Source organism: Aeromonas tecta, assembly GCF_000820185.1.
Taxonomy (GTDB): domain Bacteria; phylum Pseudomonadota; class Gammaproteobacteria; order Enterobacterales; family Aeromonadaceae; genus Aeromonas; species Aeromonas tecta.
This window is the reverse complement of record NZ_CDCA01000010.1, coordinates 198,105-255,775: the sequence shown is the minus strand read 5'-3', so window position 1 is coordinate 255,775 and position 57,671 is coordinate 198,105. Positions and strand designations below refer to the sequence as shown.

Annotated in this window: 55 protein-coding genes (1 of these 55 only partly in view); 28 read left to right on the top strand and 27 right to left on the bottom strand. The window is 57.4% G+C overall.

Annotation, left to right across the window (positions count from 1 at the left end):
• Positions 1–200 precede the first annotated feature (200 nt).
• Positions 201–818, bottom strand: a complete 618-nt coding sequence (locus BN1137_RS02500) for a glutathione S-transferase family protein (protein WP_050717087.1) — start codon at positions 816–818, stop codon at positions 201–203.
• A gap of 307 nt (positions 819–1,125) precedes the next feature.
• Here BN1137_RS02500 and BN1137_RS02495 point away from each other — a divergent pair, with 307 nt between their 5' ends.
• Both BN1137_RS02495 and BN1137_RS02490 read left to right on the top strand, forming a co-directional pair.
• Complete coding sequence (locus BN1137_RS02495; protein ID WP_050717086.1) at positions 1,126–1,878, top strand: DUF2189 domain-containing protein; 753 nt, start codon at positions 1,126–1,128, stop codon at positions 1,876–1,878.
• Positions 1,879–1,905: 27 nt separating this feature from the next.
• A complete protein-coding gene (locus tag BN1137_RS02490; RefSeq protein ID WP_050717085.1) occupies positions 1,906–2,592 on the top strand; it encodes a DUF2987 domain-containing protein in 687 nt (228 codons plus the stop codon).
• Between the two features lie 84 nt (positions 2,593–2,676).
• Here the strand turns inward: BN1137_RS02490 and ttcA are convergent, their stop codons facing one another.
• From ttcA to ccoN, 11 genes are all read right to left on the bottom strand, one after another.
• On the bottom strand, positions 2,677–3,585 hold the full coding sequence (gene ttcA, locus BN1137_RS02485) for a tRNA 2-thiocytidine(32) synthetase TtcA (RefSeq protein WP_050717084.1): 909 nt from the start codon (positions 3,583–3,585) through the stop codon (positions 2,677–2,679).
• 67 nt (positions 3,586–3,652) lie between these two features.
• Positions 3,653–4,600 (bottom strand): universal stress protein UspE, encoded by a 948-nt coding sequence (gene uspE / locus BN1137_RS02480; RefSeq protein ID WP_050717083.1) that lies wholly within the window; start codon positions 4,598–4,600, stop codon positions 3,653–3,655.
• A 136-nt stretch (positions 4,601–4,736) separates the two neighbouring features.
• Positions 4,737–5,492: an FNR family transcription factor gene (locus tag BN1137_RS02475; RefSeq protein ID WP_050717082.1), complete on the bottom strand. Its 756-nt coding sequence runs from the start codon at positions 5,490–5,492 to the stop codon at positions 4,737–4,739.
• A 68-nt stretch (positions 5,493–5,560) separates the two neighbouring features.
• Positions 5,561–6,247 (bottom strand): sulfite exporter TauE/SafE family protein, encoded by a 687-nt coding sequence (locus tag BN1137_RS02470; RefSeq protein ID WP_050717081.1) that lies wholly within the window; start codon positions 6,245–6,247, stop codon positions 5,561–5,563.
• Complete coding sequence (ccoS, locus tag BN1137_RS02465; RefSeq protein ID WP_050717080.1) at positions 6,231–6,419, bottom strand: cbb3-type cytochrome oxidase assembly protein CcoS; 189 nt, start codon at positions 6,417–6,419, stop codon at positions 6,231–6,233. The genes BN1137_RS02470 and ccoS overlap by 17 nt, the downstream gene beginning before the upstream one ends.
• A gap of 118 nt (positions 6,420–6,537) precedes the next feature.
• Entirely contained in the window at positions 6,538–8,943 is a 2,406-nt protein-coding gene (locus BN1137_RS02460) for a heavy metal translocating P-type ATPase (RefSeq protein ID WP_050717079.1), read from the bottom strand.
• 92 nt (positions 8,944–9,035) lie between these two features.
• Positions 9,036–9,524 (bottom strand): FixH family protein, encoded by a 489-nt coding sequence (locus tag BN1137_RS02455; protein WP_050717078.1) that lies wholly within the window; start codon positions 9,522–9,524, stop codon positions 9,036–9,038.
• 113 nt (positions 9,525–9,637) lie between these two features.
• Positions 9,638–10,627, bottom strand: a complete 990-nt coding sequence (gene ccoP, locus BN1137_RS02450; protein WP_050717077.1) for a cytochrome-c oxidase, cbb3-type subunit III — start codon at positions 10,625–10,627, stop codon at positions 9,638–9,640.
• Entirely contained in the window at positions 10,627–10,806 is a 180-nt protein-coding gene (locus tag BN1137_RS02445; RefSeq protein WP_033131822.1) for a cbb3-type cytochrome oxidase subunit 3, read from the bottom strand. Before BN1137_RS02445 ends, ccoP begins: the two co-directional genes overlap by 1 nt.
• A gap of 11 nt (positions 10,807–10,817) precedes the next feature.
• Entirely contained in the window at positions 10,818–11,432 is a 615-nt protein-coding gene (ccoO, locus tag BN1137_RS02440; protein ID WP_050717076.1) for a cytochrome-c oxidase, cbb3-type subunit II, read from the bottom strand.
• A gap of 16 nt (positions 11,433–11,448) precedes the next feature.
• Entirely contained in the window at positions 11,449–12,873 is a 1,425-nt protein-coding gene (gene ccoN / locus BN1137_RS02435; RefSeq protein WP_050717075.1) for a cytochrome-c oxidase, cbb3-type subunit I, read from the bottom strand.
• A 287-nt stretch (positions 12,874–13,160) separates the two neighbouring features.
• Between ccoN and BN1137_RS02430 the strand changes: the two genes are divergently transcribed.
• The 14 genes from BN1137_RS02430 (at position 13,161) to rmf (ending at position 33,708) form a co-directional block, all read left to right on the top strand.
• Positions 13,161–13,619 (top strand): hypothetical protein, encoded by a 459-nt coding sequence (locus BN1137_RS02430; protein ID WP_050717074.1) that lies wholly within the window; start codon positions 13,161–13,163, stop codon positions 13,617–13,619.
• A 110-nt stretch (positions 13,620–13,729) separates the two neighbouring features.
• Entirely contained in the window at positions 13,730–14,188 is a 459-nt protein-coding gene (locus BN1137_RS02425) for a GAF domain-containing protein (RefSeq protein ID WP_050717073.1), read from the top strand.
• A 103-nt stretch (positions 14,189–14,291) separates the two neighbouring features.
• Positions 14,292–14,930, top strand: a complete 639-nt coding sequence (proQ, locus tag BN1137_RS02420; protein ID WP_050717072.1) for an RNA chaperone ProQ — start codon at positions 14,292–14,294, stop codon at positions 14,928–14,930.
• An 8-nt stretch (positions 14,931–14,938) separates the two neighbouring features.
• A complete protein-coding gene (gene prc / locus BN1137_RS02415) occupies positions 14,939–16,954 on the top strand; it encodes a carboxy terminal-processing peptidase (protein ID WP_050717071.1) in 2,016 nt (671 codons plus the stop codon).
• Between the two features lie 154 nt (positions 16,955–17,108).
• Positions 17,109–19,733, top strand: coding sequence for an aminopeptidase N (gene pepN, locus BN1137_RS02410; protein WP_050717070.1), 2,625 nt, complete (start codon positions 17,109–17,111; stop codon positions 19,731–19,733).
• Positions 19,734–19,827: 94 nt separating this feature from the next.
• Entirely contained in the window at positions 19,828–20,049 is a 222-nt protein-coding gene (locus BN1137_RS02405; RefSeq protein WP_050717136.1) for a DUF2835 family protein, read from the top strand.
• Between the two features lie 381 nt (positions 20,050–20,430).
• The gene (locus BN1137_RS02400; RefSeq protein WP_050717069.1) at positions 20,431–25,272 is read left to right on the top strand and encodes an NAD-glutamate dehydrogenase; all 4,842 of its coding nucleotides are present in this window, start codon (positions 20,431–20,433) and stop codon (positions 25,270–25,272) included.
• 59 nt (positions 25,273–25,331) lie between these two features.
• Positions 25,332–26,342, top strand: coding sequence for a quinone-dependent dihydroorotate dehydrogenase (gene pyrD / locus BN1137_RS02395; RefSeq protein WP_050717068.1), 1,011 nt, complete (start codon positions 25,332–25,334; stop codon positions 26,340–26,342).
• An 85-nt stretch (positions 26,343–26,427) separates the two neighbouring features.
• A complete protein-coding gene (locus tag BN1137_RS02390) occupies positions 26,428–26,964 on the top strand; it encodes a cell division protein ZapC (RefSeq protein WP_050717067.1) in 537 nt (178 codons plus the stop codon).
• A 333-nt stretch (positions 26,965–27,297) separates the two neighbouring features.
• Positions 27,298–29,475 (top strand): bifunctional 23S rRNA (guanine(2069)-N(7))-methyltransferase RlmK/23S rRNA (guanine(2445)-N(2))-methyltransferase RlmL, encoded by a 2,178-nt coding sequence (rlmKL, locus tag BN1137_RS02385; RefSeq protein ID WP_050717066.1) that lies wholly within the window; start codon positions 27,298–27,300, stop codon positions 29,473–29,475.
• On the top strand, positions 29,475–29,699 hold the full coding sequence (locus BN1137_RS02380; protein ID WP_050717065.1) for a glutaredoxin family protein: 225 nt from the start codon (positions 29,475–29,477) through the stop codon (positions 29,697–29,699). The genes rlmKL and BN1137_RS02380 overlap by 1 nt, the downstream gene beginning before the upstream one ends.
• An 89-nt stretch (positions 29,700–29,788) precedes the next feature.
• On the top strand, positions 29,789–31,699 hold the full coding sequence (gene uup, locus BN1137_RS02375) for an ATP-binding cassette ATPase Uup (protein ID WP_050717064.1): 1,911 nt from the start codon (positions 29,789–29,791) through the stop codon (positions 31,697–31,699).
• A gap of 8 nt (positions 31,700–31,707) precedes the next feature.
• Entirely contained in the window at positions 31,708–33,369 is a 1,662-nt protein-coding gene (locus BN1137_RS02370; protein WP_050717063.1) for a DUF3466 family protein, read from the top strand.
• A gap of 159 nt (positions 33,370–33,528) precedes the next feature.
• On the top strand, positions 33,529–33,708 hold the full coding sequence (rmf, locus tag BN1137_RS21760; protein ID WP_005315693.1) for a ribosome modulation factor: 180 nt from the start codon (positions 33,529–33,531) through the stop codon (positions 33,706–33,708).
• A gap of 179 nt (positions 33,709–33,887) precedes the next feature.
• Here rmf and fabA read toward each other — a convergent pair whose 3' ends face one another.
• The 4 genes from fabA to BN1137_RS02350 form a co-directional block, all read right to left on the bottom strand.
• Entirely contained in the window at positions 33,888–34,448 is a 561-nt protein-coding gene (gene fabA, locus BN1137_RS02365; RefSeq protein ID WP_050717062.1) for a 3-hydroxyacyl-[acyl-carrier-protein] dehydratase FabA, read from the bottom strand.
• 77 nt (positions 34,449–34,525) lie between these two features.
• Positions 34,526–36,502, bottom strand: a complete 1,977-nt coding sequence (locus tag BN1137_RS02360) for a Lon protease family protein (protein ID WP_050717061.1) — start codon at positions 36,500–36,502, stop codon at positions 34,526–34,528.
• Between the two features lie 623 nt (positions 36,503–37,125).
• The gene (locus tag BN1137_RS02355; RefSeq protein ID WP_050717060.1) at positions 37,126–38,487 is read right to left on the bottom strand and encodes a pyridoxal phosphate-dependent decarboxylase family protein; all 1,362 of its coding nucleotides are present in this window, start codon (positions 38,485–38,487) and stop codon (positions 37,126–37,128) included.
• Positions 38,488–38,509: 22 nt separating this feature from the next.
• Positions 38,510–39,748, bottom strand: a complete 1,239-nt coding sequence (locus tag BN1137_RS02350; RefSeq protein ID WP_050717059.1) for an MFS transporter — start codon at positions 39,746–39,748, stop codon at positions 38,510–38,512.
• Between the two features lie 111 nt (positions 39,749–39,859).
• Between BN1137_RS02350 and BN1137_RS02345 the strand changes: the two genes are divergently transcribed.
• The gene (locus BN1137_RS02345; protein ID WP_050717058.1) at positions 39,860–40,306 is read left to right on the top strand and encodes a winged helix-turn-helix transcriptional regulator; all 447 of its coding nucleotides are present in this window, start codon (positions 39,860–39,862) and stop codon (positions 40,304–40,306) included.
• A 663-nt stretch (positions 40,307–40,969) separates the two neighbouring features.
• On the opposite strand, the gene BN1137_RS02340 is transcribed toward BN1137_RS02345, so the two are convergent.
• The 8 genes from BN1137_RS02340 to BN1137_RS02290 form a co-directional block, all read right to left on the bottom strand.
• A complete protein-coding gene (locus BN1137_RS02340; protein ID WP_050717057.1) occupies positions 40,970–41,536 on the bottom strand; it encodes a helix-turn-helix transcriptional regulator in 567 nt (188 codons plus the stop codon).
• 304 nt (positions 41,537–41,840) lie between these two features.
• Positions 41,841–42,977, bottom strand: coding sequence for a zonular occludens toxin family protein (locus tag BN1137_RS02335; protein ID WP_050717056.1), 1,137 nt, complete (start codon positions 42,975–42,977; stop codon positions 41,841–41,843).
• A 39-nt stretch (positions 42,978–43,016) separates the two neighbouring features.
• Entirely contained in the window at positions 43,017–43,349 is a 333-nt protein-coding gene (locus BN1137_RS02330; protein WP_050717055.1) for a DUF2523 family protein, read from the bottom strand.
• Positions 43,350–43,359: 10 nt separating this feature from the next.
• A complete protein-coding gene (locus tag BN1137_RS02325; protein ID WP_050717054.1) occupies positions 43,360–44,919 on the bottom strand; it encodes a hypothetical protein in 1,560 nt (519 codons plus the stop codon).
• 106 nt (positions 44,920–45,025) lie between these two features.
• A complete protein-coding gene (locus BN1137_RS02320) occupies positions 45,026–45,259 on the bottom strand; it encodes a hypothetical protein (RefSeq protein WP_050717053.1) in 234 nt (77 codons plus the stop codon).
• A gap of 259 nt (positions 45,260–45,518) precedes the next feature.
• Entirely contained in the window at positions 45,519–45,827 is a 309-nt protein-coding gene (locus tag BN1137_RS02310; protein WP_157433593.1) for a hypothetical protein, read from the bottom strand.
• Between the two features lie 43 nt (positions 45,828–45,870).
• Positions 45,871–48,087 (bottom strand): replication endonuclease, encoded by a 2,217-nt coding sequence (locus BN1137_RS21755; RefSeq protein ID WP_083443337.1) that lies wholly within the window; start codon positions 48,085–48,087, stop codon positions 45,871–45,873.
• The gene (locus tag BN1137_RS02290; protein ID WP_050717047.1) at positions 48,084–48,560 is read right to left on the bottom strand and encodes a hypothetical protein; all 477 of its coding nucleotides are present in this window, start codon (positions 48,558–48,560) and stop codon (positions 48,084–48,086) included. The genes BN1137_RS21755 and BN1137_RS02290 overlap by 4 nt, the downstream gene beginning before the upstream one ends.
• 64 nt (positions 48,561–48,624) lie before the next feature.
• Between BN1137_RS02290 and BN1137_RS22675 the strand changes: the two genes are divergently transcribed.
• Positions 48,625–48,810, top strand: coding sequence for a hypothetical protein (locus BN1137_RS22675; RefSeq protein ID WP_050717046.1), 186 nt, complete (start codon positions 48,625–48,627; stop codon positions 48,808–48,810).
• Positions 48,811–48,987: 177 nt separating this feature from the next.
• Here the strand turns inward: BN1137_RS22675 and BN1137_RS02280 are convergent, their stop codons facing one another.
• Positions 48,988–49,380: a helix-turn-helix domain-containing protein gene (locus BN1137_RS02280; RefSeq protein ID WP_050717045.1), complete on the bottom strand. Its 393-nt coding sequence runs from the start codon at positions 49,378–49,380 to the stop codon at positions 48,988–48,990.
• 124 nt (positions 49,381–49,504) lie between these two features.
• Between BN1137_RS02280 and BN1137_RS02275 the strand changes: the two genes are divergently transcribed.
• The 10 genes from BN1137_RS02275 to BN1137_RS02230 all read left to right on the top strand — a co-directional run bounded on the left by BN1137_RS02275 (position 49,505) and on the right by BN1137_RS02230 (position 56,567).
• Complete coding sequence (locus tag BN1137_RS02275) at positions 49,505–49,756, top strand: hypothetical protein (protein ID WP_050717044.1); 252 nt, start codon at positions 49,505–49,507, stop codon at positions 49,754–49,756.
• A complete protein-coding gene (locus tag BN1137_RS02270) occupies positions 49,743–51,209 on the top strand; it encodes a replication initiation factor domain-containing protein (RefSeq protein WP_050717043.1) in 1,467 nt (488 codons plus the stop codon). The genes BN1137_RS02275 and BN1137_RS02270 overlap by 14 nt, the downstream gene beginning before the upstream one ends.
• Before the next feature lie 27 nt (positions 51,210–51,236).
• Positions 51,237–51,557: a hypothetical protein gene (locus BN1137_RS02265; protein WP_042653776.1), complete on the top strand. Its 321-nt coding sequence runs from the start codon at positions 51,237–51,239 to the stop codon at positions 51,555–51,557.
• Between the two features lie 304 nt (positions 51,558–51,861).
• Positions 51,862–52,074 carry a hypothetical protein gene (locus BN1137_RS02255; RefSeq protein WP_050717041.1) on the top strand — a complete coding sequence of 71 codons (213 nt, stop codon included), beginning with the start codon at positions 51,862–51,864 and terminating at the stop codon, positions 52,072–52,074.
• Between the two features lie 114 nt (positions 52,075–52,188).
• Positions 52,189–53,682, top strand: a complete 1,494-nt coding sequence (locus BN1137_RS02250) for a hypothetical protein (RefSeq protein WP_198150579.1) — start codon at positions 52,189–52,191, stop codon at positions 53,680–53,682.
• A 3-nt stretch (positions 53,683–53,685) separates the two neighbouring features.
• A complete protein-coding gene (locus tag BN1137_RS02245; protein ID WP_050717039.1) occupies positions 53,686–54,000 on the top strand; it encodes a DUF2523 family protein in 315 nt (104 codons plus the stop codon).
• A gap of 3 nt (positions 54,001–54,003) precedes the next feature.
• A complete protein-coding gene (locus tag BN1137_RS02240; RefSeq protein WP_083443336.1) occupies positions 54,004–55,206 on the top strand; it encodes a zonular occludens toxin family protein in 1,203 nt (400 codons plus the stop codon).
• A gap of 72 nt (positions 55,207–55,278) precedes the next feature.
• On the top strand, positions 55,279–55,521 hold the full coding sequence (locus tag BN1137_RS02235; protein ID WP_050717038.1) for a hypothetical protein: 243 nt from the start codon (positions 55,279–55,281) through the stop codon (positions 55,519–55,521).
• A gap of 19 nt (positions 55,522–55,540) precedes the next feature.
• Positions 55,541–55,915 (top strand): hypothetical protein, encoded by a 375-nt coding sequence (locus tag BN1137_RS22245; RefSeq protein ID WP_157433591.1) that lies wholly within the window; start codon positions 55,541–55,543, stop codon positions 55,913–55,915.
• 427 nt (positions 55,916–56,342) lie between these two features.
• On the top strand, positions 56,343–56,567 hold the full coding sequence (locus tag BN1137_RS02230) for a YodC family protein (RefSeq protein ID WP_157433590.1): 225 nt from the start codon (positions 56,343–56,345) through the stop codon (positions 56,565–56,567).
• 37 nt (positions 56,568–56,604) lie between these two features.
• Here the strand turns inward: BN1137_RS02230 and BN1137_RS02225 are convergent, their stop codons facing one another.
• Both BN1137_RS02225 and BN1137_RS02220 read right to left on the bottom strand, forming a co-directional pair.
• Complete coding sequence (locus BN1137_RS02225) at positions 56,605–56,955, bottom strand: DUF3653 domain-containing protein (protein WP_050717036.1); 351 nt, start codon at positions 56,953–56,955, stop codon at positions 56,605–56,607.
• Positions 56,956–57,137: 182 nt separating this feature from the next.
• Positions 57,138–57,671 carry the final stretch of a tyrosine-type recombinase/integrase gene (locus BN1137_RS02220; RefSeq protein ID WP_050717035.1) on the bottom strand. It continues 717 nt past the right edge of the window, so only the last 534 of its 1,251 coding nucleotides appear in the window; the start codon falls outside the window, past its right edge; it ends in the stop codon at positions 57,138–57,140.

Below are 57,671 nucleotides of genomic sequence, written 5' to 3'. Positions count from 1 at the left end.
GAAGCGGGTTAGGACCCGTCTTCGTATGCTATTTGTTCTGCAAGGCAACCGGTTACGCAACCGGTTGCGTCATGAGGGAGGAAGATAGGCGTTATCCGTTAGCGGGTCTAGGAACAGATGATGAAAATGTGAAAACGATCTCAATGCGGGCAAAGATGGAGCACAAATGGGGCCAGCAGAGCGCCGACCCCGCGGGACTATCAGAGGATCAGCGCCTGTTGCACGGCGGGGCGGGCCAACATGCGCGCCGTGTGGGCCGCCACCTTGGGGAACTCCTCGATGGCCACCCCATCGCTTTTGAGCCAGCTGGCCACCACGAACAGGTAGATATCGGCCAGGCTGAAGCGCTCCCCCAGCACCCAGGGACCGGCCAGGTAGTGGTGTTCTATCTCGGCAAAGCCATCGCGCATGTTTTGCGGCATCTTGGCCAACATGGCATTGATGGCCTGCTCGTCATCGGCCCAGCGACTGCCGCGCCGGCCATGGGCGTGGGAGACATGTACCGTGGAGGCGAGGAAGCTGTTGACCTCCTGCATGCGCGCCAGCAGGAAGGGATCGTCAAGGGGGGCTAGCTCAGCTGCCGGGAAACGCTGCGCCACATAGAGCAGCAGGGCCGGGGTCTCGGTCAGCACGCCACGCTCGGTGGCCAGGGCTGGTACCCGTCCCTTGGGGTTGATGGCGAGATAGGCGGGGGAGCGCTGCTCGGCGGCGGCGAAGTCGACGATGTGGATCCGGTGAGGGGCGCCGGCTTCCACCAGGGCGATGCGAACCGCCATGGCGCAGGTGCCGGGGGCGAGGTAGAGCGTCAGATCAGACATGGCAGATCTCCTTGTGTATGAGTCAAGGTGTACGAGTCAGGGGTCAAGTCCGGCAAGCTGACCGGACGGGCCTTCGGCATCCTATCCCCATGTGCCTCCCAGGCCAAGGGAGAGTTGTTCGAATCGCTGCCGAGGCCCTGTCAGGGGCCCGGAGTTGTATGGAAAAATTGAACACCCTTGAGTGAAATCAATGGCTTTCTGAACAGAAGATAACAGGAAAAACGGCTACGCATGCCCGGTCAAATCGCTATAATGTGCCACTTTGGATCAGTCGCTTTCGATGTTGGACAGTCAATTGAGTAATAAAATGCGGATCGGTGGAACCCTCGAACAATCCCTCAGCCAGGGATATCGTCTGGACCTGCAAGGGGTGTTGAAAGAGGGCTGGCAACAGACCCGGCGCACCGGTTTCGGCCTGGCGCTGGCCATCGCCGGGGTGATGGCTATCTGGATCTTGCTCAGCAACACCCTGCTGACCCCCTATGTGAGCAAAGAGGGGGACATGGACATGGCGCTGGTGCTGAGCCTGCTCATCACAGTGGTGATGTCCCCCATGACCTCCTCCCTCGACATGCTGGGCTTGCAGCAATCGGTGGGCGTGCGGGCCCGGCCCAACCAGGTGTTCGACTTCTTCCGCCACTTCCTGCGCCTCGGTAGCCTGAGTCTGCTGGGCAGCCTCATCACCAGCCTGTTTGGCCCGCTGTTCGAACTGGTGGGCCTGCCGGTGGTGCTGGCCTTCATCCCCTCGGCCCTGGTCGGCATGGGGCTGGTGTTCACGGTGCCGCTGGTGCTGGAGCGCGGCCTGTCACCGGCCCAGGCCATTCTGGTCTCCCTCAAGCTGTTCGCCCGTGGCTGGTCCAGCATAGTGCTGCTGCACGGGGTCATGATGGTGCTGTTCGTGCTGGCCGTCATCCCCATGGGCCTGGGACTTATCTGGGTGGCGCCGCTCTACTTCAACTGCAAGGGGATCCTCTATCGGGACCTGTGCGGCGTCGCCGTCGAGGTGAGAGAAGTGGGCACCACCGACACTCCACAAGGCCCCGATCATTTCAATGCGTGATCAAGGCATGATGCAAAAGGACGGCACATGAAGATGATGAAACACGGCGTGGCGGGCACCCTGTTGCTGCTGCCTACATTGGTGCTGGCACAGCCCTCACCGCCTTCGCTGGATCTGCAGTACGGCACTTTTTACAGCCAGATGAAGACCTTCGCCAAGGGGGACTTCGGTCAGGCCCGGCTCGGTTTCTATCTGACCGATCCCCAGAGCGGTCAACGCTGTGGGCTGATCTCCGCCAGGGTCTCGACCCCGGAGCGAGAGGTGGCTGCCGAGGTGACGGTCGATGGCGAACTGCGCCTGCCCTATGATGACGATCTCAACCTGGACAAGGCCACCGTCATGGTGGCGCTGAGCGAGCCACACGCCACCTGCGATCTGTCGGTACAGGTAATGGCCGATCTGCCGCCCTCCCCGGATAAGCAGGGCGTCAAGCTGGCGGAGATCGCCAAGGGTCAGCAGGATATGCAGGCGCTGCTGGACAAGCTGGCAGGCATGGTCGGCAAATACTTCCTGCCCGGCATGGAAGGGGTGCGAGTCAGTCTGGTGCAGCCGAGTGGCACTGCCTATCTCATCGAAGGTGATCGTCGGCAGGCGCTGCCCTGGCACGATGGCCAGCTGCTGCTGAGCAACGCACAGCTCGCCGACTTTGCTGCGGGAGAGTTGCAACTGCAGGGGGAGATCCTGCGTCTGGCGCCCTGGTTACACAAGGGCTGACCGGCCTGGTTGCGTAAATTGCATGCATGAAAAAGGAGCGCCAGGCGCTCCTTTTTTCTTTTCGCTCGTGCGGAGATCCGGCGACTAGCGCACCTCAATCACATCCAACACGTCTATCTCATCGATATTGAGCAGGGGCGCGGTGGGCAGTTCGGGCGGATCGAATGCCTTGTCGCCGCCATCAATGATGCCGGAGTCGCGGTTGATGCTCTTGAAGTCAAACAGCTTGTGATCGAGCAGGTGGCTCGGGATCACGTCCTGAATGGCGGTGAACATGGTCTCGATGCGACCGGGGAAGCGGCGATCCCAATCCTGCATCATCTGCTTGATGGCCTTGCGCTGCAGGTTTTCCTGCGAGCCGCACAGGTTGCACGGAATGATGGGGAAGGCTTTGACCTCGGCGTAACGCACCAGGTCTTTTTCCTTGCAGTAGGCCAGCGGGCGGATCACCACGTTCTTGCCGTCGTCACTCACCAGCTTGGGCGGCATGGATTTGAGCTTGCCGCCGTAGAACATGTTGAGGAACAGCGTCTCCAGGATATCGTCCCTGTGATGGCCGAGGGCAATCTTGGTGCAACCCAGCTCCAGGGCGGCGCGATAGAGAATACCGCGGCGCAGGCGGGAGCAGAGGGCGCAGGTGGTCTTGCCTTCCGGTACCTTGTCCTTGACGATGGAGTAGGTGTCTTCCTCGACGATCTTGAAGTCGACGCCGAGGGCGGCCAGGTATTCAGGCAGCACGTGCTCGGGGAAGCCGGGTTGTTTCTGATCCAGGTTGACGGCCACCAGATCGAAATGGATGGGGGCGCTGGCCTTCAGGCTCATCAGGATGTCGAGCATGGCGAAGCTGTCTTTACCGCCAGACAGGCACACCATGATCTTGTCACCCTCTTCAATCATGTTGAAGTCGGCGATGGCCTGACCCACATTGCGCCGCAGACGCTTCTGCAGCTTGTTGAAACTGTATTTCTCTTTGGCGTTAAGCTCTTCGTGCATGGCCTCAAACCCGGGACAAAAATAAGCGGCTTATTATAGCCATGTCCCGGGGGAGGGCAAGAAACGCTTATGCAGGATGGCGTCTGTCATCGACGGAACAGCTGTAATCGTCCGGTTTGAGGATCAGGATGTCGCAGTTGAGCCGATCGACCACGTGCTCTGCAGTGTTGCCAAGCAGGGCAGCGGAGAGACCGGTGCGGCCAACGCAGCCCATGATCATCAGGGTGGACTTGAGATCGTCCGCCATGTCGGGTAACACCTCTTCCGGCAGCCCCTCGGCCACTCGGGTCCACATGTGACCGATACCGAACTGATCCGCATGCTCGCGCAGCATATCTTCGTGATGTTTGCGGATGGCGTCGTTATAGGCGTTGGGATCGAACTCGGGCAACTCGATGGCCACATTGACCGGGGTGCCCGGGTAGGTATTGACCAGGTAGAGGTTGGATCCGAGCAAATCGGCAATGGCCGCGCCCTCCAGGGTGATGCGCTCGTTGAGCACCTTCTGCTCCAGATCGTCGCTTGAGCAGTTGATGGCGGCGATGATATTGCCGCCTCGCTGCCAGTGACCCTCTTTGACCAACAGGACGGGGCAGGGGCACTTGCGCAGCAGGTGCCAGTCGGTCGGGGTGAAGATGAAGGTCTGCAGGAAAGAGTGCTTGTGGGTCGCCTTGACCACCAGATCGTGGCGCTGGCTCAGCACTTCCTGGATCACGCACTCGAAGGGCCTATTGTGCCAGAGTACTTTGACTTCGCACTCGACCCCTCTGGCCCGATAGGGTTTGAGGATATCGTCGAGCCATTCCCTGCGCTGGGAGATGACGCCGTGACGCATCTCTTCGCGCTCATCCACCGACAGCATGGCCGTCATCTCGTACGAGAAGTCGTAGATGGTCAGCAACAGGGTCAGCTGGGCGCCCTCGTCCAGCTCGGCGATCTTGACCGCCCGCTCGAGCGCGATCTGGCGCTCCTCTTCCGGGTTGATCACCACCAAAATGTTTCGGTACTTGACCATGTTCTCCTCCTTGGCAAAAAGCCAATGATGGCAACTCTTTAGCCTTTACAGCTTAGTCCAAGGGGAGAGGTGGGGAAGTGTGCCGGATCAAATTTCAGAACGAACGGATCCGGCAATTTATTGCAGAGAGAGGTTATCAGCCGCAGGGAGGACGAGTGGCGCCTGCCATGACGCCGAGAGCAACGTTGTCGAGAACGGTGATGTACTTACCCTTGACGCTGATGAGGCCGGATTTTTGGAAGCGGCCGAGCAGACGGCTGATGGTTTCGACGGTGAGGCCGAGGTAGTTGCCGATGTCGCCCCGGGTCATGGAGAGACGGAACTCCTTGGCGGAGAAGCCGCGTTCGGAGAAACGCACCGACAGATTGTGCAGGAAGGCGGCGAGGCGCTCTTCGGCATTCTTCTTTGAGAGCAGCAGGATCATCTCCTGATCCCCCATGATCTCGTTGCTCATCAGTCGCATGATCTGCTGGCGGAGCTTCGGCATCTTGCCGGAGAGATCATCGAGTACATCGAAGGGGATTTCGCACACCATGGCCGTTTCCAGCGCCTGGGCGAAGGAGGGGTGAGCATGCTTGTGGATGGCATCGAAACCGACCAGATCGCCCGCGAGGTGGAAGGCGGTGATCTGCTCGTCACCCTGCTCGGTGATGGTGTATGACTTGATGGTCCCGGAGCGGATGGCGTAGAGCGATTTGAGCTCGTCACCGGCCTTGAACAGCTCCTCGCCCTTCTGGATCGGCTTCTTGCGCTCGATGATGCTGTCCAGCTGATCGAGCTCGTTGTCGTTCAGCGAGAAAGGAATACAGAGCTGACTGATGCTGCAATCCTGGCAATGAATTGCACAGCCACCGCTCTGAATACGTCTGCCAGGTTTCTTATCCGGGATCATAGGCTCAAACGAATAATTGATTTATATCAAACAAGTTTACCATCAACTCATCCGTTTTGGATAGCGTTTCAAAAGGATACTAGCCCGATCCAGAGGGTATGGAGCCCATAAAGGATGAGCAGCAGAGCACCTCCCAACCGAAGGCTGCGCAGGGTCAGCCAGTAGCGCAATCGGTCCGCCAAGCCCCCCAATGCAAAGAGGGTTGGCAGGGTGCCAATGCCGAAGCTGAGCATGATGAGGGCCCCGCCGGCTGCGGATCCGGCCGCGGCACTCCAGGTCAGCATGGAGTAGACCAGCCCGCAGGGCAGCCAGCCCCACACCATGCCAAAGGGGAGGGCCTGCAGGGCCGAACGGAAGGGGAGGAATCTACCGGCTAGCGGCTTGATATAGGGCCAAAACGTTGCACCGATACGCTCAAGCAGCAGAACTCCCTGCCACCAACCCGCCAGATAGAGCCCCAGCGCTATCATCAGCAGCGCCGCCAGCAGCCGCAGGCCGGCGATGGCGTGTTTACCAGCCCCCAGTTCACCGGCGGTGGCAAGCAATCCCCCCACCAGGGCGCCTGCGATCACGTAGCTCAGGATCCGGCCGAGGTTGTAGTTGAGCAAATAGCCAAGCCTGCCCCAGAAGTGCTGCTTGGCGGGGGGAATGGCCATGGAGAGCGCCGCCGAGACACCGCCGCACATGGCGATGCAGTGGCCAGAGCCTGCCAGCCCCACCAGCAGGGCCCCCATCAGATCAAGGCTGCTGATCATCGCTCTGCTTGTCCTGCGGCTTGGTTCTGTGCTCTTCCTCGTCGAACAGGATGTTGGAGCCCTGCCTGTCGAGATCCTCAAACTGTTCGGAGCGAATAGCCCAGAAGAAGACGACCCCCGCGATGATCACAAACAGAATGGCGATGGGGATGAGGACGAAGATGATGTTCATGATGCAGGCCTTGCGGTGGGGATCGTCATGATAAACCAGGACAGGGTGGATGCTCCCGTTTCATTTGGCGGGAGGCCTTGGCCGTTTGGCGCAGGCCTCCCGGCTGGCAAGAGGTGGTTCACCGGTTCAGCCGCATGGAGTTGGTTACTACTATGAGGGAGCTCAGGGACATGCCTGCCGCCGCCAGATAAGGGGGCAACCAGCCGCTGGCAGCGAGTGGCAGGACCAGCAGGTTGTAGCCGATGGACCAGGCGAAGTTCTCCTTGATGATCTTGCGGGTGCGCAGCGCCAGGGTGCGAGCCGTCAGCAGGCGGGAGAGATCGTCCGCCAGCAAGATGGCGTCGGCGCTGTTTTTCGCCAGGTCTGTGCCTCCGGCCATGGCAAAAGAGGCGTGGGCCCCGGCCAGCACGGGGGCGTCGTTGATGCCATCGCCCACCATGATGCTGATGTCACCCGCCGCCTCCCGCGCCTTGAGATAGGCGAGCTTGCCATCGGGAGTCATGCCTTTCACCAGTTCATCCACCCCGAGCTCACGGGCAACTTCGTCGGCCTCGGCCGAGCCGTCACCGGTCAATATGGTGGTCTTGAGGCCAGCGGCCTGGAAGGCCGCAATGAGCGCCTTGGCGTCAGCTCGCAGGGTGTCGGCCAGATTGAAGCGGGCCAGCAGCCTGGACTCGTCGGCCAGGTAGATGACAAGGCCGCTGGCCTGCTCACCCGGTAATGGCTCGTCAGACAATCCCAGCCAGCGAGCACTGCCGACCCGATACAGGGAGCCCGCTACCTTGCCCTGAATGCCATGTCCGATGACGGGGAGCACTTCGCTTGCGGGCAGCAACAGGGCCTCATCGGCGGCCGTGCTTCTAAAGGCCCGGGCGATGGGGTGTTCGGAATGGGCCTCCAGCGCGCGGGCGATGGCGAGGCACTGGGTCTCGCTCAGCTCGGCCAGAACGGTGGTGCCGATGAGGCTGATATTGCCCGTGGTCAGGGTGCCGGTCTTGTCCATCACCACCCGGTTGGCCCGGGTCAGTATGTCCAGCACATGACCGCGGCGCAGCAGTATGCCACTGCGGGTGAGGTGGGCGGTGGCGGTGGTGAGTGCGGTCGGGGTCGCCAGCGACAGGGCGCAAGGGCAGGTGGCGACCAGTACCGCCAGGGTGACCCAGAAGGCCTGCTCCGGCTGATGGAAGTGCCAGTAGGTCCAGACCGCCGCCGCGATGAGGAGCAACACCAGAATAAAGTGGCGGGAGAGCACATCGGCCAGCTGGGCGATGGCGGGCTTGTCATCCAGAGCATGATCCTGGAGGCGCATGATCTGAGCGATGCGTGACTCTTCGATGCGGTGGCTGACCCGGATCTCCAGCGGCGCATCGGTGTTGATGGTACCGGCGTAGACGGGATCACCCGGCTGCTTGAGCAGGGGGAGCTGTTCGCCGGTCAGCATGGCTTCATTCACGCTGGCCTGGCCCGCGGCGATGATGCCATCGGCGGGCAGGGTGGCGCCGGCCAGCACCCGGATCCTGTCTCCCACCTGCAGCATTTTGGCCGCCACCTCGTGCTCGCCATCTGCATCGATGCGAGTGGCCATGATGGGTACCAGCCTGGCCAGATTGGAGCTTGATTCCGACGCCTTGCGCCGCGCCCGCAGCTCCAGAAAACGTCCCAGCAACAAGAAGAAGACGAACATGGTGATGGAGTCGTAATAGACCTCACCGGTGTTGAAGACGGTGGCCCACATGGAGGCGACAAAGGCCCCGATCAGTGCCAGCGACACCGACACATCCATGGAGAGGTGACCCTGCTTCAGGCTGCGCCAGGCGCCCACGTAAAACGGCTGGGCGGAGTAGATCATGATGGGGGTCGAGAGCAGCAGGCTTATCCACTTGAAGTAGACCATGAACTCCTCTTCGACGCTGATGAAGAGATCCATGTAGAGCGCCACGGCGCACATCATCACCTGCATGGAGCCTAAGCCCGCCAGCGCCAGCCGGAACATGTAGCTGCGCACCTCGCGGGCGTAGAGCGCCTCCTGGCTGTGGGTCTGGAACGGATAGGCGCGATAGCCAATCTTGGCGAAGCCCTTGAGGATGTCGCTCAAGGAGAGCCTTGCCGGATCCCACTTGATGCGGGCGCGATGGGTGGTGGTGTTGACGTTCACATAGTGCAGGCCCGGCAGCCCCATCAGGTGGCGCTCGATAAGCCAGGCGCAGGCGGCGCAGGTCAATCCTTCTACGCTGAGCTGTATTTCGCGAAGTATTTGACTGCCAGAGCCGGTGTCAGTCACGAAATCCTGCTGCACTTCGGCCAGATCGTAGTGGCTAAGGGCGGCCAGTTCGCTCGGCACCAGTTCCCCCTTGATGCCGGGGGCTGAGCGGTGCTCGTAATAACTGGCGAGGCCGCATTCGAGGATGGTTTCGGCCACGGCCTGGCAGCCAGGGCAGCACATGGGTTGCACTATGCCCTTGATCTCGAGGGCATAGTCGCTGCCGGTGGGCACCGGCTCACCGCAGTGGAAGCAACCTATCATGGTGTTTTCTCTCTCGAGGCAGGGGGGATGAGCAAGGCGGAGGAGCCGGCTACCTGCCGCGGCGCGTCAGGGTGAACACCGTCAGCCACGGCTTAACGTCCCTTGGGATCGAGTTCGATGGGGGCCTTGGTTGGCAGTTGTACCGTCTCTTGCAGTCGCCACTCGTGATCGAAGGCATCGACCCGAATGTGCCACTTGCCGGTGGGGGCCTTGTCCAGGTGCAGGCGATAGATGCCATTGCCGTCGGCGGTGATCAGGTGTTCGCTGTCCATGCCGGCCAGGGTGGGGTGGAACAGGGAAACATGCAGCGCCTGTCCGGGCGGGATATCGCCGGCGAGGGGGTTGAGGGTCAGTTCGTTGCCGTTGACCGCGAGGGCGATGCGAATGTGCAGCGCCTCGGCGCGATCGAACTTGCTGAGATCCTGATTAATCTCCTTGCCCTGCTTGTAATAGTCTTCGGCCACCAGGTTGACACCGTCCTTGCTGGCGATGATGGCGGTGGCGATGCTCGCGACCACGGCGGCGCAAGGGAGGGCGATGATGAACCAGGGCCAGAACTGGCGATACCAGGGTTGAGTCATAGTGCTACCGAAACCTATGATTAACAAAAAGGAGGTTTTTCAGACAACACAAGATAACAAAAAGCCCCGAAGAGTCGAGGCTTTTTGCTGCGTAATCACGTGCTTATCACATGTTACTGCTTATTTTGCCCTGCATTGTGGGACAAGCTATAGACGTAGGACGCCAGCAGCTGAACCTTGTCTTCTCCCAGAATATCCTTCCAGGCGGGCATGACGCCGTGGCGACCGTGGGTGATGGTCTGCTCGACCACCTGACGGGAGCCACCGTACAACCAGGTGTTGTTGGTGAGGTCAGGTGCACCGAAGGCGATGCCGCCCTTGGCATCCGGGCCGTGACAGGCGGCGCACATGGCGAAACGGGCTTCCCCCTTCTTGGCTTCCACCAGATCGACCTTGCGGCCGGACAGGCTCAGCACATAGGAGGCCACTTCCTTGACGCCATCTTGCCCCAGGATCTCGCCCCAGGCCGCCATGATCCCCTGCCGACCGCCCATGATGGTGGTCTTGATCTGATCAGGCTGGCCGCCCCATTGCCACTCGCTGTCGGTCAGGTTCGGGAAGCCGCGACCGCCACGGGCATCGGAGCCATGACACTGGGAGCAGTTTTGCAGGAACAGACGTTGACCCACCTTGCGGGCCTCCGGATCGGCCGCTATCTCCTCGATGGGGCGGTAGCTCTTGCCGTCGGCCTGATAGGCCAGCTCGCGGAACTTGGCACCATAGACTTCATCGGCCTTGGCCAGCTCGCGGTCATACTCGACCGCGCGACCTTCCGCCTTGGCGGAGGCCACTGCGGCCTTGGAGTCTGCCAGGGAGCGAATGTCCTGGTTGGAGCTCTGCCAGCCCAGCAGACCCTTCCAGTTGCCCAGCCCCGGGAAGGCGAGCAGGTAGACCAGCCCGGTCACGATGAAGAAGAGGAACATGTAGGACCACCACTTCGGCAACGGGTTGTTGATCTCTTCGATGCCGTCGAAGGTGTGGCCCATGGGCTGACCCTCTTCGGTGCCCATCTTGTCCTTCATGCACCACATCAGCAGCAAGAAGCAGCCGATAATGGTGCCCAGACTTATGACGGTCACAAAAATGCTAAACAAAGTGCTCATTATTGCTTCGCTCCTGCGTTCTTGTTATCAGCACTGGGTTGCTCATCATCGGCAAAAACCAGGTTGGCAGCCTCGTCGAAGGAGGCCTTGCGGCGCTTGCTGTAAGCCCAGACGATGATGGCGATCATGATGATCATCAACAGCAAGGTGTACAGGCCGCGAAATGTGCCGTAATCCATATCCCGACTCCTTATTTCAGGGCATGACCCAGTGATTGCAGATAGGCCACCAGGGCATCCAGCTCGGTCTTGCCTTTCACGGCTTCGCTCGCACCCTGAATGTCAGCATCGGTATAAGGCACGCCGAAGTGATCCCGGAACAGTGCCAGCTTCTTGCCGGTCAGTTCGCCGGTCAGCACATTGGTCTCGAGCCAGGGGAAGGAGGGCATGTTGGACTCGGGCACCACGTCGCGCGGGTTGATCAGGTGAGCGCGGTGCCAGTCATCGGAATAACGACCGCCGACCCGGGCCAAGTCCGGACCGGTACGCTTGGAGCCCCACAGGAAGGGGTGCTCCCACACGCTCTCACCGGCAACCGAGTAATGGCCGTAGCGCTCGGTCTCGGCGCGGAACGGTCGGATCATCTGGCTGTGACAGACGGTGCAGCCTTCACGGATGAAGATGTCGCGCCCTTCCATCTGCAGCGCGGTGTAGGGCTTGAGGCCCTCCACCGGCTCGGTGGTCTGCTTTTGGAAGAACAATGGGGTGATTTCGACCAGGCCCCCCAGGCTGATGGCAAAGATGATGCCGACCACCAGCATGGGAACGCTCTTTTCAAAGATCTCGTGACGATTATTGTTGCTCATGGGTTGACCTCTTCAATCATGCTGGCTGTGCGACGGGTTCCAAGGAACCCTTGGGCGCAGTGATGGTGCGATAGGCGTTGTAGGCCATCAGCAACATACCGGTGACGAAGAAGCAGCCACCCAGGAAGCGCACGAAGTAGAAGGGATAAGAGGCCTGCAGGGCTTCCACGAAGCTGTAGGTCAGGGTGCCGTCGTCGTTGACCGCACGCCACATCAGACCCTGCATCACACCTGAAATCCACATGGAGACGATGTAGAGCACTGTGCCCACGGTCGCCAGCCAGAAGTGGACGTTGATGAGGCGGATGCTGTACATGCGGCCTTGATCGAACAGGTTAGGGATCAGGTGATACACGGCGCCGATGGATACCATGGCAACCCAGCCCAGCGCGCCGGAGTGGACGTGACCTATGGTCCAGTCGGTGTAATGGGAGAGCGCGTTGACGGTCTTGATGGCCATCATCGGGCCTTCGAAGGTGGACATGCCGTAGAACGACAGGGACACGATCAGGAAGCGCAGGATGGGGTCATAACGCAGTTTGTGCCAGGCGCCGGACAGGGTCATGATGCCGTTGATCATGCCGCCCCAGGAGGGGACGAACAGGATGAGCGACATCACCATGCCGAGGGACTGTGCCCAGTCGGGCAGGGCGGTATAGTGCAGGTGGTGCGGACCGGCCCAGATATAGAGGGAGATCAGCGCCCAGAAGTGGACGATGGAGAGACGGTAGGAATAAACCGGACGCCCCGCCTGCTTGGGCACGAAGTAGTACATCATGCCAAGGAAGCCGGCCGTCAGCAGGAAGCCAACCGCGTTGTGGCCATACCACCACTGCACCATGGCATCCATGGCACCGGAATACATGGAGTAGGACTTCATGCCGGAGACCGGTATCTCCATGTTGTTGACGATGTGCAGCACGGCAACCGTGATGATGAAGGCGCCAAAGAACCAGTTCGCCACATAGATGTGGGAGGTGGTGCGCTTGGCCAGGGTACCAAAGAAGACGATGGCGTAGGCGACCCAGACCACGGTGATGGCGATGTCGATGGGCCACTCCAGCTCGGCATACTCCTTGGAGGTGGTGTATCCCAGCGGCAGCGAGATGGCGGCCGAGAGGATAATCGCCTGCCAACCCCAGAACACGAAGGAGGCAAGTTTGCCGCCAAACAGTCGGGTCTGACAGGTGCGTTGCACCACGTAGAAGGAGGTGGCCATCAGGGCACTACAGCCAAAGGCGAAGATGACCGCGTTGGTGTGCAGGGGGCGAAGGCGACTGTAGGTCAGCCAGGGGGTATCGAAGTTGAGGGCAGGCCAGATCAACTGGGCTGCGATCAGTACGCCTACCGACATGCCGACAATTCCCCAGACGATCGTCATGACGGTGAACTGGCGCACAACGGTGTAGTTGTACTCAGGATGGTGTGTTGTATGGCTCATCGTTGTATTCCGCTTCCGATGCTGCTGTTGTTTGATTTTTTTCGTCCGGTGACCAGGACCATTTTCAGCCAGGTTTTGCGAAATCCTCTCGTTAACATCTGTTAATAAAAGGAAAAGCAAAAGGTGGTTAAATGAAAATTCATTGAGAATGATACTGAACTGACCGGTAAAATAACAGTACAAACAGTGATATATTTGGCTCCGACGGGTCTCATGCTCGCCAGTTTTTACCTTGCGCGAGATCACGAAAATCGCATTTTTAAAGTACCTTACAAGGCTGTTTTTTCATGAAAGAGAGACTCACTTCACGCAAAATCGGGCATTTAATCATTGTGATGGCCATTTTGCTCGCCCTGGTGGCCTATCGGACCTGGTTTGCGGGCCCGCAAACGACGCCGCCACAGGCAGAAAATGATCAGATTTGTGATCTGTCCCACAGCCCGTGCAGCTTCTCCGTCGGTGATGTACCGCTGACGGCGAGGGTGGATGGGGTGTCAGTCAAGGCTGAACATGACTTTGTGTTACGTCTTCAGGGCGGGTCACCGGCCATTACCCCGGTCAAGGCCTGGCTCGAGGGGAAAGAGATGTTTATGGGCCAAATCCCGGTGCAATTTGACGCCGGCGAGGGTGGCTGGCAGGCAAAGGCGCAGGTGGGGTCTTGCACCTCGGCAACCATGACCTGGCTGCTCAATATCGAGTGGAGCAATGGCCAGCGCCAGCAACTGGCGCTCTCCGTCACCCGTTAAATCTGCGTATTATTTGGCGCCAAGCGGGGGGCATCAGTGAAATTTGATTTGAATTTTTCAGGCAGGTCGGTACCTTGCAGTGATTATCAAGGAGTGAAGTTCATTTAATCATGATTGAAAAACAAGCATTTTATCGCACTCTCAACCAGCAGGCCCAGGCGCTGCTGGAAGGGGAGCCGGATATGATCGCCAACCTGGCCAATCTGTCCGCGCTGCTCAATCAGGAGCTGGCCGAGATCAACTGGGTCGGCTTTTATCTGTTGCAGGGCGACACCCTGGTGCTGGGCCCCTTCCAGGGAAAACCGGCCTGCGTGCGCATTCCGGTCGGGCGCGGCGTCTGTGGCACCGCGGTGGCCGAGGACAAGACCCAGTTGGTGGACGACGTGCACCAGTTTGCCGGTCACATCGCCTGTGACGGTGCCAGCAACTCGGAAATTGTTATCCCGCTGCGTCGTGGCGGTGAGATCATCGGGGTCCTCGATGTGGACAGTCCGATTTTTAACCGTTTCGACCAGGAAGACCGAATTGGCCTGGAAGAAACGGTGCAAATTTTGGAAAGCATGCTCTAAGTCATTGCTAGATGGTTCGCAAAAGGCCCCAAGCTCTCTATAATAGGGCCTTTGTTGTGTTCGGGGATGTGCCCGTACGTCTATATGAAAGCCAAGGTTATACATGGAAAACACTGAAAAGCTGAAGAACAGTAAAGAGATCGTCGCCTACCTGGTCGAGAAATTCCCGGCCTGCTTCATCGCTGAAGGAGAGGCCAAGCCACTCAAGATTGGCATCTTCCAGGATCTGGCCGCGCGTCTTGCTGACGACGAGAGAGTCTCCAAGACCATGCTGCGCTCTGCTCTGCGTCAATACACCTCCAGCTGGCGTTACCTGCATGGCCTCAAGGCCGGCCAGGCCCGTGTCGATCTGGACGGGAACCCGGGCGAAGTGCTGACCGAAGAGCACATCGAACATGCCAAGCAGGCGCTGAAAGAGAGCAAAGAACGTGTCTTTGCCAGCCGCCGCACCAATACCAAGGAAAAGGAAGACAAGCCAAAGCAGCCGCGCCGTCCCGCGCCACGCAAGGCCGATGCCGTCCGTTCCGACAAGCCGAAAGCCGCCCCCAAGGCCGCTCCCGTTGCTGAAGCTCCGCTGGTGAAAGTAGATGCCGCTACGCTGAAAGTGGATCAGGGTGTGCGCGTTGTGCTCGGCAAGAACCCTGTCCCCGCGACCATCAAGGAAGTGACCAAGGACGACGTACAGGTTCAATTGCAGACCGGCATGATGTTGCGGGTCAAGTTCGAGCATCTGGTTCTCTAAGGAGACAAATGTTGAAGCATGGCGTAATTCGTTTTTCCCTCGTTGCCTGTAGCCTGGCGCTTGCCGGGCTTGCACAGGCCATCGAGCCGGTGCTCAAGGAAAGTGATTTGCCTGTGTTGGCTCAGGAGAGCCAACATGCTACGGCCAGCAAGCGAATTGCCAATCTGTTTACCCGCTCCCATTACAAACAGTTCAAGCTGGACGATGCCTTTTCCTCCGTGATCTTCGACAAGTATCTGGAGAATCTGGACTACAGCCGCAACCTGTTTTTGGCCTCTGACATCAGCCGTTTTGAAAAATACCGTACCGGTTTTGACACCGATCTCGAAAGAGGACGGTTGGCGCCTGCCTACGAGATGTTCAACCTGAGCCAGCAGCGGCGTTACGAGCGGTTCGAATACGCCCTTAAACTGCTCGACACTCCCTTCGATTTCACCCAGAAAGATAACTACATCTTCGATCGGGAAGGGGCGGCATGGCCCAAGGATGAGGGCGAGCTCAATGAACTGTGGCGCCAGCGGGTCAAGTTCGATGCCCTGAGCCTCAAACTCAGCGGCAAAGAGTGGCCCGAGATCAAGGAGCTGCTTGGCAAGCGTTACAACAACGCCATCAAGCGGATGTCCCAGACCGAGAGCGAGGACGTGTTCCAGCTCTTCATGAACTCCTTCGCCCGCGCCATCGAGCCGCACACCAGCTATTTGTCGCCGCGCAGTGCCGATCGCTTCAACACCGAGATGAACCTCTCGCTGGAAGGGATTGGTGCGGTGCTACAGGCAGAGGATGACTTCACCGTCATCCGCTCCCTGGTGCCCGGTGGCCCGGCCGCCAAGTCCAATCACCTCAAGCCCGATGACAAGATAACCGGGGTAGGGCAGGACGATGGCAAGATTGTCGATGTGATTGGCTGGCGTCTGGACGACGTGGTCGAACTCATCAAGGGCCCCAAAGGCAGCAAGGTGAAGCTGGAGATCCAGCGCGGCAAGGGCGCCAGCGCCAAGACCGAACTCATCGAGCTGACCCGCGACAAGGTGCGCCTGGAAGACAGGGCCGCCAAGTCCAAGGTGATCAATGCGGAAGGCAAGAAGATAGGGGTACTCGAGATCCCGAGCTTCTACGTCAACCTGCATGACGACGTCATCAAGGAGCTCTCCAGCCTCAACAAGCAGAAGATTGATGGTCTCATCGTCGATCTGCGTGGTAACGGTGGTGGCGCCCTGACCGAAGCCTCGGCGTTGAGTGGCCTGTTCTTCACCAGCGGTCCCGTGGTGCAGATCCGTGATCACATGGGCCGTATCACGGTCAATGGCGACGATGACGGCAATGTCTACTATGGCGGCCCGATGTCGGTGATGATTGACCGCTACAGTGCCTCGGCCTCCGAGATCTTCGCCGCCGCCATGCAAGACTATGGTCGCGCCCTGATCCTGGGTGAAAACTCGTTTGGTAAGGGCACGGTGCAGCAGCATCGCAGTCTGGCCAAGGTCTATGACTTCTACGAGCAGCCGCTGGGTCACGTGCAGTACACCATCGCCAAGTTCTACCGGATCAACGGTGGCAGCACCCAGAACAAGGGTGTCGCGCCTGACATCGGCTTCCCCACCGCCGCCACACCGGGCGAGACCGGGGAGAGTCAGGAGTTCAATGCGCTGCCCTGGGACAAAATCGCCTCGGCCAGTTACGACAAGTTGGGGGACTTCTCCAGCCTGCTCGCCAAGCTGAAGAGCGATCACGAGGTACGGATCAACAAGGATCCTGAATTTGCCTACGTGATGCAGGACATCAAGGAATATCAGGCGGACAAGGACAAGAAGTCAGTCTCCCTGAACGAAGCCGAGCGGCTGGCCGAGCAGGCCAAGCAGGACGAGAAAGCGCTGGCGCGAGCCAATGAGCGACTGATCCGTCTTGGCAAGCCGACGGTGAAGAGCCTGGATGCGTTGCCGACCGATTTTGTGGCGCCCGACGAGTATCAGATTGAAGCCGCGAATATCACGGCGGATCTGGCTCGGTTGAGCAAGAAAAGCTAGCCGATAACGCAGCGATATAAATGATAAAAAGGGCGACTCAGGTCGCCCTTTCTTTTTGATTGTCTCCCGCCTGCGAAATGCAAACTGTTTGACCCTGCCGATCGGTTGTGACAGCCTCTGACTCGTCAATAACAACGCGTGGAAGCAGACAATAATGACCGAACTCTCCCAGGCCATGACGGCCAAATATCGCCAGGATTACCAGGCGCCGCTCTACTGGATTGACAGCATCGATCTCGATTTCCAGTTGCAAGAGCCCAAGACCCTGGTCACCGCCATCTCCCGCCTGCGTCGCAACGGCGAGCACAAGGATCCGCTGGTGCTGGACGGTGAAGGGCTTGTGCTGCAGAGTATCAGCGTCGATGGCATTCCCTTCAGCCAGTACGAGCAAGGCGAGAGCAGCCTGACCCTGTTCAACCTGCCGGCCGAATGCGTGCTGACCATAGTCACCGAGCTGGATCCCGCCGCCAACACCGCGCTGGAGGGGCTCTACAAGTCCGGTGATGCCTATTGCACCCAGTGTGAGGCCGAGGGCTTCCGCCGTATCACCTATTACCTCGACCGCCCCGACATCCTGGCGCGCTACAGCACCCGCATCAGTGCCGACAAGGCCAAATATCCCTTCCTGCTATCCAACGGTAACAAGGTCGAGAGCGGCGATCTGGATGGGGGCCGCCACTTCGTGCAGTGGCAGGATCCTTTCCCCAAACCCAGCTATTTGTTCGCCCTGGTGGCCGGAGATTTTGACGTCGAGCGCAGCAGCTACCGCACCAAGAGTGGCCGTGATGTGGCGCTCGAGATCTTCGTCGACAAGGGCAACCTGGATCGTGCCGGTTTTGCCATGGAGAGCCTCATCAACTCCATGCGCTGGGACGAGCAGCGTTTCGGCCTCGAGTATGACCTCGACATCTACATGATCGTCGCGGTGGACTTCTTCAACATGGGCGCCATGGAGAACAAGGGGCTGAACATCTTCAACTCCAAGTTCGTGCTGGCCAACCCCGCCACCGCCACCGACACCGATTACCACGGCATCGAGCGGGTCATCGGCCACGAGTATTTCCATAACTGGACCGGCAACCGCGTCACTTGCCGCGACTGGTTCCAGCTCAGCCTGAAAGAGGGGCTGACCGTGTTCCGGGATCAGGAGTTCTCCTCCGATCTGGGCTCGCGCGGGGTCAACCGCATCAACAATGTGCGCACCGTGCGCGGCCCGCAGTTTGCCGAAGACGCCGGTCCCATGGCGCATCCCATCCGCCCGGATGTGGTGATCGAGATGAACAACTTCTACACCCTGACCGTCTACGAGAAGGGCTCGGAAGTGATCCGCATGCTGCACACCCTGCTGGGTGAGGCGAACTTCCAGGCCGGGATGAAGCTCTACTTCGAGCGTCACGACGGTCAGGCGGTCACCTGTGATGACTTCGTGCAGGCGATGGAAGATGCCTCCGGCGTCGATCTCGGCCGTTTCCGTCGCTGGTACAGCCAATCCGGTACCCCCGAGCTCACCGTGGCGGATGAATACGACGCCGCCACCGGCACCTACCGTTTGTACGTGCGTCAGCACACGCCACCGACCCAGGATCAACCCCAGAAGCTGCCGTTGCACATTCCCCTCGACATCGAGCTGTATGACGAGCGCGGTGCGGTGATCCCGTTGCAGTATCAGGGTAAGGCCATCGCCCAGGTGCTGAACGTGCTGGAGGCGGAGCAGACCTTCGTGTTCGATCGGGTGCCCACCAAGCCAGTCATCTCCCTGCTGCGAGACTTCAGTGCCCCGGTCAAGCTGCACTTTGACTACAGCGATGAAGACCTGGCCTTCCTGATGCGCCATGCCCGTAACGAGTTTGCCCGTTGGGACGCGGCCCAGATGCTGGTCAACAAGGCGGTGATCGCGGGCGTAAGCCAGGTTCAGCAAGGACGGGAGCTGGCACTCTCCGCCACCCTGCTGGCGGCCTTCGTCGCCATCTTTGAAGATGAGTCGCTCGATCTGGCGCTCAAGGCCGAGCTGTTGGCCCTGCCGGGGGAGGCGACCCTGGCCGAGCTGTTCGACAGCGCCGACATCGATGCCATCCATCAAGTACGAGACGCCATTCAGGCTCAACTGGCCGCGGCCTTCGGGACGCGGTTGGCAGCAAGCTATGAGAGTCTGCGCCTGACCGGCTACAAGGTGGTGCATGCGGACGTGGCCAAGCGTGCCCTGAAAGCCGTGGTACTCGGCTATCTGGCAGCATTGAACCCGGAGCAGGCCGATGCCCTGGTGCGCCAGCAATACGCTCAGGCCGACAATATGACCGACACCCTGATGGCGTTGCAGGTGGCCAACACCCATCTGCTGCCATGCCGCGCCGCGCTGCTTGCCGATTTTGAAGGCAAGTGGGCCCACGATGGCCTGGTGCTGGACAACTGGTTGCGACTGGTCGGCAGCAAACCCGCCGCCGATGTGCTGGTCGAGGTGAAGCAGGCCATGGCGCACCCGACCTTCAGCATCCGCAACCCGAACCGGCTGCGGGCCCTGGTGGGCAGCTTTGCCATGAACAACCAGGCGCAGTTCCATGCGCGTGATGGCAGCGGCTACCGCTTCCTGACCGACCTGTTGATCGAGCTCAACGAGGTCAATCCCCAGGTGGCGTCCCGCCTCATCACCCCGCTCATTCAGTTCAAGCGACTCGATGAGGGACGCAAGACCCTGATCCGCACCGAGCTGACCCGCTTGGCCAAGCTGGATTGTCTGGCACGGGATCTATTCGAGAAGGTGAGCAAGGCGCTGGCGCAGTAAACGGCGGTTGAATATGAATGACGGGCAGGGGAGCCATGATCTCCTGCCCGTTTCGTTTGATGATGAGACCCGTCAGGGCAATCAAGGAGCCAATGTGCGGCAATATACTTTTCGGCTGGCCCTCGGCCGCGATGAGATCATGCTGATGTATCAGGGGCAGGCCAAGCGGTTGGTGGTGCGCACCGAGCAGGGGCTGACCCTGGAGCTGGGGTTGGAAAAAATCCGCGCTTTCGTCGCCACCAACGGTGTCCACGGCCATTTCCGGCTGACCACGGAGGATGATCACCGCTTTGTGAGGCTAGAGAGAGTCAATTAGCGTCGAATAATCTAGCGATCCTCGCCGAGATGGGTAGTGGGGATGACCGCTTTTGGCGATAAAGCCAGCAGGGAATTCTGCCTGTTTCTGTAAAACGCATAAATTAACAAAACTTGAACATATTTCCGGGTAAATATCTGCTTTAAGTCACTATCTATCCGGTTAATTTGCTTAAAGGCAGTGAGATTTTCTGATTTTTGGCGACTTGGCAAAATTTATCACAACCCAAGCCGTGATCTGCCCCTTGTTTTTAACATCCCGTTATCACCATTGCTCGCCTTCCATGATCCAAGCCATTACACTTCGCAGCAACTCTGTACCGGTGGGTATCCAGCGTGGTTACCCATGTGTCGGTGATGTCGTCCGATAAGGAAACTAGCAATGGCATTGAAAGACGCCCCTACCTCAGTTCTGCTCGAAAACGTTCTCAGCCTGATCCATCAAAAGTTGCCCAAGAAGAGTGCCTCTTTGGTCGAGTGCTTCGTCGCCAAGTTCTACGGCAACATGGCCAGCACCGATCTGCACGATCGCAATGACAGCGATCTCTACGGTGCCGCGCTCAGTCTGTGGAATGCGCTCAACCAGCGCACCAGCACTAGTCCCTATATCCGGGTTTACAACCCCGAGCTGACCCGCCACGGATGGCAGTCTCCCCATACCATTGTCGAGATCATCTTGCAGGACACGCCTTTCCTGGTGGACTCCATCCGCATGGCCTTGAAGCGCCTCAATATCACCGCCCACATGATGCTGCATCAACCGCTGCACCTCATTCGCGGCAGCGAAGGCAAGATTAGCGCCATTCTGGAACTCGACAACACCGCAGAGCAGACCTCGGTGGAAACCGCCTTCCTCATCGAGATCGATCATCTGACCGGTGACGAGCAGATGGAGGCGCTGGCCGCCGAGCTGAAATCCGTGGCCGGTGAAGTGGCGCTGGCGGTGGGGGACTGGCAACCCATGCTGGCTCGCCTCAACGAGATCATCGCAGAATTGCCCAAGCGCAAGAACCCGGTCAGCCAGGCCGAGGTCGATTCCAGCGTCGCCTTCCTCAAATGGGTGGCGGCCAACAACTTCACCCTGATGGGTTATCGCCGCTATGACGTCAAGGCGGTGGAAGGGGATCACGAGATCCTGCCACTGGCGGATTCGAGCCTCGGCCTGATGAAAAACTCCATCAAGGATGAAGGCCAGCGTTTGGGCAACATGCCCGCCAGCGCCCGCCACGCGGCCCTGAGCTCCGACTTGCTGATCCTCACCAAATCCAACAGCAAGGCCCGCGTTCACCGTCCGGCCTATGTGGATTACATCGGCATCAAGCGCTTCGACGAGCATGGCAAGGTAGTGGGGGAGGATCGCTTCATCGGTCTGTACGCCTCGTCCATCTACAACACCAGCGCGACCCAGATCCCTCTCATCAGCCATCGCCTCGAGCGCATCATGGCGGCCTCCGGCCACGAGAAAGGCTCCCACGCCTACAAGGCACTGCTCAACGTCTTGGAAACCTACCCGCGCGATGAGCTCATTCAAGCCCGCGAAGAGGAGCTGCTGGCCACCGGTCTCGGGGTGCTGGAGATGCAGGAGCGCGACATGCTGCGCCTGTTCGTGCGCCGGGATGTGTATGGCCGCTTCTTCTCCTGCATGGTCTATGTCACCAAGGAGCGCTACAACACCGCGCTGCGGGTCAAGACCCAGCAGATATTGCAGAAATATTTTGGCAGCAACGACGAGGTGGAGTTCAACGTCTACTTCTCCGAAGGCGTGCTGGCCCGGACCCACTACATAGTGCGGGTCAACAATAACAACGTGGATGTGGATGTGAACGAAGTACAAAACAACCTGATCGAAGCCGCCCGTAGCTGGGACGACCGCCTCGACTCCGTACTGCTCTCCCATTATGGCGAGGCCCGTGGCAATGGCTTGCGTCGCCGGTTCAGTACCGCCTTCCCCCGTGCCTACAAGGAAGATGTGCTGCCGGGCTCTGCCGTGGCCGACATCATGGCACTGGACAACCTGAGCGAGGCCGAGCCCCTTGGCATGTTGTTCTACCGCGCCCAGGAAGAGGAGAACGATCGTCGGGTACGGCTCAAGCTGTTCCACCGCACCGAACCCATTCACCTGTCCGATGTGCTGCCCATGCTGGAAAACATGGGGCTGCGCATCATCGGCGAGACCCCGTATCAGGTACGCACCCCGACCGGGGAAGTGTTCTGGATCCTCGACTTCTCCATGCTGCTGCGCGGCGATCAGCCCTTCGACCTGGCCCAGAGCCAGCAGCGCTTCCAGCAAGCCTTCGCCGGCGTCTGGAACAAGACCCTGGAAGATGACGGCTTCAACCGTCTGGTACTGGGCGCCAGCCTCACCGGCCGTCAGGTCTCGGTGCTGCGGGCCTATGCCAAATACATGCGCCAGACCGGCGTCTCCTTCAGCCAGTCCTACATCGAAGAGACCCTGACCCGTTATCCCGAGATTGCCCAGCTGTTGTTCGCCCTGTTCGAGCAGCGCCTCAATCCCGCCATCAAGCAAGACGCCAAGGCGCAGCAGCAACTGCACGACCAGCTCGCCGCTAAGCTGGATCAGGTCGCCAACCTCGATGACGATCGCATCATCCGCCGCTACATGGAGATGATCGACGCCACCTTGCGCACCAACTTCTATCAGCGGGACGCGCAAGGCGAGATCAAGCCCTACATCTCCTTCAAGCTGGCCCCGTCCAGCATCACCGACATGCCGCTGCCGCTGCCGAAATTCGAGATCTTCGTCTATTCGCCGCGGGTGGAAGGGGTGCATCTGCGCTGGGGCAAGGTTGCCCGTGGCGGTCTGCGCTGGTCCGATCGCAAGGAAGACTTCCGTACCGAAGTGCTGGGTCTGGTCAAGGCGCAGCAGGTCAAGAACACCGTCATCGTGCCGGTCGGCGCCAAGGGTTGCTTCTACTGCAAGCAGATGCCGGTCGGCGCCCCTCGCGCCATCATCCAGGAAGAGGGCAAGGCTTGCTATCGCCTGTTCATCCGCGGCCTGCTCGATGTAACCGACAACATCATCCAGGGGGAGGTGATCCCGCCCAAAGACGTGGTACGCCACGACGAGGATGACTACTACCTGGTGGTCGCCGCCGACAAGGGCACTGCGACCTTCTCCGACATCGCCAACGAGTTGAGCCACGAATACGGCCACTGGCTCGGCGACGCGTTCGCCTCCGGTGGCTCGGTCGGTTATGACCACAAGAAGATGGCCATCACCGCGCGCGGCGCCTGGGAATCGGTCAAGCGTCACTTCCGCGAAGTCGGCCTCAACTGCCAGACCAGCGACTTCACCTGTGTGGGGATCGGTGACATGGCCGGCGACGTGTTCGGCAACGGCATGCTGCTCTCCGAGCACACCCAGCTGGTGGGCGCGTTCAACCACATGCACATCTTTATCGACCCGACCCCGAACGCCGCCCAGAGCTTCGTCGAGCGCCAGCGCCTGTTTGATTTGCCGGGCTCCAGCTGGGACGATTACAACCGCGAACTGCTCTCCGAGGGCGGCGGCATCTTCCTGCGCTCGGCCAAGTCCATCAAGCTGAGTCCGCAGATGCAGACCCTGCTCGGCACCGACAAGGCCAGCATGGCCCCGAATGAGCTTATCAAGGCGCTGCTCTGCCTGAACGTGGACCTGCTCTGGAACGGCGGCATCGGCACCTATGTGAAGAGCTCCCGCGAGAGCGATGCCGAGGTCGGCGATCGCAGCAACGACGTGTTGCGGGTCAATGGTCGTGACCTGCGTGCCCGTATCGTGGGCGAGGGCGGCAACCTCGGCTTCACCCAGCTCGGCCGGGTGGAATATGCCAGCCAGGGCGGTCACATCAACACCGACTTTACCGACAACGTGGGCGGGGTGGATTGCTCCGACAACGAGGTCAACATCAAGATCCTGCTCAACCAGCTGGTGGCCGCCGGGGATCTGACCCTCAAGCAGCGCAACCAGATGCTGTATGAGATGACCGATGCGGTGGCGAAGATCGTCATCACCAACGCCTATCGCCAGTCCCAGTCCATCTCGGTCACCGCCTTCCGTGGCGCCGAGCAGCTCAAGGAGCAGCAACGCTTCATCCAGGGCCTCGAGCGCGAAGGCAAGCTGGACCGCGCACTGGAATTCCTGCCCTCCGACGAGGAGCTGTCCGAGCGGATGGCGGCCGGGCAGGGCCTGACCCGCCCCGAGCTGGCCGTGCTGGTGGCCTATGGCAAGATGGTGCTCAAAGAGCAGCTTAACTGCCCGGAAGTGATCGACGAGCCCTTCCTCGCCAACATGCTGGTGACCAGCTTCCCGGCCCAGCTGCAGCAGCAGTTCGGTGCCCAGCTTGCCCAGCACCCGCTGCGCGGCGAGATCATCGCGACTCGCGTCGCCAACATGTTGGTCAACGACATGGGGCTGAATTTTGCCAGCCGGATGAAGGACGAGACCGGTGCCTCGGTGGCCGAAGTGGCCTGCTGCTTCGCCATGGCCCGCGAGGTGTTTGGTCTCAATCAGCTGTGGCGCGACATCGAAGCGTGCGACAACCTGATGGGCGCCGAGACCCAGCTCGAGCTGATGTTCTACAGCCGCCGCATCGTGCGTCGTGCCACCCGCTGGTTCCTGCGTGCCCGTAATCGCAGCTGGAGCATCAGCGAGAACATCGCCTTCTTCCGCCCGGCGTTCGAGACCCTGGCAGAGCACCTGTATGAGGTGATGGACGAGAGCGAAGTGGCCGAGCATCAGCAGAAGGTCGCCGAGCTGGTGGCCAGACAGGTGCCGGATACCATTGCCCGTCAGGTGGCGCACATGAGCAGCCTCTTCTCCAGCCTGGATCTGGCGCAGATCGCCGCGGAGCACAAGACCGACATCCTGCGCGCCGCCAACGTCTACTACCGCCTCGGTGCCAAGCTGGATCTGCACTGGTTCCTCGAGCAGATCAACCATCAGCCGGTGGGCAACCACTGGCAGGCGATGGCGCGCTCCTCTTTCCGCGAGGATCTGGACTGGCAGCAACGCAGCCTCACCTCAGTGGTACTGGAAGGGTGCAAAGAGCAGGGCGAATGCGCTACCATACTGGCCGACTGGATTGCGGAGCATGAGCAACTCTTGTCCCGTTGGACCCACATGTTGGCCGACTTCAAGACCACCAGCACTCACGAGTTCGCCAAGTTCTCGGTGGCCTTGCGAGAGTTGAACCTGCTCCAGTTGAATTGCCGAACTTCGATTTAACGTTTTATTGGCATCATCAAGAGCCCCGGCAGTTGCCGGGGCTTTTTTAAGGAGCAAACATGCTGTACCCCCTCGCCAGGCATTTCCTGTTCAAGCTGAACCCAGAACAGGCGCACGATCTCTCCATCAAATATTTGCCCCGCCTTCTCGGTACACCACTCGATTGTTTCTTCCGCCATGCATTGCCCAAACGCCCCGTCACTTGCATGGGGCTTAATTTTACCAATCCGGTGGGCCTTGCCGCTGGTCTGGATAAAGACGGCGAATGTATCGATGCATTTGGCGCCATGGGGTTCGGCTTTATTGAAGTCGGGACTGTGACCCCTAAACCCCAGAGCGGAAATGACAAGCCCAGGCTGTTCCGGGTTATTCCGGCAGAAGGGATCATCAACCGCATGGGATTTAACAACAAGGGTGTCGATCATCTGGTGGCCCGGGTTCGTGAAGCCAAATATCAGGGGGTCATCGGCATCAATATCGGCAAGAACAAAGACACGCCCATTGAGCAGGGCAAGGATGATTACCTGATCTGCATGGACAAGGTTTATGATCATGCCGGTTATATCGCCGTCAATATCTCGTCCCCCAACACTCCGGGCCTGCGTCAATTGCAATACGGTGAGGCGCTCGATGAATTGTTGGCGGCGCTGAAGGTGCGCCAGCAAGAGCTGGCGGCCCAATATAAGAAGTACGTGCCGCTCGCTGTTAAAATTGCGCCGGATCTCAGCACGGATGAAATAAACCAGGTGGCCGCGTCTTTGATCAAAAACGGGATCGACGGGGTCATTGCCACCAATACCACCCTGGATCACGAGATGATCTATGATCTGCCCCATGCCGGTGAGGCGGGCGGCCTGAGCGGGCGTCCCCTGCAGCACAAGAGCACCGAAGTGATCCGCCTGCTGGCCAAGGCCCTCGATGGCGCGCTGCCGATTATCGGGGTAGGGGGCATCGACAGTGCCATGGCCGCCCGGGAGAAATTGGCAGCGGGTGCCACCTTGGTCCAAATTTACAGCGGCTTTATTTATAAGGGCCCGGCATTGGTGAAAGAGATCGTCACTCATATTTAAAAAATAACCGCTTGCCCTTATTTAAAGTTGCTCAAATTCTCGACATGGAATAAAGTCGAGTAACGGCTTTAGTAAGGGCAACCTCATGTGTATCCAACCGAATGACAATTGGCAGTGGCATTATGATGCCCAAGATGATCGTCTGATGCTGGATTTATCCGATCGCATGATATTTGCCACCGAATATAAAGGGCGGCAACTGGTGCCGAGCTCCTTCACCACCCAGCCATTCTGTGTGGACGATGCCGCGCTCTATTATCAGTTGATGGACAAGATTACCGAACTCAATTGGAGTACACCCCATCAGGTTCAACTGGTACTGAATGCCATCGCCGTCAGCCGCTTTTATAAACCGCTGATGCCGCAAAGCTGGTTCTTTAATGAACAACATGCCCAATGTGTGCTGGAGACCGGTTCACTGGTGTGCATGCACACCGCCCATGGCCGGGGTGATTTCATGGTGATCGAGGCGGGGGAGCAGGCGAGTGTCTGTCTGAACCTGACCGAGGATCTGATATTGACCACCAGCAAGATCCTGCCCCGTTTCGGGGTGATCAAGGTGATGAATAATCGCATGCAGCCAAGAGCCGTTCCCGCGGCGCAATATCGCCAAGTCAGCTGACGGATAACGCGATCGTCAAATAGATCCTGTATTGGTGCTTATTTTCTATCCCTTCTCCTTTTTCATATCCATCTCCTATATCCGCCTATTACCGCGCGGCGACCCTATAGACCGCCGGTGTATCAAGAGTAATGCGGCAGCATGCTGCACTGCCTCGTGTCGATAAAATAGATCAAAGCTGCTGCCAGATTGCGTGGCAGGCACATAACCCTCGATGGCAGGCCGGATGTCGGCGATATCCCGCTCTTTCCTTGGCCGCTCGGCAGAGCGCTGGCCCTTTATATTCCCGTGGAGCCCAAGGTTCGGATGCCGAGTGCGGGCCGATAAGGTATAATGCGGCACTATTTTTATGGCATCCCCGTGAGCGTGATGAAAGAATTCTTTGCAACCTGCCCCAAGGGGCTGGAAAACCTGTTGGCCGATGAGCTGACCACCCTGGGCGCAGAGCAGGTCCGTGAGACCGTCGCCGGCGTCCATTTCAAAGGCGAACTGGCCATTGGCTACAAGGCCTGCCTGTGGAGCCGCTTTGCCTCCCGCATCGTGCTGGTGCTGTCCGAATTCCAGATGAATGACGATCTGGACCTCTATCTGGGCGCCCACACCATCCCCTGGGAAGAGCACTTCTCCGGCTCCTCCACCATAGCGGTGGACTTTACCGGTACCAACCCCGCCATTCGCAATACCCAGTACGGCGCCTTGAAGATCAAGGATGCCATCGTCGATCGCTTCACCAAGCGTGGCCACGTGCGCCCGGACATCGACAAGAAGTCGCCGGACATCCGCATCATGGCGCACCTGGGCAAAGGCAAGGCCAACATCACGCTGGACCTGTCCGGCCCGGCCCTGCACCAGCGTTTCTATCGTCAGGGCACCGGTGAGGCGCCACTGAAAGAGAACCTGGCGACCGCCATGATCGCCCGCAGCGGCTGGGCCGGTGAGCCGATGATGGACCCCATGTGCGGCTCCGGCACTCTGCTGATTGAAGCGGCCTTCATCGCCGCCGACATGGCACCGGCCCTGCGCCGCGAGCGCTTCGGTTTCGATCGCTGGCTGCAACACGACAGCGAACTGTGGCAGAGCCTGATGATGGAAGCCCAGGTGCGTGCCAAGCGCGGCATGCAACGCTGTGAGGTCAAGCTGTTTGGCTGTGACGCCGATCCGCGCGTGCTGATGAAGGCCCGTGACAACGCCAAGGCCGCCGGGGTGGCGCACCTCATCACCTTCAAGCAGGCCGATGTGACTGCGCTGGAAAACCCGCTGCCGATGCCGGTTGTGGAAGGGGAGGCACGTGAAGTCGGCATGCTTATCTCCAACCCGCCCTATGGCGAGCGTCTGGGTGAGTTCCCGGCGCTCTTGGAAGTGCACCAGGCGCTGGGTGATGCCCTGCGTCGCAGCTTCCAGGGCTGGAAGGTCTCCATTTTGTCTGCTTCGCCCGAGCTGCTCAGCTGCCTGCGCCTGCGGGCCGACAAGCAATATCGCCTGTTCAACGGCGCGCTCGAGTGTCAGCTGCGCAACTACCAGATTGCGCTGGACTCCGTGGCATCCCAAAAAGAGGTGGCCCAGGACTTCGCCAACCGTCTGCGCAAGAACCTCAAGACCCTGGAGAAGTGGGCCAGCAAAGAGGGCATCGACTGCTACCGTATCTACGATGCGGACTTGCCGGAATACAACGCCGCCATCGACCGCTATCAGGATTACCTGGTGGTGCAGGAATACGCCGCGCCTAAGGATATCCCCGCCCAGAAGACCCGTCAGCGTCTGCTCGACATGGTGCAGGCCGCCATCAAGGTGACCGGCATGGACGGCGAGAAGGTGATCCTGAAGGTGCGCGAGCGCCAGGAAGGCAAGCAGCAGTATCAGAAGCTCTCCACCGAGCAACACCGGATGGAGGTGCAGGAGTACGGCGCGCGCCTCTGGGTCAACCTCTACGACTACCTGGATACCGGCCTGTTCCTGGATCACCGCCAGACCCGTCGCATGCTGGGTCAGATGGCCAAGGGCAAGCGTTTCCTGAACCTGTTCGCCTACACCGGCAGTGCCACCGTGCACGCGGCGCTCGGCGGTGCCAGCGAGACCACCACGGTCGACATGTCCTACACCTACCTGGATTGGGCGCAGGACAACATGCGGCTGAACTCCCAGGTGGGGCGCCAGCACAAATTCGTGCAGGCCGATTGCCTGAAGTGGCTGTCGGACGCCGATGGGCAATACGATCTCATCTTCATCGATCCGCCCACCTTCTCCAACTCCAAGCGGATGGACGAGAGCTTCGACGTGCAGCGCGATCACCTGCTGCTGTTGCAGCACCTCAAGCGTCTGCTGGCAGCCGACGGCACCCTGGTGTTCTCCAACAACAAGCGCCACTTCAAGATGGACTTGGCCGGTCTGGAAGCCGCGGGCCTCAAGGCCCAGAACATCACGAACAAGACCCGGCCAAAAGATTTCGAGCGTAACGTGCACATCCACAACTGCTGGTTGATCACCCACGCCGACACGGTTGTAGCCGACTGATGCTGACCCTGTTTCATACCGACGGTTGCCACCTGTGTGAACAGGCATGGCAGCTGCTGGAAGAAGCGGGCTTGGCCACTCGGACCCGCCAGTGCGACATCATGGAAGATGCCAGCTGGCTTGAGCGTTACCGGGTACGCATCCCGGTACTGCGAGATGACACAGGCCGGGAGCTGGGCTGGCCCTTCACCCTGGCCGAGCTCAGGCACTGGCTGGCGGCGTAAGCGGGCCACTGTGGCGCGCGCATGACATTGATTGAGAGTGGGGCAGACCGGGTCTGGCCCGCTTTTTCATGAAGAATTAAGGAAAAGACATGGCTTTATTAACATTGCACGGCGCCTGTTTGTCGTTCAGTGATTTCCCGCTGCTCGACAATGCGGAACTGGCGATCGAACGTGGCGAACGTCTCTGTCTGGTGGGACGTAACGGGGCGGGCAAGTCCACCCTGATGAAGGTCATCGCCGGCGAGCTGCCGCTCGATGACGGCCGCATGGTGCAGCAGCAGGATTTGAAAGTGACCCGCCTCGAGCAGGATCCCCCCGCCTCGAGCGATCTGACGGTGTTTGACTACACCGCCGAAGGGCTGGCCGGGGTCGGCGAGCTGCTCAAGCAGTATCACCACATCGCCATCGAGCTGGGCCACGACCCTTCCGACGCCAACATCCGCAAGATGAGCGAACTGCAAGAGCAGCTGGATTATCAAAATGGCTGGCAGTTCGAGACCCGCATTAGCCAGGTGCTGACCCTGCTCAACCTGGATCCCGATGCGACCCTCGACAGCTTGTCCGGTGGCTGGCTGCGTAAAGTGGCCCTGGCCCGCGCCCTGGCCTGCGATCCGGATCTGCTGCTGCTCGATGAGCCGACCAACCATTTGGACATCGAAGCCATCAACTGGCTGGAAGAGTTCCTGAAAGATTTCCGTGGTGCCATCGTGTTTATCTCCCACGATCGGGAGTTCATCCACAAGCTGGCGACCCGGATCATCGATTTGGATCGCGGCGAGATCACCTCCTGGCCCGGCAACTACGATCAGTACCTGCTGGGGAAAGAGGAGTGGTTGCGAGTCGAAGAGCTGAAAAACGCCGAGTTCGATCGCAAGCTGGCGCAGGAAGAGGTGTGGGTTCGTCAGGGCATCAAGGCGCGCCGCACCCGTAACGAAGGTCGCGTGCGCGCGCTAGAGGCGATGCGGATGGAACGTTCTCAGCGCCGCGAGCTGCAGGGCAAGGCCAAGCTGCAGATGGACGATGTCAATCGCTCCGGCAAGCTGGTGTTCGAAACCGAAGGGCTGGGCTTGGACTTTGGCGATCGGACCCTGTTCCAGGGGCTGGACTTGCAGGTGCTGCGCGGCGACAAGATTGCGCTGGTTGGCCCGAACGGCTGCGGTAAATCCACCCTCATCAAGCTGCTGCTTGGCCAACTCGAGCCCAGCCGTGGTGTGGTCAAGGGCGGCACCAAGCTGGAAGTGGCCTATTTTGACCAGTATCGCGATCAGCTCGATCCCGAGCAGACGGTGATGGACAACGTGGGGGAGGGCAAGCAGGAAGTGATGGTGCGCGGCCGCTCCCGTCACATTCTGGGCTACCTGCAGGACTTCCTGTTTGAACCCAAGCGGGCACGTACCCCGGTCAAGGCCTTGTCAGGGGGTGAGAAAAACCGTCTACTGTTGGCCAAGCTGTTCCTCAAACCCAGTAACTTGTTGATTTTGGATGAACCAACCAACGATCTGGATGTCGAAACGCTGGAATTACTGGAAGAGCTGCTGGCCGATTACCCGGGTACCCTGCTGCTGGTCAGCCATGATCGTCGCTTTATCGACAACACGGTCACCGGTTGCTGGCTGTTTGAAGGGGATGGCCGGATCAGCGATTATGTGGGCGGTTATGCCGACATGATGGAGACCCGCGCCCTGCAAGAGGCGCAGCAGGTAGCCAGAGCCGCAGCGCCCAAAGTGGCAGAGCCTGTCGCGGCAGCGGCGGAGCCGGCCAAAAAAACACGTAAACTCTCTTACAAGTTGCAACTGGAGCTGGATAATCTACCGGCCCGACTGGAACAGTTAGAGGGCGAGCTGGATGCCCTGCAGGCGGAGGTAAACGACCCCAGTTTCTTCTCCCTGCCGAGCGATCAGACCCAGCTCAAACTGGATGCATTGAATGCAGCAGAGGCTGCATTGGAACACGCCTTCTCCCGTTGGGAGGAGTTGGAAGCGTTGAAACATCAAGACTAAGGAAGTAGATGAAAAAGCAATTATCCATGCTGGCCATTTTGGTCGGCGCCAGCCTCAATGCACAGGCGGCACAGAGCTCCTTTTTCACCATCGTTGATAACGAAGTCAAGGGCTACGCCAGCGGGATCAGTACCGATGGCAGCGGACTCCTCGGTATCAATACCAAGAACAACACGGCCGAGTATTTCTCGACCGTGCAGTTTGCCGACTTCCTGGTCGATCGCTTCCGGTTTGAACAAGGCTGTATGCTGTCCGGCTCGGTTTGTGACTCCTTCTGGGACGACAACAACACGGGCAACTTCGCCTACCAGTGGCGCCTCGATTTCCGTGCCAACACGGATCAGCGCAGCAACGTCGGCTACGTGGTCAGCAATGAAACCGACGGTTTGGTGACCGCTCTCGGCGATACCCCAGCCAATCGCGTCGGTTACAAGATGGCAGGCAAGGTGCGCACCGCCTTTGCGGTCGTGGCCGATGGTAATCCTGTCGAGCTCAAAGATGCCGCCAGCACGCAAAACTTGGCCCATAGCCTGAGTGTGCCGGCTGCCATCAAGAAGCTGAATAACGGCCAGTATCTGGTGACTGGGACCGCGGCCAGCGGCCTGAATCACGTGGTTAACGGCGACTTCTCTCGTTACTGCTTCGAAGGCAATGACGATCAGGGTGGCGATTTCCGCTACTGCCCAGGGGTTGATACCCAGGCCAGCTTCTGGCTGCTCAACGGCTCCGGTGGCTTCAACAAACTGATGCAGGCGGGCAACTATGCCAATGGACGGGACTCCGTACTTCAAACCGCCTCCGCACTCGGTGCCGTCGAATTGAATGGCACACTCTATGGCGTGGGCTACAGCTCCACCGGTGAATACGGCTCTGGTGATCTGGATGGTCGTAACCTGGCCAGCTACTGGACCCTGGATCTGAACGCCGGCACAGTAGGGGCCACCCAGGTCATCCCCTTGCCAGAAGGCCAGCCAGGCAAAGACGATGCCAAGCTGCAACACAGCTGGGCTGTGGCGGTCAACGACAACGGCTATGTGATCGGTAACCAACGCTATCGCATCAACAAGGGTCAGAACCGACCGGTCGAGATGTTCCTGTATAACCTGAATACCCCGACCAATTCGGCCGTGGTGCCCATGCAGGACAACCCGCTCTCAGGCTCAGGCTCAGAGGCCGCCGCCATCAACGATCACAACATGGTGGTTGGCTGGCGTGATTCCCGCCATCAGACCCAGCCGGTGGTCAACGGCACCAACCGTATGCAGGAGGCCTTCCTGCTCAACGCAGCGGCACCAAATAACAGCTGGTACCTCAACGATCTGATCTGCGGTCTGGATGATGCGGGTGCCAAGCAGTGTGCCCAGAATGGTAAGTTCTATCACATTGCCTTCGCGAGCGGCATCACGGCCGACGGCACTGTCGCTGCGACTGCTTATCGCTACGACAGCGAGAGCGATCTGAAGAATCGAATCAACGCAACCGTGGTTGCGGTGAAACTGGCTCCGACCGTCAAGGATTATCAGGGTAATGCGCCTGCCAGTTACGTGGTCAGCAATGCTCCAACCAATAACCAGACTGGTCAGGATGGCGAAGATGGCGGCGGTGGCAGCCTGTTCTGGTTGACGCTGCTGGCAGTACCCTTTGCCTGGCTGCGTCGCCACCCGCGATAAAAAGAGGTGTCATTAAAAGTTAATGCAGTTCAGCATCTTGTGTCACATTGCCGAAATAGCATGACATTTTTTGTTTGACCCTTCTCCCCCCCTGGGGTAAAGATGAAAGCGACCGGTGAAAACTTGGTCGCTTTTTTTGTTCCACGAAGAGGGTCGTAGATGATGAAGAGACAGAAACGGGACCGTCTGGAAAGAGCTCGCGCTCGTGGTTATCAGGCTGGCGTGGTCGGCAAACAAAAAGAAGCGTGTCCATACCAATGTCTGGATGCCAGAGGGCATTGGCTTGGTGGTTGGCGCGACGCCATGGAGGGGCGAGGCTCAGGCCTCTTCATGAAGTAACCGATACTTCATCACTCATTACAAAAGGAAGGGGGCCACGATGGCCCCTTTACGTTGTCTTCAAAGCAGCCGTCATCGATGTGAAGAACGGCTTGCGTCAGCTCAGGGCTGCAAACACTTTCAATAGAAAAGGGGCAACGATGTTGCCCCTTTCTCATGGTCTGTGTACACACCCAGTCTTAGAATGCGGTGGTGTCCTTGAACAGGCCCACTTTCAGATCGGTTGCACTGTAGATGGGACGACCATCCACTTCCACCACGCCATCGGCGATGCCCATCACCAGCTTGCGGTTGATGACACGTTTGAAGGTGATCTTGTAGGTGACCTTCTTGGCGGTCGGCAGGATCTGGCCTGTGAATTTCACTTCACCCACACCCAGCGCCCGGCCTTTGCCCGGGCCGCCTTTCCAGCCGAGGAAGAAACCGACCAGCTGCCACATGGCATCCAGACCCAGACAACCTGGCATGACCGGATCGCCTGGGAAATGGCAGCCGAAGAACCAGAGATCCGGGGTGATGTCGAGCTCGGCGATGATCTCGCCTTTGCCGTGTTCACCACCGTTATCGGTGATCTTGACGATGCGATCCATCATCAGCATGTTGGGGGCGGGCAGCTGGCTGTTCCCCTCACCAAACAATTCGCCGCGGCTGCAGGCAAGCAGCTCTTCACGGGTAAAGGATTCTTTGCCTTGTTCACACAGGGAAAGGCGGGGATGAATGCTGTCGTTATCTAGGGTCACGCTGTTTATCCTTCATATGAGTCAAAGCCGGGCCAATTTAGCGTACAGTTGTGCGCTAAACAACTCCGATCTCTTTATTACAAGCCGAATAGGCGGCCCAACAGGCTGCGCAGCAGCCCGCTTTTGGGGGAGGTGCCATTGAGTTCATCCAGTCTGTCCTGGATGCGACCAAATAGGGTATCCGGCATATCCGGCTCACCGGCCACACACCCGGTCAGCAACTCGATGGCCTCATCCACATGATCCACCGGGTGGATATGGAACTGGCCTGCTTCGACGGCGGCAATCACCTCATCGGAGAGGTTGAGTTGCTGGACATTGGTGCTGGGCAGGATGATGCCTTGCTTGCCGGTGATGCCGTGGATCTTGCACACCCGGAAGAAACCTTCGATCTTCTCGTTCACGCCGCCCACGGCCTGCACATTGCCAAACTGATCGACCGCGCCGGTCACCGCGAAGTGCTGATAAATGGGTTGGCGGGCGAGGGCGGAGAGCAGGGCGCACAGACCGGTCAGGGAGGCGCTGTCCCCATCGATTTCATGGTAGGACTGCTCGAATACCAGGTTGGCCGAGAGCGGCGAGGGGTTCTCTGCACCAAATTTATTGGAGAGATAACCGTGGATGATCATCATCGCCTTGGCATGGATGTGACCGGCCAGCTCGGCTTTGCGCTCGATATCCGCCACGTCGCCGTCACCCAGATGCACGGTGGCGGTCAGGCGGACGGGCTCGCCGAAATCATAGGGGTGGCCGGCGACTTGGATGACCGACAGACCGTTGATCTGGCCGATCTCCTCGCCATCGGTCTGCAGCAGGATCTGGCCATCGATAACCCCCTGATCGGATTGCTCCACCAGGTAGTTGAGGCGATAGTCCTGCTCTTCCAGGGCAAGCAGAATGTGCTCATCGGTGACGGCCTCGGCCTCCATCTCGCGGGCTAGGCTATCGGCCATGCGCATGAGGGCACTGAGTTGCACCTCGGAGAGGGCTAACCACTCTTGATGATCGCACAACCGGCTGGCATGACGACAGAGGGCGAGGAGGGCGGCTGGAGTGAAATCCAGCAGGTTCCAGCGTACTCGCACCCAGGCCAAGTATTGCAGGAAGGCCGGCAGATCTTCTTCAATATCCACCTCGGACACGAGGTCAGCCCGCAGGAAGATGCGCTCCGACATGTCCCGGTCCAGCATCTGGAATTCGGCTACCTCGAGGCGATCGCCTACCAGGATCAGCTTGAGCCGAATGGGGGTCGCCTCGGGGGCGAAGAAGGGAGTCAGCGTCTTGCCTTCCTGATAGGCATTCCAGTCCAGCTCGCCCTTGAACATGGCATTCTTGAGCTTGAACCAGAGATGGGGCTGATCGAGCAGCTCATCGAGTTGCAAGATAAGATAGCCGCCGTTGGCTTCGCGCATCAGACCCGGCTCCAGCAGGTGCTGGTTGGCATAGACGGAGCCTTGTTCGGTCTGGTAGTTGATGGAGCCGAACAGGGTGTCCCAGTTCAGATCCCGACCATAGATGACCGGGGCTTGCTGCTCCTCATGATGGATCAGCAGATTGATGAGCACGGGATGCTGGAACTCGAGTCCCTGCGCTACGTGCGCCGCCAGATCGGAGAGAAAATCCACGATCTTGGGGTCATTTTCCTGTTTGCGGATGATCCTGGTGACCAGACGCTCGGCATCCAGATGATGACTCATCAGCTTGAGCAGTTCGCCCACCATCTCGCAAAACTCGAACCCGGTGCCGGGTTGCAGGCGCAGCCAGATAGGTTTGAACGGGTTGTTGAGGTTCTCGGTATAGCAAAGATCGAACAGGTCGCCATCTTTGCCATTGGAGGCGGCGATCAGCGTCTGGCAAACGCTCTCATAATCGGCGCCGGGGAAGCCGTTGAGCAGCATGACCGGGCAGTCACCATCGAAACTGGCCAGCCGTTTGATGCCAGAAATGGCTCTGGGTTGCAGGGCTGCGAAAGGGATGGGGTCGAGCTCACTGAGCGCAGGAAACTGCTCAATCGCAAAAGCGGGTTTTAGTTGTTCTGATGCTAATTCAGCCACTTAAGACATCCGGTCGGGGATAGGATCAATTGTTTCCATTATACACAGTTCGATCAGTGGGAACAGGAAACAAGATTGCCTCACTCAACTTATGTTTAGAACATGTTCGCTTCGTGATATTTCATTCACTTCACGGCATTATCTAAATGATTTTAATGGAAAAAATAAAGATCAAATTACACTTATCCCATTCAACTTCATGAGCTGAGATCATAAGCATAAATGGGGTGATTTTTATCACGGGGCTGGGCGGGTGAGCTCATAAAATACATCGACGCTTTCACTCGATGACTGGCTACTGAGGATTGTGGATGACCAGTTTGAGGTTTCGCCTAACCTTCTTACTGTTTCTACTGGACTGGGCAGGTTTATCGACTTTTTCTTGCAATGTTTTCACCAGATTCAGTCGTGTAAAGGCGACAAAGGCCACGACAAGAGGGTCGCGCAGCCTCGCAACTCTCACCACCATGGCTGAGGTATAGGTTGAGGCATACGCTCCGCATGTGGCGCGGCGCGTATACCAACAACAACCATACCTTTGCCAACCTGCTGGATGGGTTAGATTACATATGACGCCAAGCTAGCCTGGATAGGTTAAGTCCATAATTTTGTTCAGTTTAGTATCATAAAGAAACATCGGTGGTCGCACTCTTTACCCTTACCAGCAAGGCCAGCAGCGCCTCCACATCCGTATCTTGGGTTCGCCAAGACGATAGGCTGACTCGCATGGCGGGTCGTCCTTGCCAAACGGTGCCGCCGAACCAAGCCTCACCGGATTGCTGTACCGCGGTGCGCACCGCCACTGTCTGCACATCGGTCGTGCAGCGAAACAGCACCTGGTTGAGGGTGACCGCGTTAAGCACGTCAAAGCCTGTCTGCGCCAGGCCATCGCCAATGCGGCGCGCTTGCGCGCAGTGCTGCTCCACGAGCTTGGCAATGCCATCGCGTCCCAGGCTGCGCAACGCCGCCCATACCAGAATGCCGCGCGGCCGGCGCGAGAACTCAAGGGTGAGGTTCTTCTGCGCATCCACGCTGGCGCTGGAATAGGCCGCATCGCTGTTCATTGCCTCGGCCAGTGCCCCTACGTGGCGGCAGATGGTCATGGCGCAGTCATAGGGGGTGTTCAGCCATTTGTGGGCGTCGGTTGTCCAGCTATCAGCAAGCTCGATGCCCTGGGTCAGGCCGGCCAGTGACGAAGCTCGTGCCCAGAGGCCAAATGCGCCATCCACATGAACCCAGGCACCGGCCTTTTTGGCATGGGGTATGATCTGCTCGAACGGATCGAATGCGCCGGTATTCACCTCGCCAGCTTGGAGACAGAGAATGGTACGGTCATCAAGTGGCGGCACTAGGGTCGCATCGATTCGACCTTGGCCATCGACGGGGGCCTGGAGGATATGGTGCTTCCCAAAACCGAGCACTCGCAATGCCTTCTTGACCGTGATGTGGGTCAACTCGGAGATCACCACCCGGATCTCAGGCGCGCCGTTTAACCCCTGGTCATCCAGATTCCATCCAAGGCGTGCGAGTAACTCGCGTCGAGCGACGGCGAGCGCGGTCAAGGTGCAGGCCGTGGCGCTGGTGCCAAAACCGACGGCACTATCACGGGGTAGATCCAGTGCATCGAGTACCCAGCGGCTGGCCACGCGCTCCAGGGTGGCCGATACCGGTGAATTGTCGAATGTGGAAGCGCATTGATCCCAGGCTGATATCAGCCGTTCCGCCGCCGCTGCGGCGGGTAATGCCGCGCCTATGACAAAACCGAAGTAGCGCGGACCGTTGGACGCGGTCGTCGCGGGTGAACCGACCTCATCCAGCAGCGCCAGCGTGTCGTCGGCAGGCAAACCTTGTTCGGGCAACGGCTCGTCAAATGCCACCAAGGCTGCAATCGCTTCGTCCGAAGGAAACACCCGACGCTGACCATTGGTTTCGGTATAGCGAAGACCGCGCATATCGGCTTGGGCCAGTAATTCCATTTCGTTCATTTGAATATCCCTTTGTTTGTGTTTAAGGCCGAGCCACAGCCGTGGGCAGGGGCGGGCGCGTCACCCACCAGAACAACAGTGCCAACAGGCTGACCACTGTACCCAGCAGGCACACGCCCTGCCAGCCCGCATGTGCATAGGTTGCCGTGGTGGCGAGTGCGCCTAGCCCGCTGCCGATCGCGTAGAACAGCATATAGAGGCCGACCAGTCGGCTGTGGGCTTCGGGTCGAGTACGGAAAATCATGCTCTGATTGGTGACGTGCAGTGCCTGGCCGCCGAGATCGAGCAGCACTATGCCAATCACCAGAGCCCAAAGTGACCACTCCATCAGCGACAGCGGTAACCAGGCGAGCAGCAGCGACATCAATGCCAGCGCACTGGTGCGCTCGGCATACCCACGGTCAGCCCATGTCCCGGCGCGTGCGGCAGCCAGGGCACCGATTACACCGACCAAGCCAAAGGCGCCGATGGCGGTGTGGGAGAAGCCATAGGGTGGGGCACTTAGCGGCAGCACCAGCGCGCTCCAGAAGATGTTGAATGCAGCAAACATCAGCAGCGCGAGCACACCGCGCACCTGCAGCGTCTTTTCCTGCAAAAGCAGCATCAGCATGGAGTGGATAAGCCCTGTGTAACTCAGGGAGCCAGGCGTAGTGGCCGGGGTGGGGAGCCGGCGCCACAGCGGCAACGCAATAGCCAGCATCAGCATGGCGGCGCAGAGGTAAACACCGCGCCAGCCAGCCAGATCGCTGATGCCACCGGCAAACACACGGGCGAGCAGCAGACCGATAAACACGCCGCTCTGGGCTGCGCCGACGACCCGTCCTTGCTCATGGGGGGCGGCTGCGCTCGCCGCATAGGCGATGAGCCCCTGGGTCATCGCCGTACCCAGCAAGCCCACCGCGAGCATGCCTGCCAGCAGCGCCGTCGCAGACTGGGCCATGCTTACTGCCACCAGTGCACTCACCAGCGCCAGCAGCTGCATCCCCATGAGGTGGCGGCGATTCATTATGTCGCCGAGTGGCACCAGCAATAACAAGGCCAGCGCGCAACCGACCTGGGTGGCGGTGATCACGCCACCTACTGCGGCATAGCTGATCCCGAAATCCAGTGCCAGCGCATCCAGCAGGGGTTGAGCGTAATAGACGTTTGCCACGCAGAGGCCACTGGCGACGGCAAACAACCACACCAAGCTGCTTGGCATGCCTGCTGGCTTGAGCAGTGCGTCGCCTTGGTATGACGGTAAGGAAAGATTCGATTTCATGATCCCACATCCCTTTCAATCTAGTTGCAAAATAAGACTAGTTGAATGCTAGATGGTGTAGTTTTAAAATGCAACTGCGTATTTGCCAACATTAACCATCCAGGAGATCCCATGGCGACCCAGAAACCCATGAACGATGAACCTTGTCCCGTTGCGCGCTCACTCAATCTGATCGGCGATCGCTGGTCGTTACTCATAGTGCGCGATGCCTTCGATGGCATGCGCCGCTTTGGTGATTTTCAGCGGAGCTTGGGTGTTGCGCGCAACATCCTGTCCGATCGGCTGCGCAAACTGGTCGATGCGGGCATCCTTGCCATGCAGGACGCCTCAGACGGTACGGCTTATCAGGAATATGTGCTGACACCGCAGGGGGAAAGCTTGTTTCCCGTGATGGTGGCGCTGCGTCAATGGGGTGAAGATCATTTGTTCGAGCATGGCGAACGTTATTCGGTGCTGATTGATAAGCGCACCGGAGTACCAGTTCCGCGCATGATTCCATACGCAAGTGATGGTTCTGTGTTGCCGGCGGCGGCCACTGAAGTGCAAAAGGTAATATGAAACGATGCTCAAGGCATCGTTAGGGGAGGGATGTTCTTGGTGAATACGGGGGTTTTATAATGCAGGTATGGAATGAGCGTCCATTTTCTAAGGAATGAAAAAATGGGGTCAGTTTTAGTTAAAAGCAATCAAGGGATCATGACTCGAACTATGAAAGCGGTAGCAAAAAGTAACATACAGTCCATAAAAGGACTGGCACTGTCGATCTAGTGCTGCCAACTGGATGAGTGCGTAGATAAACTTTTGTCTCGGGCACTTACTTAATGATGATGAAGTAAATGCACTCAACACACCACCCGAAGTAAGCAACTAAGAGTATTTAATTTAACATAATATACATTATGCGCGGTGACGGGATAATCTATCGTGGCCACGCCATCGAGGAGCAACCGGTGCAGAACGTTATGCCGATAACCCCGTTTATCGGCGTCAGAGATAATGGAACACCCTGTTTGGCATTTTCGGGCGCTGAGGCGCCAACCAGCATCTGATTGTGAACGCCCCAACTGCCGGTTTTGCAGGGAAAGGATCGGCGCTTGCCCCACAGCAGCATGCCAAAGAAGTTGCGGCGGTCCCACCGACGTCACGACAATCGACATCAGCGAACCGCCTTATACTCGCCATGGCCTTCGGCCGCTCGTTTGCCTCGGGTGACTACCTGACTCAGTGCCAAGCCGGATTGGCCTTGTAAAGCTTCTGACCATACTCACGCAAGTTTTTGTAATTCAACATTTCAAAGATGCTGACAGGGCCAGATTGGGTGAAAGCCATGACCTGGAGACGTTCGAGCAATTGCAGCATGAACAGATACGAGTAATCCGGATCCAGCGACCCGAACACCTTGAAGTAACGAGGCTCGAACTGGGCAAAGTCAGGATGACACCGAAAAACTGGAGCATATATCTCCCAGGCTTTCTTGACGGGTTCAGGCGCATCGGCAAAGGCAAGCGGCAGATCAACCTGCTTGTGGCTGTCTCCAAGTTCTGGAACGACCGGCACGGTCGCCTCAGCCGGTTCAAGCTTGGTGGGGATCCTCTCAATCATGGAGTGATGCCACGCCAGATAGCGCACGGACAAGGCGGTGCGGCGCTCAATAGCCATGTGGCCTTGCTCCATCCGGTTGACGGTGTTCCTGGCTACGTCCAGCTCATCCGCCATGCGCTGTTGTGACCACCCCAGCACACGGCGAAAGTCCCTCAATTCCTCGGCGCTCAAGTTCAAGTTATCCATGCCCTACCCCTTTAAGGTGCAACATCATGTTGCATATATTGAGTATAGAATGACCGGATCGATATGCAACATCATGTTGCATATTCTTTTTGAATGTCCGTGTTTTGGCTACGGGCCGAGAGCAAAGCTACACAAGACGACTGTTTTGGTGGGAGTGTCCTCGGGGGACCGTGGTGCGCGGAGGCCAGCGGTGGAGCTGCTGGCGATCAGCGCACCTCGGGGCCTCCGGCCACTGGCAAAAGCAGTCGGCGGATACGCCAAGGGACGCTTTGGGGGACACGTCACACCTGGACGGGGTGAATAGCTACAAAGCCTTTTCCACTGCGTTGGATGCCGATGCGGTAATGCTATCCCGCTTGTTTGACGGCGTGGTGTTGCGCTCACGGATAAGCATGGTGACCTTGCCCTTGGTGATAACCAAGCCGTAGGTCTGCATGGCCACCGTCCAGCCGAGCTGGGTCAGGTCAGACGAACGCCACATCATGACGGAGTTGTCCTTGTCATCCCACACCTCGATCCATGCATCGAGCAACACACCATTGACGACCGTCTGGGACGTGAGCACAGGCTTGAACCCCTCAAGTGACTGGGTGAACAGATCATCCACCCTTGGCTTGGGCGGCGGTGCCGGTGTCGGCGTCCCCTGCCCTGGTGATGTTGGCCCAGATGCAACCTGTTGTTGCTCTGTCTGCTTGATAGCGTCGTCGGCCCCCACCTTTTCGCTCATGTTAAACAGGATATCGAGGCTGAAATACAAGCCGCCCAGGAACAGCAGCAGCGCAAGCGGCATCCCATATTTGAACTTAGCGGACTTGAATATGTTGGTCCGATCGTCTTGATAGGACCCCATTTCGTTGTCTTCACTGGTGGTGCTGGAGTAGCTGCCAAAATACTTGGGTTCATACAACTTGACCCCACCGGTGATCTTCTCGAAGTCGATGCGAGTACGCTGACCATCTGCCTTGAGGGAACCCATGTAGGAAGCCCAGGCGTAGCGCTTGGCCTGCCCCAGCGCGTCCAGCTTCTTGAAGACAAACTTCTTGTCTATCCGGTTACGCCACATGCTGTGAAGGTCGTTGAGGTTCTGCCCCATGAGCACAACATCAAGGCCACGGTGGCGGTGTTCGGTGACAAATTGGATGATCGGGTCGGGTAACTTCTGCCGACCAGACGGCCAAAAGTTCTGAGCCTCATCAATGATGACCAAGCTCTTGTCACGTACGTGCTCATAAATATTCAGCACCTGCTCGCGGGTGATCTGCTTGAGCCGTTCCTGACACTCCTCAAGCGTTATCTCGCACAGTTCGGCTATTTTTTCGAAGTTCAGACCCTCGATATAGGCATCAACCGTCCGGCCATCCTTGAGCCTCGGGATAATATGCGACACAAGCGCCTCATAGCTTTTTCCACTGCCCGGCAATCCCTCGTGAAATATCAGCATGTTACGTTTCCATTTAACATAATTAAATACGTCACGCGGTTACCACTGGAACAGCGTAGCGACCTTGCGCACCATCCGGAAGGCAACACCCATCGAGATAAACAGGAATGCTTGTGATATGCCTGACATATTCAGGAAATACACCACATCGCTCGGGATGTAATTGAACAAGTCTTGCAGTGAATATTGCAGGAAGTCTGGCATCGGGATGCTTGATATCACGAAGCGTATGGCCGTCAATATCTTCTCCAACGTGGTCAGGAGGATATCCTCGAACCATTGGAGCAACGACTGGCACAGGTGCAATATCCAGAGCACAAAGCTCTCAATCATATCCCTGAGCCAGTTCCTGAACGAATTAAGCAATTCCATGGCGCTATCCTTAGTCCAATATCGCAATTCTGAACGCGGCATAAAGGCCGAGCAGTTTCACGCACAGTGCAATAATTTCAAACAAACGCTGAAAGTCCGTATTACAGAACATATCGAACGTCAACGTGCCCCCCGTTCCCCCAAGGTCTGGCATTTCAAGGCTGAACGACGGGCATGTCCCTGGCCCCATATCGACCTCGAAGAAACCACTTATGCCAGCGAATAACGGAAGCGCATTCATTTCTGCAACGTGATGTTGCATCACGGTGTTGTAATTACGTGTTCCCCAGTCGTTGGGATGCGGGTTAACGTCACTGGGATCAACCTTGATATCGGTATCACCTGGAGGAAGTGATGGCCCCTCCTCCTCTCCATCCTCATTGCCTGCCTCAATAGCGTCCTTGATGCCGTCGAGCTTGGCACCGAGCTGTGCGTTACCATCCTTGATGGCATTGGCCGTCTGTATCTGGCCCATGCTGGCACCAGCATTGCCCTGTGAGGCCGAGAGCTGTGCCTCCTTGATGGAGGACTGGATATCCTTGCCGGTGTTCTGAATCACCTTGCCCAGGGCGGCGTTCTGCTCGGAGCTGGCCTTGATTTCGGCATTGCTGGCCTGCGCTATCTTGTCGACCACAGAGTTCAGATCTGCCGTGCCAGTCGAACCGGATACGGTGTTAGAGATAGCCCCACTGGCGGCGTTCTGGAGCTCGTTCTGCGCCCCGTTGGTGGCATCGGACGAAGTGGGCGGCTGAACATCACCGGACTGGTCTACGGTGTCAGTCTCACCATTGGTCTGCACAGGACAGTTCTCACCGGTGAACTTGATATCCCCCTGGAAGATGTTCGGTGTTTGACCCGAGCTGATAGATACCCCTGAAGGCTGTACAGAGCACTGCCCATAACATTGGATCTGAACCGAGCCAAACATCGACTGAAAATAGGAGACGTTTTCAAGGCTATTGCCGGAAATACCCTTGCAAATAGGACGGCAGAATTCCTTGCCGGTGATGGTGTTTGTTTCTTTGATTGAACCGATAAGGCATTGTATTGGCTTCTTTTCGCATACAGTCCCATTGCTGTTCACTATCGGGCCCATAGTGAAATCCGGCTTACCAGGAGGCGGGCAAGAATAAGGTGCTTCGGACATATTAATGTTTCGGAATTGCCCAACATAAACAAGCGCACCGCTTACCGGTTTACACATAATGTCTTGTTGGTTACTCGGGGGCGGGTTCAGGTTAGATGGGATGCAGACATAGGAAGGTTGCCCCCATTTGGCTTTCAAAATATCAGCACAAGCAGAGACCGTGACCTTGCTCCCTACCTGTACACTCATTTTATCCACACATTGACCGTATGAGGTCGGCTTGTATGCCGCAGTCCACTCAGCCGCACGGGCATAGTTGCCAACCGCAAGCGTGAGCATACCGAGCGCTATGGAGCCAAGCACGATATAGAGGAACCACTTAAATATTCTGAACGGGTTAACGCAATATATTACGGCGCAGAGCGTCTTCCTTATTATCCAGCGCACACTAATGGCGCGAATTATTTCCTGAAATGAGCGCATAAGCCAACACCAACCCTGTGATAAACATTATGGGAGCCCAAACCATGGCGTCCTCTCCAATAAAAAAGGGACGGCGTGAGCCGCCCCTTTGGGGTGCAACATGATGTTACTTGCCGCTGACCATGCTGACCGCTTTGCGCCAGCCCCAGACCACCACGCCAAGACCGGCCTTGCCCAGACCCGCCGCACCCACGAAGGTGGTGATCACGGCGACACCGGCCAGGAACATAGTGGTTACGGAGGCGAGGTCGATAGTGCCTTCACCAGCAGCGTTCGCAGCGCCAGCCGCCAGCAGCATGGAGGCGATGATGGTCAGCTTCTTCATGTTGATGATTTTCATGTGACTTTCCTTATCTCATTCCAATGATTGAACGGACACGAGCCCAGAGCCACGAGTGGTAATAGACCGTGATCACGCCCGTAAAGGCGGCGCCCATGAGCGCTACCAAAGTGCCATAGCCCACCGTTGCGGGATCCAACCATGCAACCATAGAGGCTATGTCTTGTTGCTCGACCAGGTAAGTGCCTTGGCACTGGTCTAGTGCCACATCAACGGCTTGCAGGAAGCCCTCGGCGGTTACCTGGACGCAGCGCATTCGTTACCCCTTCTTGGCGTTGTTAGGCAGAGCGAACAGGCGGAAGCCGTTGAACTGCTTGTGCTGGCCCTGAGCACCGGCGTAGGCGTTATCGACATATTCGAGCTGCAACGTGATGCGACTGCCGACCAGCTGCTTGAGCTCGACGTGCATGTTGCCTTTCACCTGGTCTTCACTCAGGCCGACCTCGATCACCGAGGTGGGCTTGGTGGTCATGAACTTGAAGGTGCCGACCTGAACGTCGGTGTCACCGCGCTTACGAGTGCTCAGTACGATGTCGTCGGCATCCATGATGTTTCCTACAATTTCCATTTTTCGCTTCTCCGGTTATTGGGTTTTGGTAAAGACAGGACAGTTAATGACACGGGTCCAAGCCGACGCCGTCCGGCTCGCACCCCAGAGGGGGCCCCGCGAGGCGGTCGGTGTCGGGATACAGCAGCCATACGCGCGACTGGTGGTCACAAATGGCCATCTGCTGCATCGCTTCATAGGCCTCGTACTCCATGAACTGGTAAACCTTCTCCTCGCGCAGCACATCGAACTGCTCGTTGATGCCGTCCATGGTCTTCTTGCAAGCGGCCTCCCACTTCACCTTCGAGGTGATAAGCCAGTCCTTGGCACGGGTCAGCAGGAAGACGTCACAGAACATCAGGCCCATGGCCCGCAGGGCGGCCTTGTCGCCGTACTGGGTGGTGCTCTTGCGCGGCTCGTGGTGCAGAACGCCGTCCTCATCGCAGAGCATCATCATGGCTTCGGGGATGCCGTACTGAACCTTCACGGTCTGATCATTGCGGCGCACCTGAACACCGCCCATGGCGTTGCAGAAGGCGGCCCAGTCACCCGCGTCGGCGGCTTTGCGGACGTTTTCGAGCGCAAAGTGCTGCTCGGGGGTCAGGTCTTGGAGCATCGGATTTTCCTGGTCGAGTTCGGTACGCAGACGGCGAAACTCGCGCCACGCGGTGACTGAGGGGCCGCCTATTTGCTGGAACTGGCGGATGCGGTTATCGGACTTCCACGCATCGACACGGGCCGCAGTATCAACGGCCTTGGCGCGTTTACCGGCCTCATGGTCTTTGCCCACTGCGAAGCCGTCGATGTTCTTGGCCACATACTTGGAGCAGTAGCCGCAGGCAGAGCCCTTGCGGGGGTCGATGAACACGACCTTGAAGCGATGTTGCTTGGCGCCCGGCTCATTGCCGGAGTCGAGCATCATGTAATGGCGGCAAATCTGGAGGTAGGTCTTGGCCTGCTGGGTGCTCATGAACAGCACCGCGTGCCAGTGTGGTGTACCGTCGTGATGTGGCTCGGCAAAGCGGAAGCCGTAAGGCTTGATGCCTGCCTCGTCAGCGCGCTTGCGGATGTTGTCCCAGCAGCCGACCAACCACGCTTGAGCGGCCCTGACGGTCGGGCGGCCAGCGTCGAGCCACTTCTGATTCGAGCTGCCATTACGATGAACGGAATGGAAACGGCTGGGGCACGTAAACGTCAGGAAGATTGCAACATGACGTTGCTCTTTGGCGCACTTCTCGAAGCCTGACAGGCGGGCCATCAGCTCGGCGCGGCGGTTGGTGCGATTACTGGTGCTGGCGTCAACGGCCTCTTTCATGCCTACGGAATCAAAAACATCCTCAGCATTGTGCGCAACAAGCGCTGACAGGGTTTCATCATTGCGAGCGAGCCGGTAAGCACGGCGAGCCACAGAGAGATCTGTTGTATATGCCGCCAATCTTGCACTGATAAGGGCATGTTCTCGTGCGGCATCGTATAAACGGCGAGCTGACACACCACGAACGCGGCGACGAACCCATGCCATATCGGCCCAGCGATTAAGGGTCGGATAGGGATCCTCTTCCTGCTGCTGGGTGACTGTATCCACAGGGTTAAGCCCGTAGTGATGAGCCAATACCACAACCAGCCGCAGAGCAACGACATGAGCTCTTGTAGCAACCAAGCTACCGGTATGCTCAGCGAATCGGCGGGCAAAGGTATCAACAGACTCGTCATCTGCAGAATAACGAAGCTCCCCAAGCTCACCATGGACAGACAAAGATTCGTCAAGGCGCCGTGCTGCCTCGTTAGCAGCCTGTACGCCCAGTAACGCATTACGCGATTGATAGACATGGGTGAACCATCCTACGCATGAGGGGTGACGGAGCACGACCCGCTCACGAAACTTGGCATCCTCGGCACTGCCGATGGGGAGCGCCGCGAACTTGTCGGCCATGGCTTCGGGAGAAAACGGGGCAGGATTGGTCCGGACTACTTCGGCCGGTGCGGCTACCTGGGCTTTCCACCACTTGGGTGCAACATCAAGTTGCACACCATTCTCGGCGGCGTAGTCCTCGCGCAGCATGGCCATGTAGGTCTGGGAGCTGCGCAACCGCATGTAGTAATCGTCTAACGAATGTTTTTCATCGTTTCCCACCACAGGAGCCAGCACACGACCCACGCTGTGCAGAACAGGTAAGGGTGATCCTGACCGAAGGCCAGAAGCCAGTTCAATTCGGGGGGCGGAGGTAGGACGTACATCGCGGGCCTCCTTGCGACCGGCGTAGCTGGAGGAGCGGATCATTTGGCGACACCCTTCTCAGCGGTCCAGCCGGTGAGGTCAACGGGCACACGGAAGTCAAACAGGGAGGAATCACGAACGCCGACCATCAGGCGGGATGCGTCTTGATGGCAACCACCACAGCCGCACATGTCACCACCACACGAACAAGATCCTTCGGTCTGGTGCAAGGCATCGGTGTACAGCTGAACGCGGAGGCAGTCTTGGCAGAGCACGTAGCGGATTTCGTCGTCGAGCTCAGGGTCGAGCTGAATATCGCCTTCCAGAATCATCAGGTCTGAACAGAGCGGGCAACCATCGCCACCACAGTGCTGGCAGACGTGATACACGGGAACCTCAACGGCCCCCTGCCCTATGCCCATAAATCCGTTTTCGCGACCCAGCAAAGCATCCATGACTGCCTCCGAAACCAAAAACTTACTTTCTAAGAAATCAGATATTGGGCGAATCTTGGCTTCTGATTTCTTAGAAGTCAAGAAATCTCAATTCTATGAATCAATTTTGTTAGAATTGGAGAGATAGTTCACAAGGAGTAAAACCATGCCGTCAAAGCACATCGACGACAGCACCTGGAGGAGGGTTGAGTCTGAAACCGTGAAAGCTGTCATAGCGACACGGACAAGCTTAAAGGACACAGAAATCCTTAAGCTGCTAATCCTGAAGGGTCTGGAGTGTATTAACGAAGATGATTACAGGCAGTACCTGAGGGAGAAAGGCCGGGATTAACAACATCCTGTTGCCGACCGACAATGCCCCGCATGGAACGCGGGGTTTTTGCTTTCTGGGGTACCGGTAGCGATTACCCTTCAACGCGCACAACACAGATTATGTTACGGGCACTCGGTCGTTGCGACGATGCCCGCCAGCGGGCCCACGTAGCGGCCTAGTCGTGTCCCCCTGCCCCTACGGGATGCTCGCAGCGGGAAAACCCTCAACATAATGCTGGACGACATTATGCGCGGTTAGGTCAGGCCCGGGGGTTGGCGCCATGAGTACAGCCATACCAAGGGCTAGCGCCGTACTGGTGCCCTTGGTGTACTTTGCCAAAGTGTCGTACCAAGCCTTTTTCAACTCAGGATCAGTGGCTCTCACTGCAGCCATGCTTATCAGCACTTCACTGACGTCTAGCCCAATTTCCTCAGCCAGTTTTTTTGCAGTCTCATCAGTGAGTTGCGACTTTCCTTTGTTCACTGCAGAAATGTAAGAGCTGGTAAATCCTAGGTCGGCGGCGACTTCCTGAAACTGGCTGTACTTTTTGGCCCTCATGTAGGCCTCAATCAGTGTTTTAGAGTCCATGTTTCTGTCTCCTGAGTAGTTCGACAATCGGCCCATCATACTCATTTTGGTGAAAAAGGCCTTGTATCAATTCAACCGATCAAATGATTGAATGCAATCAACAAACCATTTGATTGCGTGAACCATGACCCACTCTAGCCCACAACACACCGATTTGCCTGCGCTCCTGGAGCGCAAGGTCTATTGGCAGGATGAGCCCACGGGCGACATGTCCGCATGTGTGGCGGGTCAGGTTGAGATGTTCCGCGACCTGCATGAGCTGCGGATCTACCTGTCCATGACGTACCCCGACACCGCCTTTGAGCTGGTCGAGGTGACTGAGGAGACATGGCAAGGCTTCTATGACCAGGGAGTGTTTTTCGATGACTGGTCATAGCTCCGTAATGCCGATAAATGGGGTTATCGGCGATAAAACCCTGATCGACTATCTGTCCTTTACCTGGGCACCGGATGAATTGCGCCGGATGACCGACTTGGCCAAGCAAGGTGCCTTGCTCAAGGCCATCCCGCGCTTTGATACCCAGGTGCTCGGCATCAAGGCAGCCTTTGCTGCGCCGGCTGTCGCGGATCTGCGTTATCTGTGGAAGCGCCCCGCCTCCTTCGCTCCCCTCTCCCGCTTTGAGCAAGAAACCCAGCGGTTACGGGATAAGGTCTATCCCAAGCCAGAGGCTCGCCCTGTGGCGCCGGTGCTCACCCCTTCCATGACTCAGATGATGGAAGCTGCCCTGCACTCCGACTACAAATCCCGTGCCGACATGCGCAAAGAGCTGAAAGCGGTCTGCTCTGCCCTCCTCGACTTCTCCGAATTCGAGGTGGTGCCTGATGCCAAATATTGGCACGCCTATAACGACATCATCGACAGCTACGGTGTCCAGTTTCTGGATGCCCTTTGCTGCGCTGAGATCGATCTCTGGCTGGAGGAGCTGAATCACCAGATTGGGGTGCCTATCCCCTCCCCTCGGTTCAGCAAACGGGATCGCCGCTCCGGCTTGCACGGTTACGCCCATTCTGCCGACTTGCTGTGTGATGACCTGCCCTGTGGCCTTATCGGTTGGGGTGCGGCTAACCATGGCTGCATGGTGAGTTTTTCTGGCGCGGGTTGTGCGGCCCTGGATTTCAAAGCGCTGCACAATGTTATCTCTCACGTCCCTGGCATTCGCATTACTCGGGTCGATTTGGCCCTGGACGATTACCAGGGCAAAACCATCAGCTACCTCAATGCTGTCGAGGCGGCCGAGTCCGGCCAGTTCCACCCACAACGGGGCAATGCCCCTTGCTGGATGGCTATCCAGTCCGGTGAGTTCGTCCCCTCTGAGGTCGCCAAGGGCATCGTCAAGCGTTACGGCCTCAAGCCTTCCAAGGGCTGCTCCTTCTACGTGGGCAGCCGTATCAATGGCAAGTGCGCGCGCATCTATGAGAAAGGTAAACAGATGCAGTCGGCAGACTTCCCTGATTGGGTACGGGCCGAAGGCGAGTTGCACAATAAAGACCGGATCATTCCCCTGGATGTGCTGCTGAATCCAGATCCCTATTTCGCGGGCATGTATCCGCAATTTGCCAAGTGGCTGGAACAAATCGCCCAGGTAGAAAGTGAACCAATTCGGATCACCACCTTTAAGAACCGCTTTAAAACCTCACGGGATAATGCGGTGTTCAATATGTCGAGAATGGCGGGCCGCCTTGTCAATTGGTTAGCGAATATTGAGGGGCTATCCCCTGACAAGATCGTTAACCAATTAACAGCGCACCTGGAACCGTTGGATATTCCAGCGCGGTTAACGATGCCGCTTCCGCCTGATGTGGGCGAGCTGCCTGTATTTATGACCTAACGAAGGTTCTTCAACGAGGAAATATCAATGTCTATTCTGTCCGGTGTTCTGGTCACTCGCGTGACTCATGGTTATGGCGTATCCCGTAAATCTGGCTCTCCGGTGCCTTATGATTTCGCCCAGGTGGAATATCTGGCTCCGGCCAATAACGTCAACAAGCCCGAATGCAATATCACCTCCTGGGGCTATGAGGTTCGCCAATTAGCGCTGCGCAATGACGCGGCCACTATTAAAGAGCTGTCCGACTGCCCGAAATTGGTGGCGGTGGATCTCGTCCTGGAAGCGGATCCCAGTAATCCGACCCGCAACGTGGTAGTGGCCTTCCAGGCAACCAAGAAGCCTCTCTAATTCGCCGCGCTGAGGAGGAGGAGCGAGGGCGCGCAGCGACCGACGACGATAGCGTGGAAAAACCATGATCTGCATGGATATAACCGCTGAGGGATATATCAGACTCGCTCAGCCGGATAACTGTCAATATGTGCTCCTGACTGTCCAGGAGCATTCCAAACTCACCGATATATCCAACTGGTTTCAGTTCGATATGACGGAAGTAGGAATAGCCTTTAGCTCTGGCATTGTTATATGGGCTCTGGGTTTAAAAGTGGGCGCAATTGCCCGATTAATCGTAGGTGCAAAAAGAGGATAAACGAAAATGCAAAATTATTTCCGTAATGGCTGTATCGGTGTTGCCTGTTCCCTGGCTGCGGTGGGCGCGAATGCTGCTGAGGGGGGTGCTGCCGCCGCTGCTGCTGCCGCTCTGGATGCGGCTAAATCCGATGTGGATATGACTGCTCCCAAGGTGATGATGGTCGTCGCCTCCGTGGTGGGCTGCGTTATCCTCCTCGGACTTATCCGCAAGGCCTAAGCCATGTCCCTGCTCATCGGGACGCTGTGGTTTTTGTTCTTTGTCGAAGGCTACAGATCATCGTTTTCGATATGACACAAGGCGGCTCCGGTCGCCTTTTTTATTGGGGGTCGTGTGAGAGTTCTTTATTTGCTGCTCCTGGTGCCGCTGAACGCGCTGGCGAGCTGTCCAATGGGCCTTCAGCTGTCTAATGTGCCGATAAGTGTTGAGCTGCCGTTTTGCGTTAAATGGGATTCATCCAGCCTGGGCGGTTGTGCTGTGGCTTGCCCGGATGTGTGTGTCGAGATCCCTGGGGCGGGCACCAAGGGCCCCATCCAGACAACGGGAAGTGAGTGCAAGCTCGGTGGCAGTGAAGGTGGCGGTGAAGGAGAAGGTGGTGGTGAAACGCCTAATCCTGGTAATGGGGGATTCAGCACTTCGCCCAAGCTTGTCGGCGAAATGAATATTGGCGGCAGTAATATTACAAATATTGCTTCTGGCTTTAATTCCTTGCTAAATGAATCTTGGTGGATAAAGTCTGGTATTGGCGATATTAGGAATAATTCCTACAGCTTAACTACTCATGCCATATCCATCCAGGAAAACACGGATAAGATGGCGTTTCACTTAAAGTTTCTTTCAGATAAAGCGATAGAGTCGTCGGATAAGCTGGATAATAACTTCAAGTCGATATTGGATGCACTTAATTCAGGCGGTTCGGGCTCTCCTGGTGACGGGGATTCAAAAATATATAATGAATTAAGCCAGTTTCACCAGGACATGTTTGGGCCTAACTTTGCTGAATATAATCAAGGCGCCACTATGTATGGCAAATTGAGCAGCGTGGGTTACGATATTCAGTCGATGGGTGGCCGGATTCATGAAATGGCCAGTGATGTGCACAACCTTTATACCTATGTAATGCCCGATTTGAGGAATAACAGCATCGAAATGAACCGTAATATTCGTAGTATTGCCGAAGCTATAAATAATGGCGGTATTGGCGGCGGTGGTGATGGTGGTTCATCTGGTGGCGGCTTGGGGCAGGCGTATTGGGACAATAAATTCGGCGAAGCGTTTGGGCGTTTAGATAGGGATTATTTTGGTGGCACTCAAAACATCGACAGATCAACCAGCTCTATGGCGCAGAATATGGCTGCGATGACGTCCCAGCTTGGTCTGAACGGTGTGAATGGCCATCTGATTGATATCAAAGAGGCGCTTAAATCTGGCGGCTCTTCTGGTGGCGAAGGCGGCGGGGATATTGATTACTCCAAAATGCCAGGTGCGGCAGGTAATCCATTACAGGTGGCGGGTGCTGAGTATGAATCCGGCTTGTGCCAGGAAGGCGATAATTGTGCCTTCGACCTGGGCAATATAAATAAACAGTATGATGATAAAAAAGAGGAGCTTAAAGATAAATACAAGGCGATAAAGGATGATATTGCCGAGATATTCAAATTCGATTTGAGCGGTTCAGGTTCGGTGCCCAAGTGCTTCGAGCTGTATTCACTATTCGGTAAATCCTATTCGGTGTGTCCATCGGTGGGCGGCTATTGGGAAGCGTTAGCGGCCATCATGATGTTCGTATTTTACTTTCTCGCATTGATGATTGTTGCCAGGAGATAAATCATGGAGTGGTTAGGCGATTTGTTTAGCGGGTTATTCAATGACATTTATAACCTTGCTGTCCAGGTAACCGCCTGGTTTGCGGTCAAGCTGGCGATCCAGTGGGTTGAGTTCAAGTTGTTTATGCTGATGTTTTCCTGGGACGTTGCCAGGGAAATCCTGATTAACCTGCAATTCAGCGACTTGATCTCGCAGTCCTTTAATAACCTGCCGAACGATGTGCGAGACATATTGCTGTATCTGCACCTGGACAAAGGCTTGTCGGTAATTACTCAGGCGTTTGTGACCCGCCTCTTGCTCAATATTATGGGGTGGTGATCCATGTCCATTAAAATCCACCATGGCGCCCCTGGTTCTTATAAGTCCTCCGGCGCCATTCATACCGATGTGATCCCGGCTATCAAGGCAGGTCGCTTTATCGTTACCAACGTGCGGGGCTTCTCGGTGGAGCGTTGCCGTGAGGTGCTCGGTAAGGAGGTACCAGATAGCTTTGAGGTGCTCTATATCGAGACAGAATCCCAGGAAGGCCGCGACCGTCTGGCGCGGTTCTACCACTGGGCACCCAAGGGGGCTTTCTTCCTGGTCGATGAAGTGCAGCGGGTATTTCCGCCTGCCTGGCGCCAAAGCGATTTGGATGCGCTCGCCTTTCCTGGTGGGCCGGATAAAGCCAAGGAAGAAGGCCGACCGGAGACCATTGAGGTGGCCTTTGATATGCACCGTCACCATAACTGGGACTTTGTATTAACGACTCCGAACATCAAAAAGGTGCACCAGGTAATCCGCGCAGCTGCCGAGACGGCCATTCGTCACACCAATATGGCGGTGTTGGGGATTGGTGGCCGTTATAAGACCGTGCTTCACCTCTCTGATAACTCCGGCAGCTCTATTTCCGATGTGCTGCAGGCCAAGCCATTCAACAAGGTGCCTAAATATGTTTTCAAGCTTTATGACTCGACTACAACCGGTAAAGTCTCAGATACAATCGCAGGCAGCTCGGTACTGCGAGATCCTAAAGTTCTCTTTATTCTGGCGGTATGGGGACTCTGTTTATACTTTGGCTTCATCAAGCCTGAATATGTTGATACGCCTGCTAAGGCCTCTGCGCCCTCTCCTACCGCTGCTCCGACTCCTGGGGCGGTGGGTGCTCCGCCCACTGCTGATGTACGTCCTGGCGGCGCTCCTGCTTCGTCTGCTGATGGCGTCCTTGCTGTAGGGCCCTTCGCTGGCTATCGCCTCATCATCAACTGCCATGTGCTGACTAAGAGCGATCGAGACGTCTACAACGTTGAATACTGCTTTGCGCTGCGCAAGGGAGACGACGAACAGGCCATCTATGCCGAGGAATGGCCGCAATACTTCGTCGATGTGAAGGCCATGACGGCTTGCCATGCGGTGATCCAGTACCAGGGGCAGCCAGTGGACATCTATTGCGACCCTGACGGGGATGCCCTGCGCAAACGGGTCAATGCTGCCCTCTTCGCGGGTAGGGATAGCAAGAGTGAGCCATCCGATGACCGGACATAAAAATATTGATGCTCGGGTATATAAACATGACCGCGACATGGCATTTTTTATGTTAAATACAGAGGTTTTAGGATGAATATTGCGCTGGGTGTTATCGCTGTGTGCCTGGATATCGCTATTTTGGTCTACCTCGGGATGAACCCTGACTATTCCGCCGAGGTTCGTTGGGCCTGCTTTGCCCTGGTTGCGCTGTTCTCGCTGCCTCCCCTACTCTGGCTCTTTGGGGGCTACCTCATGGAGCTAGAGGCTAAGTGGCGGCACCACTGCCGCGCTAAACGCCGCGCTCGTGCTGTTCGTCTCAAGGGCGGGCACTGATACTTGAATGGTGCTCCATATGGGTTATGTTTATGCATCCATCCAAGTAGGGATTAACGAGGTAAAAATGGGGCACCCAATTAAGTGGTTTACCGTAAAGGTTATTCATACAGACCGTGTACCGTTCGAGCTGTTTGGTGATCTAGAAAAGGGAAGCCTCTATATATCTGCTGGAGGACGGCTCTGTGGGCCAAGTGCAGCAACATACCTCAAGAGTGAAAGCCTGGCGGAAGCTTATGCTACAGCGTTGACCCTTCGTAGAAAAAAGACCGACCCTCATTTTGAGGCTCGAGTGTGTGGTGTCGAATCGTCTAATGAACGGCTTCGAGACTACATTGTCAGGGATTCTCTAAAAGTAAGTGAAAAACTGGCTCGTTGGAGTGTTGTGGTTTGATGTTAAGGGGCGTTAGCCCCTATAAGCCGCCCTCTGCTGCTGATTAAGCCTCCAGGCGTCTCGCGGCGAAACATGCTTATCTTTCCCTAAGCCTGGGGCCACCCCCCTTCCCTGCGAAACCCCTCTTTAATGCCCCAGTCAGAGTGCCCAGCCGAAGGCTATGGGGCATGGTCAGCGTCTGCCTTGGCCTCCTGTCGAAGACAAGCAGCACTCACCGTGCCAGCTGGTTTGGGCCCCCCGTGTAGTAATACGGGGGGAATTCTACCCTCTCGGAACCCTCCGGTCTTGATGCCTTTGGGTGGGAGGCGTACGCCTTCTACTATCCAGATAGCTATAGTCTTTATTGTTTTTTTGTTACATACGGGTTGAATCGCTAGCATTTGCCACCATATCCACCTGGAGCATGTCGCTCATCTATGGGGGATTTATGTTGAAATTCAGCATTGGTGATGTAGTTCGATTGAAAAGTGGCGGGCCATTAATGACCATTACAGAGACGTTTACTAATGGTAAGTGCTGCTGTACTTGGTTCAAAGAATTGCAAGATGTTTCTAGCATCTTTGTGCAAGAGTCTTTGTATTCGCTGGCTGAGGTAGAACAACAGAAACAGGATGTGATTAACAAGACCGCGATGGCAGCGGTTGGTCGTTGATTCATCTATTAGAAGAAGGGGGATTAACCCCCTTCCGTCAGTTAAGGCCTAGTTTTTTCCTCCAATAGAACGCTTCCCTCTGCTTCTCTGACAGCTCGGCCTGGATGATGGCCAGCGCCTCGATCCTCCTCCTGTCGAACATGACGCCATTCGGTGCGATCAGGCAGTCATTCTTCATCCGCCATCCCTGCCATTCCTTGAAAATCGTGGGCAGCTCCCGCCCGGATGCCATACGCATAAGCCGTTTATAGACAGGTGGGATCTCTTTACCCTTATCCCAATATGTGACCTGCCTCACAGAAACGAAACATAGATTTGCCGTCTCCTCTTCCGATAAACCGCATTCAAACCAACGAAAAATGAAGTTTTTGGTCAACTCTCGTTCCATCCAAGTAAATACCTGATAAACCAGCAAAATTGCGTGGGCTGGCTTATCGGCAGGTTTCAGATGGGCATTTAACTAAACGCGACATTATGCTCGGTTTTGTGAAGTTGATATTGAAAGCTCTCATGGCCACCAGCTCGTGGCATATAGCGCTACCCAAGCTTGATGCTTGGTGAGACGCCTTCTTATTCATGCAGATGATCCAAGGGTTTATGGCTGGCGCTCTCGTGGCGTTCACTGTGACCGGTGTGCAGATACTTGGAGGTGGTGTCGATGCTGTCGTGGCCCGCATCGGCCTGCACGTGGGACAACGGTCGACCATTCAAGTTGATGTCGTGGGTGATGCCGGTATGGCGAATGGAGTGCGGTGTCAGGCTACGCATCTCGGCCGCGTCCTGGGTAAAGCCATCCTGTTCGGCCAGCTCGGCTGCCTGCTCAAGCACCGCCATCACCAGATCCCGTAGCTGGCGAATGCCGAGGTTAGCATTGAGCTCACCTTGCTCCCGGCCGTGGGCTGCCGCCTTGTGGCGCACAAACAGCGGCGTCTGTTCGTTGGGTGCCGGTAACGGCGAGAGCCCCAGGAAGTTGCGGTAGCGCTGCAAGGCATCGAGCAAGGCCTGGGAAACGGCGACGGTGCGCCGTTTGCCACCCTTGCTGCGGGGAATGTAATAGCCCCAGACGCCGGTCTTGCCGTCGCGACGGAACTGACCCATGATGGG

Excerpts from the sequence above, each read along its gene's own strand:
- uspE (WP_050717083.1), bottom strand. The coding sequence starts at position 4,600 with ATGGTCAAGTACCGAAACATTTTGGTGGTGATCAACCCGGAAGAGGAG.
- BN1137_RS02245 (WP_050717039.1), top strand. The coding sequence starts at position 53,686 with ATGGAGTGGTTAGGCGATTTGTTTAGCGGGTTATTCAATGACATTTAT.
- BN1137_RS21755 (WP_083443337.1), bottom strand. The coding sequence starts at position 48,087 with ATGATCCGCTCCTCCAGCTACGCCGGTCGCAAGGAGGCCCGCGATGTA.
- BN1137_RS02425 (WP_050717073.1), top strand. The coding sequence starts at position 13,730 with ATGATTGAAAAACAAGCATTTTATCGCACTCTCAACCAGCAGGCCCAG.
- prc (WP_050717071.1), top strand. The coding sequence starts at position 14,939 with ATGTTGAAGCATGGCGTAATTCGTTTTTCCCTCGTTGCCTGTAGCCTG.
- ccoN (WP_050717075.1), bottom strand. The coding sequence starts at position 12,873 with ATGAGCCATACAACACACCATCCTGAGTACAACTACACCGTTGTGCGC.
- BN1137_RS02400 (WP_050717069.1), top strand. The coding sequence starts at position 20,431 with ATGGCATTGAAAGACGCCCCTACCTCAGTTCTGCTCGAAAACGTTCTC.
- BN1137_RS02230 (WP_157433590.1), top strand. The coding sequence starts at position 56,343 with ATGTTGAAATTCAGCATTGGTGATGTAGTTCGATTGAAAAGTGGCGGG.
- BN1137_RS02275 (WP_050717044.1), top strand. The coding sequence starts at position 49,505 with ATGACCCACTCTAGCCCACAACACACCGATTTGCCTGCGCTCCTGGAG.
- pepN (WP_050717070.1), top strand. The coding sequence starts at position 17,109 with ATGACCGAACTCTCCCAGGCCATGACGGCCAAATATCGCCAGGATTAC.
- BN1137_RS02340 (WP_050717057.1), bottom strand. The coding sequence starts at position 41,536 with ATGGATAACTTGAACTTGAGCGCCGAGGAATTGAGGGACTTTCGCCGT.
- BN1137_RS02255 (WP_050717041.1), top strand. The coding sequence starts at position 51,862 with ATGCAAAATTATTTCCGTAATGGCTGTATCGGTGTTGCCTGTTCCCTG.
- BN1137_RS02380 (WP_050717065.1), top strand. The coding sequence starts at position 29,475 with ATGCTGACCCTGTTTCATACCGACGGTTGCCACCTGTGTGAACAGGCA.
- BN1137_RS02495 (WP_050717086.1), top strand. The coding sequence starts at position 1,126 with ATGCGGATCGGTGGAACCCTCGAACAATCCCTCAGCCAGGGATATCGT.
- BN1137_RS02455 (WP_050717078.1), bottom strand. The coding sequence starts at position 9,524 with ATGACTCAACCCTGGTATCGCCAGTTCTGGCCCTGGTTCATCATCGCC.
- BN1137_RS02430 (WP_050717074.1), top strand. The coding sequence starts at position 13,161 with ATGAAAGAGAGACTCACTTCACGCAAAATCGGGCATTTAATCATTGTG.
- ccoP (WP_050717077.1), bottom strand. The coding sequence starts at position 10,627 with ATGAGCACTTTGTTTAGCATTTTTGTGACCGTCATAAGTCTGGGCACC.
- rlmKL (WP_050717066.1), top strand. The coding sequence starts at position 27,298 with ATGCGGCACTATTTTTATGGCATCCCCGTGAGCGTGATGAAAGAATTC.
- BN1137_RS02320 (WP_050717053.1), bottom strand. The coding sequence starts at position 45,259 with ATGAAAATCATCAACATGAAGAAGCTGACCATCATCGCCTCCATGCTG.
- BN1137_RS02475 (WP_050717082.1), bottom strand. The coding sequence starts at position 5,492 with ATGATCCCGGATAAGAAACCTGGCAGACGTATTCAGAGCGGTGGCTGT.
- BN1137_RS22675 (WP_050717046.1), top strand. The coding sequence starts at position 48,625 with ATGCCGTCAAAGCACATCGACGACAGCACCTGGAGGAGGGTTGAGTCT.
- rmf (WP_005315693.1), top strand. The coding sequence starts at position 33,529 with ATGATGAAGAGACAGAAACGGGACCGTCTGGAAAGAGCTCGCGCTCGT.
- ccoS (WP_050717080.1), bottom strand. The coding sequence starts at position 6,419 with ATGAACATCATCTTCGTCCTCATCCCCATCGCCATTCTGTTTGTGATC.
- BN1137_RS02235 (WP_050717038.1), top strand. The coding sequence starts at position 55,279 with ATGAATATTGCGCTGGGTGTTATCGCTGTGTGCCTGGATATCGCTATT.
- BN1137_RS02470 (WP_050717081.1), bottom strand. The coding sequence starts at position 6,247 with ATGATCAGCAGCCTTGATCTGATGGGGGCCCTGCTGGTGGGGCTGGCA.
- uup (WP_050717064.1), top strand. The coding sequence starts at position 29,789 with ATGGCTTTATTAACATTGCACGGCGCCTGTTTGTCGTTCAGTGATTTC.
- BN1137_RS02270 (WP_050717043.1), top strand. The coding sequence starts at position 49,743 with ATGACTGGTCATAGCTCCGTAATGCCGATAAATGGGGTTATCGGCGAT.
- BN1137_RS02490 (WP_050717085.1), top strand. The coding sequence starts at position 1,906 with ATGAAGATGATGAAACACGGCGTGGCGGGCACCCTGTTGCTGCTGCCT.
- BN1137_RS02225 (WP_050717036.1), bottom strand. The coding sequence starts at position 56,955 with ATGGAACGAGAGTTGACCAAAAACTTCATTTTTCGTTGGTTTGAATGC.
- BN1137_RS02370 (WP_050717063.1), top strand. The coding sequence starts at position 31,708 with ATGAAAAAGCAATTATCCATGCTGGCCATTTTGGTCGGCGCCAGCCTC.
- pyrD (WP_050717068.1), top strand. The coding sequence starts at position 25,332 with ATGCTGTACCCCCTCGCCAGGCATTTCCTGTTCAAGCTGAACCCAGAA.
- BN1137_RS22245 (WP_157433591.1), top strand. The coding sequence starts at position 55,541 with ATGGGTTATGTTTATGCATCCATCCAAGTAGGGATTAACGAGGTAAAA.
- ccoO (WP_050717076.1), bottom strand. The coding sequence starts at position 11,432 with ATGAGCAACAATAATCGTCACGAGATCTTTGAAAAGAGCGTTCCCATG.
- BN1137_RS02280 (WP_050717045.1), bottom strand. The coding sequence starts at position 49,380 with ATGGACTCTAAAACACTGATTGAGGCCTACATGAGGGCCAAAAAGTAC.
- BN1137_RS02330 (WP_050717055.1), bottom strand. The coding sequence starts at position 43,349 with ATGGAATTGCTTAATTCGTTCAGGAACTGGCTCAGGGATATGATTGAG.
- BN1137_RS02500 (WP_050717087.1), bottom strand. The coding sequence starts at position 818 with ATGTCTGATCTGACGCTCTACCTCGCCCCCGGCACCTGCGCCATGGCG.
- proQ (WP_050717072.1), top strand. The coding sequence starts at position 14,292 with ATGGAAAACACTGAAAAGCTGAAGAACAGTAAAGAGATCGTCGCCTAC.
- BN1137_RS02310 (WP_157433593.1), bottom strand. The coding sequence starts at position 45,827 with ATGGAAATTGTAGGAAACATCATGGATGCCGACGACATCGTACTGAGC.
- BN1137_RS02355 (WP_050717060.1), bottom strand. The coding sequence starts at position 38,487 with ATGAACGAAATGGAATTACTGGCCCAAGCCGATATGCGCGGTCTTCGC.
- ttcA (WP_050717084.1), bottom strand. The coding sequence starts at position 3,585 with ATGCACGAAGAGCTTAACGCCAAAGAGAAATACAGTTTCAACAAGCTG.
- BN1137_RS02325 (WP_050717054.1), bottom strand. The coding sequence starts at position 44,919 with ATGCGCTCATTTCAGGAAATAATTCGCGCCATTAGTGTGCGCTGGATA.
- BN1137_RS02460 (WP_050717079.1), bottom strand. The coding sequence starts at position 8,943 with ATGATAGGTTGCTTCCACTGCGGTGAGCCGGTGCCCACCGGCAGCGAC.
- BN1137_RS02445 (WP_033131822.1), bottom strand. The coding sequence starts at position 10,806 with ATGGATTACGGCACATTTCGCGGCCTGTACACCTTGCTGTTGATGATC.
- BN1137_RS02240 (WP_083443336.1), top strand. The coding sequence starts at position 54,004 with ATGTCCATTAAAATCCACCATGGCGCCCCTGGTTCTTATAAGTCCTCC.
- BN1137_RS02335 (WP_050717056.1), bottom strand. The coding sequence starts at position 42,977 with ATGCTGATATTTCACGAGGGATTGCCGGGCAGTGGAAAAAGCTATGAG.
- BN1137_RS02265 (WP_042653776.1), top strand. The coding sequence starts at position 51,237 with ATGTCTATTCTGTCCGGTGTTCTGGTCACTCGCGTGACTCATGGTTAT.
- BN1137_RS02390 (WP_050717067.1), top strand. The coding sequence starts at position 26,428 with ATGTGTATCCAACCGAATGACAATTGGCAGTGGCATTATGATGCCCAA.
- BN1137_RS02350 (WP_050717059.1), bottom strand. The coding sequence starts at position 39,748 with ATGAAATCGAATCTTTCCTTACCGTCATACCAAGGCGACGCACTGCTC.
- BN1137_RS02345 (WP_050717058.1), top strand. The coding sequence starts at position 39,860 with ATGGCGACCCAGAAACCCATGAACGATGAACCTTGTCCCGTTGCGCGC.